This window comes from Paenibacillus nicotianae (assembly GCF_042681745.1).
Classification (GTDB): Bacteria; Bacillota; Bacilli; order Paenibacillales; family Paenibacillaceae; genus Saccharibacillus; species Saccharibacillus nicotianae.
In genome coordinates this window covers 1-57,671 of the sequence record NZ_JBHUGF010000006.1, presented here as the reverse complement: position 1 = coordinate 57,671, position 57,671 = coordinate 1, and the positions used below count along the sequence as shown (strand labels likewise).

Genomic DNA, 57,671 nt, shown 5'->3' with positions numbered 1-57,671 from the left:
AATAAAATAGTACAACTTGTTAAAAACTGAATAAGGAGGATAATTCAAATGAAATTACGTATTCCACTACTACTATTATCGTTAAGTACGGCTTTGTGTTTGTCTTATGGCATCGGCTCGATCTCGGGTGAAAGTACTCAACAAATAGTTTATATTGTATCGCTTATAGGTTTGATCTTTCTATTTGAAAAAACAAAGATCAGCGAGCAAAAAGTGAATAAGTGTGAAGGGGTAGTTATAGGGATATCTGCTGTAGTTGTAGGCTCTTTAGTAGAACCTCAAGATTGGTCATATCTGATAAACATACTGATATAACAAAGGAGAAAATAAGATGAAAAATAAAAATATTTCGATCACCATCTGTATTGTAGTCGTTATCAGTGCATTTATTTTTCATTTTGGAATAGAGTATTACAAAAAACAAGTTACTCAAGAAGTAATGAATTATTTAATACAGCAAAAAGGATATCAAAGTACAGACATTGCTGAAATCAAAACATATATTAGTAAAGCACCTGTAGTAAGCACCAGTGTAATATTCAAAGACGAAAGAAATGCAATGTATATGTACAAATCCGATAATGGACAAATGGAGCAGTACCAATGTATTCCTGCTATTAATGATTTGAAGCAAACATATATTCATACAGAAAATCCATCATGATGATTCCTACATATAAGAAATGTAAAAAGTAACGATAATGGACACGATATTGAAATCAGAACCAAGGCTTTGATAATGTTGGCTTTATACTTCTTCTTTTACTCCGTAATGATAAAATGTTTAGTATTTTAGATTAAATGTGTAATAATAGACATATGTTTAAATAAGTGTCGGCAGAATGTATTTTAGTATACATTTCTAATGTAAGATACACGATTTTTACATTACCAAAAGGAGGAACCCTGATGAATAAACGGTACTGGTTAATTGGTGGAGTGAGTGGAGCGGTATTAGCACTTGCAGGCACAAGAATGGTATGGAATACAGCAGTCAAAGCGCAGACGCCTAAGCGTATTCCTGTAGAACGCAAGCCGGATATGCCTTATCAAGATATTGAATTTGTAAGTGATGGACTGAATATTCAAGGATGGTTTATTCCGGCGATGGCTACGACAAATAAAGAAAATCCAGCAGATAACGAAAGCCCCCAAGATCAAGCAGATCTAGTAACGACGACAAAGCGTTCACCATTGATGATTATCGCTCATGGTTGGGGTTCTAATCGGTCTCGTGTGCTTCGTTATATAGAACCGTTATGGCAAGCAGGCTACGCGATCTTAATGTATGATGCACGTAGTCATGGACACAGTGATCCGATTGAAGCCCCGTCTGCGTATACTTTTCGGGATGATATTTTGGCGGCACTGGATTATGCGCTAAGTATTTCTGAGATTGATCCTGAGCGCATCGGAGTGTTAGGTCATTCGATGGGTGGATTGGGTACGATTTTGTCGCTTCCTTATGGATTGCCTGTGCGAGCTGTTATTACCGATTCGATGCCAGCTCAATTTGAAAGTGTGCTCGAAGCTGAATTTAAGCGTCGAGGTTTACCTCTATTTCCGATGGCAAATATTATTCCAAGAATCTGGTTTTACCGTTCGCATATTTCGCTCAAAGAATACCAACAGAAAAATACGATATTCTCTATCAATGAAGCACGCAAAGAAGCTGATTTACCAATTCTAATGATCCATTCTCGTGGAGACGCATTTATTCCACCGACGGAATTGGAATTTGTAATGGGACAAGTGACACCACCGATCGAGACGTTATTTGTAGATACGAATGGACATAGTTCTTCACAAAAAGATCCTCATTTCTGGGCGAAAGTATTGCCGTTTTTAGATGAACATGTGAAGCACGCTCAACCTAGAACAACAGCAATCACTCCACCATTAACATTGACTAAGGATGTTACTCGAAAAATAAACATTCGTAGATGGAAAAGTCCAATAACTTGGATCAAATCAGTAAACGAAAAAGCATTACCAACCGATAAGTAAGATATAGCTATAGAGTAATATTATTCGTTAGTAATATAAAAATGGATACATATATCTCATAAAAATATGCGGTTGTGTACAATCCAGTTTATAACGACTATAATTAAGCTTATAACCTATAAAGCCAGTAGATTTCATTCGAAGATCATATAAAGGATGATCGAGGTTATTATTGCTAAGTTGCTCACTCACTATAATTATGTTCACCTATTACCTACACGATGAAGGGCGGTTACGTCTGCATGAATAGATCAAGTCAACTTTGGGTCAAAACCCTTTTAGCAGGAACGCTAGTGTTCTCTGCCGTTCCAGCGATTTCGTTTAGTGGTAATACTGCATATGCGGCTACTTCGCAGATCACTGTAAATAGCACATCAGATATTGTCGATCAATTGTACAAAGGGTTAACGAATCGTAGTGCACAAGTTACATTTACGTATAAAGGCAGTACAGCCAAGCTAAAAGCGATGTTACAAGACTCATTTGAGACTGCATTGGAAAAAGATCCATATACGATGTATATCTTAGATAGCTATGGTCTAACATGGCGCAGTAATGCGTATTCTGCTCTTGTTACAGTAGATATGAAGTACCGCGAGACAGTGGCTCAGACAAAATATGTAGATGATAAAGTTGTTCAAACCGTAGCTCAGATTATTACACCAGGTATGAACGATCACCAGAAAGTCAAAACGATTCATGATTGGGTAGTACAACATCTGAAATATGATGAAACGTATACACGTTATACTGCTTATGAAGCATTGCATGACGGTACGGCTGTATGTCAGGGTTATGCATTATTGACGTATGCTTTGCTCAAACAAGCTGGCGTAGAAAATAAAATCGTTGAAGGTACAGCAGGTGGCGAGCTTCATGCCTGGAACCTTGTGAATATTGATGGCAACTGGTACCACATGGATACCACATGGGACGATCCGTTACCTGATCAAGGCGATGGAGTAGATACGAATTATTATCTACGCACCGATGCTCAAATGAAACAAGATCATAATTGGACCAAAACGTATCCTGCGGCAAATGTAGCTTACAAAGATACATTGAACACATTGATTGCTTCCGGTGGAGATACTTCAGGATTTTACAAACAATTGGAGCAAAATTTGAATTATGCTGTAGACAATTCTCCAGCATCTGTTGATTCAGCAACAGCTTTAAAAGAACAAGTGAAAAATGCCAAAGCAGGCGGACAAAGTTCGTTGGTATTCCGTTACAGTGGTAATATTACTAGCTTGAAAAGCGATCTAAGTCGTTTATCTGCTGTAGGAATCAAATCGATTTCGTACACTGTACAATCGTTAGGAAGTTCTAATGATCTTAAAGTTAACTTGTCTTGGAAATAAGATAGATATCAAAAGATTATAGATTACACTTCATTATTAAAAAAAGAGGGATCGGATGCAGTATCTGATCTCTCTTTTTGTTTTGTTCTTACTGTTTATAATTTAGGATTCATGTGATTGCTAGACTCAATCAGTATATTTATAATCTCTTTAGATAGAACAAATGGAGCCAGATTTTTAGCAAAAGAAAAATTGATATCGTATATAAAAAGCTAAATGTTAATTCGATATTATTATATGTGTACAAATGAATATAAATTTTAAACGATGAATATACCTTTTGATAATGTACATTTTTATTTATAAATTAATATAAAAGCTATTTAATTAATATATATATTAATTAAATATACATAAAAATACGACTACATTCATCCCTTTAAAGTTGCTTTAATATTATATTGTACATAATTGAAAGCGCTTTATAATTAAATATAGGCGCTAAACGTTGCAACAGTAACGTGCAGTGAACTTCGGAAGCAGGAGGCGAACATCATTCATATGAAACTGAAAAGCAAATTAGTTTTAATGTTGACCTTAACAGCACTTCTTTTTTCTGTAGTACCTAACGGTAAAATTTTTGCAGCACCCTGGGCATTATCTGGTGATGTAGGTGTACATGATCCATCCTTAATTAAAGAAGGCAATAGTTGGTATACCTTTTCTACCGGACAAGGTATTCAAGTATTAAAATCCGATAATGGCACGAACTGGTATCGTGTGCCTCAAGTATTCTTATCTCCTCCAGCTTGGTGGAAAACATATGTACCGAAGCAAACAACGAATGATGTCTGGGCTCCAGACGTAAAAACATATAACGGTCGCACATGGTTGTACTATTCTATTTCTTCTTTTGGCTCAAATACATCGGCGATTGGACTGGCTTCTGCTAGTAGTATTGGTGCAGGTAGCTGGCGTGATGATGGTCTAGTGTTACGCACAACTTCAGGTTCTAATGATTACAATGCGATTGATCCTGAATTAGTGATCGATGCTTCTGGTAATCCGTGGTTAGCTTTTGGTTCATTCTGGAGCGGTCTTAAATTAACCAAGCTCGACAAAAACACAATGAAACCAACAGGTAGTATCACTTCGATTGCGGCTCGTCCTAACAATGGTGGAGCAATTGAAGCACCATCAATCACGTACCGTAACGGATACTATTACTTGTTCGCTTCAATCGACAACTGCTGTAAAGGTGTAAATAGCACTTACAAAATCGTCTACGGACGTTCTACAAGTATTACCGGCCCTTATGTAGATAAAAATGGCGTGAATATGCTGAATGGTGGCGGTACAATTCTAGATAGTGGTAACGCACAATGGAAAGGCCCGGGCGGTGAAGATATCGTTGGCAATAACATTATTGCTCGTCATGCTTATGATGCCAATGATAACGGAGCGCCGAAGCTATTAATTAGTGATCTCAATTGGGATTCCAGTGGCTGGCCTACGTATTAACTTTATAATTTAAACGTAACATAGCAGAACAGATCACGTTATCCTATCAAAATAGTTGATACCAATAACGTAATTGTAAATGATGTCATACGATAGTTCTGAAAATACACTATGCTAAAAAAGAATTTTAGCAGCACACATCAAAAAAACACCTTCCTACCTCTCTAGCGATTCTGTCATTAGAGAGTGGAAGGTGTTTTAATTTTGTCTATCAAGCAACCTTATATTTTATGAACAGTATTACTTTTTATCTACATGAGAACCACTATTTAGGTCACATTCGGTTAAAGGAACTACTTTTGTATTTTTGATGAACTTATAACCAAGCCATAAGACCAAGAATAATGGCACACTAATATATGAAGCAAAAATCGATTTCCAGTCAATGCCTTCCGGTGTAATATACGATAGACTTTGACCGAGAATAACAATCGCACATAAGATAAAAGCAAATAATGGGCCGAACGGGAACCATTTTGCTTTGAAAGGCAATTCCTCCATACTTTTACCTTGAGCGTAAAAAGCACGACGGAAGCGGTAGTGACTAATCGCAATTCCAAGCCAGGTGATAAAGCCACACATCCCTGAAGCATTGAGTAACCACTGATATACAATCCCATCACCAAATAATGAAGCTAGAAATGCCAGCATACCTACCGCAGTTGTGAGCAATAACGCATTTTGCGGAATCCCGCGTCGATTCAATCGTCCGAACATACGAGGCGCTTTGCCTTCTTTAGCGAGTGCATATAATACCCGGGTCGAAGCATACATACCTGAATTACCTGCGGATAGAACCGAAGATAGAATAACAGCATTCATGACTGCCGCTGCAAAAGCCAGCCCTGCTTTTTCAAAAACCAGTGTAAATGGGCTCACTCCGATATCGGTTAGATCACCATTCAACAGAGAAGGCGTTGTATACGGAATAATTAATCCAATTACTAGAATCGCTAAAATATAAAAAATCAGAATACGCCAGAATACCTGACGAATCGCTCTGGGAACATGTTCACGCGGATTTTCACTTTCACCGGCAGCAACCCCAATTAATTCGGTTCCTTGAAAAGAAAATCCTGCCGCCATAAATACACCAATAAAGGCTAACAGTCCGCCATTAAAAGGCGCATCGCCTATAGTAAAGTTACTGAACCCTACCGCTTTGCCACCCAGAATCCCGAAGATCATTAACACACCAACTACAAGAAACAGAATAACGACCACAATTTTGATCATCGCGAACCAGTATTCGGATTCTCCATATCCTTTAACAGACAGAATATTAAGTAAAAAGATAACAGCCAAAAACAACAGACTCCAGATAAACGAAGAACTTTCCGGGAACCAGTACTTAATAATAATTGTAGCCGCAGATAATTCGGCTGCAATTGTAACCGCCCAGTTGTACCAGAAATTCCAACCCATCGCGAATCCAAACGCAGGATCAACATAACGAGCCGCATACGTATTAAACGAACCGGATTCAGGACGATAGGTTGCCATTTCACCCAGACTTGTCATTAAAAAATACACCATAATACCTACACAAGCATAAGCGAGCAATGCACCGCCAGGGCCTGCCTGAGCGACTGCGCCACCACTGGCGAGAAATAGACCGGTACCGATCGAACCACCCAAAGCGATCATTGTCATATGTCTTGCCCGTAGACCTGCTTTGAGTTCACGCGGTGGTGAAGAGGGAGAAGATGAAGATGCCATAATAGATAGATACACTCCTTACTGAATTAAGCATGTGAATTCATGCTGTGAATAGATAAAGGAAGTACATACACGCAAGAACACAACAAAAAAGACCACGTATATATACGTGATCCTTTGATTATGATCCGCACCATACTTTTCCTTTGTAAAGATAGCTCAACACAGGAACCATCCGAAGATGTTTCACTGTGACAGTTCTGTTCCTTTCGGAGACAGCCCCAGCATAACTAACAACAGAGCATTAGTTATACTTCGGCAACGATACCTTTTTATTTGGGATCAACAGCGGCTCTTACGCTTTCTCCAAATAGACTGATTATAGTTGCGACCTCTACCTCATCGGATACTGTGTGATGAGGCAATTATTATGAAATTAGTGTCATGGATAAGATGACTGTTTTCCAGTATACGTGTAGTCGTTCTTTTTGACAACTACTTATATCATGAATCTCTGATGAAGAACAAATAATCTCAATAATTATGCGTTATCTTTAGCACGACTTTTCGCCATTTGTTGCCAGATTGTACCTGCTGCTTGTTCACCGGATTCGATTCGTTCCAGAGCCATTTTGGCTTGTAGACTCACTTCAAATTCAGGATCATCGACAGCTAATTCTAATTCATCCCGAGCTTCTTCGGTTCCGACTTCATACAGGAAGCGTGCTGCACGCCAGCGCACCAATTTACTGCTGTCTTTGAGTGTAGCGAGCATTGCAGGGGTTGCCGTAGGATCACCGATATCTGATAACGTATCACCTGCTGTACGACGAACGGCTGCCGATTTATCTTGTAATGCTTTGTATAATAATTCCATTGCCGCAGGTGTTTTGAGATCACCGAGATAGACAACAGCCAGACGGCGCAATTGCATTTTTTCATCAAATAATGCTTTTTCGATTAACGGTAAGCTATCCGCGTCTGGTTGTAACAGATCGAATGCCGCATAACGTACACGCCAATCTGGATTTTCAAGCGCTACAGCAATTTCATCGGCATTCATTTCACGACGCTGTTCTACAAATTCTTCCTGACTGGCTCCATGAGAAATCGCTTGTTCAATAATCTTTTTCAATCGATCTTCTGGAAAAGCCGCTTCAAGCTCTTGTTCGACTTCACGTGCAATATCAGCAAGTTCACCATAACGAACACCATAATCCGTTAATTTGCGTTCTTTGATCATTGTCGCTACCGCCACTTCAGTCACTGCCTGTACAAATCGATCTGCTAGACCAATACGTTCTTCTTTGGTTCCTGATTTGACCCGAATCTGCATTGGAATCCCACGGAAAAATTGGACAAATACTTCTGCTTCTCCAAAGTGCTCACCTGAAAGATCAGTCGGCACTTCAAATTTATTTTCAACACCTTCTTGACCCATCTGTGCTTGTACTTCATTTAGAATATCAGACCAATCTGCGCTTGTTTTTCGATCTAGCGCTACAAAATCAGCAGTATGGAATACACTTTTGACTCCTGTAATATGAAGCATTTGCTGGATAAAAAGAGGCGCCGAGCGTTCATTAGCCAATGTATATGTTTTACGGATACCATGAGGTAATTGCTCATCAAGATGCAACATCATCGTATTCGGACTTGGTGTAGGTTCAATCGATGTGATTTTCATAATACTGTAGATACCCTCCTTAGGAATCAAATGACTGTTCTAGCAATAGCCATTTGTTTTACATTTAATAAACTGCCATCTTCATATTGTACCCCAAAAGAGACAGGTATGATTTACGGATTCTTAATCCCACCAGAAATACCAGATATCTTGTTCTAGAAGATAAGTAGCATACTGTCCTATCGAATCAAAAGATTCCAATACATAAGAACAGAATATAAAATGCTCTTGAGCTAGCAATAACGCTTCTTCGTTAGTAGATGGTTTAGTCGACACTTGTAGAATCCACATACTTTCACCAACCACTACAGGGATAGCATGATATTTATGATGCCAGTATTGGAATACAGAAGCTTGAAGGATAGGAGCAGGACATTCATTGAATCCACCCATCGGAATAATCAACGGAGCGATATATTCTTTGCCTGTTGGCAAAGGTAGTTCAATCCATTCGTCTGCTTCTTCACTTGCAGTCTGTAGATGAGATACCAAAGAATTCACTTGATTTGGAACCAATTGTTCATCCAATAAAGAATTTCCTTCCCATAGCTTGCTATACATCTCGTACAATGATGTCCAATCGATACGATTTATCTGTTCCACTTGTTCCGCTAGCTCCGTATCCAGCAGTTGATTACTCACTAATTGTCTAAAGGTATCTAGTGTAGTCATCTGTTGCATCTGCTCTAACTGTTGCTCAACATAATCGGTGATCGAATCATAATCATCCAGTGTATCTTCTATCATTTCCTCGATATTATCACCGGCTATCACAAGCAATGAATAAAATTGTTCTTGAGCTTGAATCGGAAAAGTTATCTTTTTTGCTTCTATAGATAATGGATTATACGGTTGCAAATAATTTAGTAGTTCTGAACTCATCAATATCCTGCTCCTTTATCATATCAAGTATGTATCTAAGTACTATATGCTTTTAAATATAACGTAATCACTCTTACGAAAACAAATCAAAAACAACCCTTCGATAATCGCGAGGGTTGTTTGGAGTACATCATTCATAATGATCTTGATTGTATAAACGTAATAATATGATATTTAAACGACAGCTTGATCATTGGAAGAGGAAAGAGGATCACGAACAATCTTTACATCATAAAAGGAAATTTTATTTTCGATAATATAATCCGGTGTAGAGCCATGAGCATGGGATTCGCGGAATGCTTCACTTTTGGTCCATCCTTGAAAAGCTTCTTTCGATTCCCAACGCGTGCTGATCGTTACTTCTTCAAACTCTTTGCTATTTTGATTGACTAACACTTCAAGCCCTAGAAAACCGTTCATGTATTCGACTTTGCCAACTTTGTCAAAACGCTCTACCAATAAGTGTGCACTACCTTTAGTTAATTTAGAAGTGTTCGTTACAATAATCATGTCAAATGACCTCCTGATTGATGATGGGGGATTACAGGTAAAATCACAGGATAACCACCCTCAAATTTAATTTGAGCTTGCATATGATAAATGTCTTGGATAAATTCAGTAGTAAGAATCTGCTGTGGAATACCGGACGTAGCGACTTGGCCTTGCTTGAGGGCAATCATATAATCACAATAAGCAACTGCTTGTTGCAGATCATGTAATACCATGACAATGGTTAATCCAGATTGCATATTAATCCGTTTTAGCATATCCATGACTTCAAATTGATGTGCAATATCGAGAAATGTAGTCGGTTCATCCAGTAGTAAAATGTCAGTCTGTTGAGCCAGTGCCATTGCTATTCGTGTACGCTGTTGTTCACCTCCTGATAAAGTATGGAACATGCGATCTCGATATTGTTCAATCCCTGTCCAGTGCATCACCTGATCGATCATAGCTGTATCTGTTGCATTAGCAGAGGTATGCCAGCTTCTTTTATAAGGTGATCGACCATAAGCAACCAGTTCATATACAGTCAATTGAGGAAGCATGTCTTTCATTTGGGTTAACATCGTAATTGTTGTTGATAGTTCACGTAGAGAATAATCGGTAATCTCACGATCTCCAATATGTACTTGCCCCTGGTCTGGCTTGAGAAGTCTTGTGAGAAGTCGTAATAAGGTAGATTTGCCAGAACCATTAGGGCCGACAATCGCTGTTAATTGACCTTTGGGAAGAGCAATATCGATCTGGTTCAGGCGAAAATGTCCATTATCGAGACAAAGTTGCTTGCCTTCAATCGCTGCTGCAATCGTAGAAGGGTGAATCGACTGTATCATGATAGACCCAACCTCCCTTTTCGTTTTAGCAGGAATAAAAAGAATGGTGCTCCGATGACAGCAAGCAAAATCCCAACTGGCAATTCTATCGATCCGAACCATGAACGTGCTACCGTATCCGCAAAAACAACCAGTGTGCCACCACCAATAATCGAGAAGGGGAGCAGAAAGCGATAATCTTCTCCAATCATCAGCCGGATCATATGCGGAACAACCAGCCCCACAAATCCTACTAACCCTGCTACACTCACCGCAGCTCCTGCTAGAAAAGCCGACAATAAAATAATAAGCAATCGATTCATTTCGACCCGTTGCCCCAACAATTGAGCAGCATCATCGCCAAGTAATAATAGATTGGCAGGCTTGATCGCAAATAAAGACAGGATCAACCCGCATATCGCATAAGGAGCCATAAATTCAAGATGATACCAGCTTCGTCCATTCAGTCCACCGGATAACCACGGAAGAACAGCTTGTACCCGATCACTGTAAATCACCATGATTCCGTTGGTTAATGCACCTAGTAGAGCATTAACAGCGACACCCGCCAGAATGATTTTCACAGGTGAAGCACCGCGATCCCATGCTAGTAGATAGATCAATACGGCTGTAACAAAAGCGCCTAAAAAAGCAGTTATCGGAAGCAAATAACTTAATTGTGGCAACATCACCATCGTGATCATCGCTGTAATTCCACCACCAGCAGACACTCCGATAATGCCTGGATCAGCTAACGGATTTTTCATCACGCCTTGTAATAGTGCTCCGGCAGTAGCCAGACAAGCTCCGACCAACCAACCAATCATCACACGCGGCAATCGCAAATCGATCAAAATTGTACGATATGCAGATGGCTCCTGTCCCCATAAGATTGGAATTACTTCACTCAGTGGAATAGAAATCGAGCCGTATAAAATACCATATAGACAAGCAATAATCGATAACAAAGGCAGAATAATAGCAACAAGCCATCGTCTGCGGTTACGTTGTTGTTTGTTCATCTTACGAACGTTCCGGGTACAATGCTTGATGAATCAAGTCCAAAGCATCAGTGACTTTCGTTCCAGGATTGGTACCGAATAGATGAGATGGAAGTACTTCGACAGCATTGTTCTGTACTGCTTTGATACTGTTCCATGCCGGATTATTTTGCATTTCTTTCAAAAAGCCAGCTTTCACTTCATCAGTATTCCCATGAGTCATGATCATAATGTAATCAGGATTCGCTTGTACCACTTGTTCTGTATTGAGCTGTGCATACTGTGGAAAATTTTGTAGACCGGGTAGATCAGCAGCGATATTACGACCACCTGCTACTTCGAGGATATTCCCGCTTAATGAATTAGGCAGAGCCGCCATATATGTTCCCGGTGCTCCATAGACAAGCAATACATTAGGTTTAGGAGCTGTAGAAGCAGATTGGCTTAATTGTTTGATATGATCCTGTATCTTTTGATTGAGTTGTTTGGCTTTGGTTTCTTGTTGCAATAGTTGTCCAAACAATGTAATTTGAGCCTGTATGTCTTGGATCGAGTTAGCTCCTGTTAAGATCAGCTTAGAACCAATACCTTCAATCGCAGGGATATCTTTTTCATTCATTGGATAATTTCCAAGCACTACATCAGGTTGTAAAAAAGTAATCTTTTCCAGATCAACTTCATGTGTTGAACCGATTTGTTCTACTTGTTCAGCAGCACTTACAACAGCAGGGCCATTAGAATTGGGTCGACCGACTACCGTTCCACCTAGCGCATAGATAATATCCATATCACCATTGCTGAGTGCAACAATACGTTGTGGGGTCTGAGTCAGCGAGATCTGTCTTTTGGCAAAATCTGTGATTGTGATGGAGGCCTGTTGTGTGGTAGCAGCATTGGCAGAAGGAGTAGTAACATTCGTTGCTGATGATGAACTACATCCGGTGACTGCCAATAAGAGCAATGCAGACGACCAGAGCAATGATGATTTCATGAGTATCCTCCTATAACTATCCTTGTTGCAAATGATAATCATTTTCAATTAATTCTATCTAAATGATAATTAATATCATTTGAATTGTCAATTGAAAATAAAATATTTTAGCTAAATTTTGGGATGAATGACATATCGAATTTGGAGACATATATAGGAAAAGGAATTTGAAAAAAGAAAGTTAAAATTCATATATCACAGATTTTATGATGATATTAACGTATTGACAAGCACTGGAAGGTTGCTCTAATATCGGAGTTGTATCCACTTTGTTTTGCGATCTTTTATCGTGAAAGGAGAGAATAAATCGCTCGTAAAGAGCTTATTTTTTTACTCTTAATTGAGAATGATAATCATTTAAATTTGGAATATTGTAGGGGGAATGCGGTCCATATGTATAAACGCTATTCCGTAATAATACTTTCTATCTTGATGATTAGTCTTTTTGTGATAGGAATAACGCCTGTTCATACTACACAAGCGGCTTCTTCCAAATTGGCTAACGGTACATATACGCTCAAGTACGACGTATTAAAAGCGGAAAATAACTCAGTCTCGATGGCAAATGATTACTTTGAGAAACCTGCCAAGTTATATGTAAAGAATGGAAAAATGACGATGCAGGTACAACTCAATCATAGTGAGTGGACAACGCAATTCAAAGTGAAATACAAAGGGAAGATCGTGGATACGAAAGTGATTCAAAGCAATAGCAAAAAGGATACGAGAATTGTGCAATTCCCAATTGCTGATCTCAAAAATCCTATTATTTCTAAAATTCACGTAACAGTGAGTTCGTACAATTATGATCATGACTATACGATTCGCTTAGCTTTAGATCAAAAAAGTATTAAGGCGATCAAAAAATAAAATCAAACAATAATAAGGAGAGTGTTGAATCATGAACGCAGTAATGAACCGTATGGAGAAAATGGATGTTAAAAAGGTATTGATGATTTTGATTATGGCAGCTTTAGTGTTTGCAGTATTGGCTCCATTATCTTCTAAATCTGCACATGCGGCTCTAGCAAATGGCACATACAGTGTAGATTACAAAGTATTGGCAGATGGAACAGACAATACGTCTCGTCTAGATAGCTATGTAGTGAAGCCGGCTACAGTAACCGTAGTCAATGGTGTAAATACTGTTCGTTTAACCATTAAAAGCAGTAATTTAATTACAGCATTCAAAGTAGAACAAAATGGACAACTGGTAGATACGACTGTTGTAAGTACAGATACTTCTGCCAACACAAGAGTAGTAGAATTTCCTATAGCTAACCTAGACAGCAAAGTGAACGCTTATGCAGAGATCAAAATTCCTGTTATTAATTACACAGGTAAATATAATGTACAACTGCAATTTGATACAGACAGTATTTAATTTATCACGCTATTCTGTTGGCATTGGGGTGCGATAGATGAGTACGGATTGGCATGAATGGTTAGACGTATGGCTTCAATTATTTACACCATTACCTGTAGAAAAGAGGATATATCGATGAATATGATGATGAATACAGTAGAAAAATTTTCATTTCAAAAAGTAGTAATGATGTTGGTTATGGCGGCTTTGGTATTGGTAGGGTTGTCTCCATTTGCAGCAAAATCTGCACATGCAGCAATTCCTAATGGTACTTATTCTATCGATTACATCGTCTATGCAGATGGCACTAACAATGCTTCGTATATGGATAGCTCCGAGTACTCTGTCAAACCAGCGACTCTTGTTGTTACAAACGGTGTAGCTAAAGTCAAAGTGACATTGAAGCACAAGGACTGGATCAAATCTTTTAAAACACAACAAAATGGTACGTATGTAGAAGCAACGACAACAACAAGCGGCGATACCAAAACATTTGAATTCCCTGTTAGCAACTTATCTGCTAAAGTGAACGCGCAAATTCATGTTGTGGTTCCTGCTGAAATTGCTGGTGTTCCTTACGACCATACGTATACAGTGCAATATTTGTTTGACGAAGATAGCATCTAAATTATCTTCGCTAATGTAGAGAGTATGTCCAAACACAACGCACTTCTCTGGAGCAGTTATGTTCCAGAGAAGTCTATTTTATTCACAGGGGGATTATGAACTTTGAAAAGGCAATTTAGAACTTATTTGATAGTATGTACTGTATTTTTGATGATGTTATCGTTGGTATCCCCGACAGTATCGGCTATTTTTGCAGAAGAATTAAGCCCTTCATCCAGCAGTACTTCAGGATCAAGCGTAACTGACGATACGTATTCCTCTTCGGACACTACGTCCACAACATCAAGTCCAGCACCAACCCCTGCACCAGAGAAACCACTATTTACAGTACAATCGAATCAAAATTCGGTCACTACTGCTACTTACGATACTTATGCAGATGGCGAATATACGATTGCTTACCAGGTTACACGTACCAATGCTTCCGGAAAAGTGGTTGCTTCAAATATTTTTAAATACGCATCTAATGCGACTACTCCAGGACAAATGATTATTAAAAACGGTCAATACCATTTCTTATTTGCAAGTGAAAATGCTTACTTATTTACTCAATTTAAAGCGACTCAGAGCGATCAGACACAAGAGGCAAAAGTGACTTTAAACGATGGAAGTACCACAAAAGGAACGGTTTCTTTTGACGTATATGATCTATCTAAAGAAATCAATATTGCATATACATTTAACGATTCTTCTTATAATGAACGCTTAACACTTGATCCTTCCACTTTGAAAGTTATAGACAAAACACCTCCTGTAACTACAGTTAAACCTGCTACAGGAACGGAGACCTCTATTGCATATACAGTATTAAAAGATGGAACGAACGAAACATCTATGATGGATAATTATCTACAAAAGCCAGCCAAATTGATTACCAATGGAAGTAAAAAGTATATTCAATTGACCTTGAATCAGAGCAGTTGGATCAAAGCATTACAGACTGATATCGATAAAGATGGAATCTACACCGATGTAGGATTGATCTCTTCCGATACAGCATCCAATACACGTCTTGTACAATTTGAAGCGGACTCATTATCTCAAAACAACACGGTTATTTATGCTAAAGTGCATGTTGTCATGCCAGCAGGTAGTATTCCAAATATGGGTGCTTATGATCAATGGTATACCGTTCAATTTCATTTTGATAAAGCGTCGATTCCATTAACATTAGCAGACGGGCAGTACAGTCTGAAAGTTGCTACGCTAAAAGAAAAAACAGATGATTCTTCTTCAATGGCTAATTACTTTGGTAATCCAGCAACAATCGTTGCTAAAGATGGTCAGTACAAAGTAATCATGAATATTGTCAAAGACAGTTCAGTGATCACTTCTTTAAAAACAGAATCCAATGAAGTTTTAACTGAAACAACGATTGTGAGCGCAGATTCAACAGCAAATACGCGAATCGTTACGTTCCCTATCGATAGTTTGGAACAAATTGTCAAAGCTCAAGTGCATATCAAAACAGCATATGCAGGTTCAGTATACGAAGCTGATTATCCAATTCGTTTCAAATTCGATACGACCAGTATTGCTCCGGTTATCCTGCCTGTTCCAGATAGTAGCACCAACATTAATTATCAGGTATTCAAAGACAATAGTAGTGAAATATCGGTAATGGATAAATATGTGGTAAAACCAGCTACATTGATTACCAAAGACGAGAAAAAGTATATCCAGCTTACACTTAAAAATAGCGCTTGGATCAAGTCATTACAAGTCGACGGTAACGGTGGAAAAAATTATACCGATGTCACTGTCATTTCGACCGATTCAGTAGCAAATACTAGAGTTATTCAATTTGAAGTGAATCATTTATCAAAGGCGAATCCTGTTTTAAATGCATATACACATGTGGTGATTCCGCCTGAATTTGAACTCAATTATGATCATTACTATACCATTCAATTCAAATTTGATGAGACTCAATTGCCTGAACCGACAACACCAACCGTACCAACACCTGTAGTACTCGAAAATGGAACGTATCGTATACCGATGTCTACATTGAAATCGACATCAGATGCTGTATCAACAATGGGTAATTATTTTGATTCTAACGTGACCTTGACTGCAATCGATGGGAACTATCAAGCTACTCTAAAAGTGATAAAAGATAGTTCAGTAATCACTGCTTTCAAAACAGATCAAAATGGCACACTTACCGATACCCAGATCATTAGCGAAGATACCACAAACAATACAAGAATCGTTACCTTCCCAGTAACGAATTTGAGTAGTCCGCTACATGCTCAAGTGCATATCAAAACAGCATATGCAGGTTCAGTATATGAAGCCGATTATCCGATTCGTCTTCAATTCGATCTAGCCAATATGACGGTGGTACCTGGCACGCCAGAAGAACCTACTACACCGACTGTACCAACCAACCCGACTGAAGTTGCAGACGGGAAATATAGCGCTAGCTTTATAGCGTATAAGTTTAAAGAAAAAGAAGTATCTGTGATGAACGAATATGTATTACATCCAGCAACGGTTATCAAACGTGGAGGTAAGCTATATGTCCAAATTACTTTAAAAGAAAGCGATTGGATCAAAACATTTAAAGTAGGCGGTACTGATGCACAAGTCATTTCAACAAGTGGGAATCAACGTGTCGTTCAATTTGCAGTGAAAGACTTGTCAGAGACAATCGTAGTAAACACGCATGTTGTTGTACCCGGACTTGAAATCGGTGGAGTTACTTATGATCATACCTACAATGTTGATTTCAAATTTGGATCATTGGGATCGTATGAAGAACCCAAAGATTCAGCAACAACTACACCAATCATTCCATTAGATTATGACAAGTTAAGCAATGGTAAATATAAAATGCCTTTCCAGGTAGTCGTGCCTAATTCAGCATCCGGTGCAATCTCACCTGTGCAGCGTTTTTTAGCGAAAGATCAACCTGCTCAATTCGTAGTTGAAAATGATCAACGTTATGTTTTTGTTACACTTCAAGATGCCAAAGAAGTAAAAACTTTACGTGTAAGCGAAAATGGAACATATCAAGATGCCGAAGTGACAGCCACTGATGAACAAGCGAATACCAAAACTGTACGTTTCAGTGTAGCTGACTTCAAAAAGAATATTCCAGCCCAATTAGTAACCACTAGCGGCGTAAGTATCGCTAGCACTTCTGCTGATAATGAAAATGCTAACGAAACGATATACGATTTTGAATTTAAATTCGATACTGCTAATGTGACCAAAGACAATACAGATTCAACAGCAGTCACAGAAAAAGGAAATAATAATATAGCAGATGGCGAGTATACTGCTTCATATCGTATTTTACAAAATGGTAGTGAACAAGATTCTGTACTGACAGATTATGTAGATCAGACAGCTCATCTGACGGCAAAAGAGGGCAAAGTCTATGCTACTATCACAATCAACAATAGTCAGGCTGTACCTAAGTTTCAGACCGATTTTGCAGGCAAATATACCGATCCAACAATGGTAACAGCTACAAGTAATGCCCGTACTGTTACATTTGAAGTGCCTAATCTGGATCAAAAATTAAGTATTTTCAGTCAAGTGTCTATTCCAGATCAGTATATGAACAATGAGAAAATAGGCGGACAAATCATATTTGATCGCAATACACTTCAAGCAGATAGAGTGGAAGAAGCAGTAACAGCACCGGTTCAAGACACACAACCGACAGTATCAACACCACCAAGCAATCCAATAACAGAAGTGCAAGCTACACCCGAACAAAAATATACGATTGCTTATAAAGTATACAAAAACCAAAGTGGTGAATTGTCTGTTATGAACGATTATGTAGACAAAAAAGCAACTTTAATCGAAAAAGATGGCAAAACATTTGCTCAAATTACACTTGATAAAAGTAGCTGGATGCCAGTATTGCAAGTGAAGCAAAATGGCACTTTACAAGATGTTGAAGTGATATCCACATCTGGAGATCAGCGTGTAGTGCAGTTTGAAGTGAACGATTTATCTCAAAAAATCAGTGCATACACCCATGTTATTGTGCCAGGATTAGTTATCGGTGGTGTCGCTTATGATCACTGGTACACTGTCCAATTCCAATTTGATCTATCAAGTAAGAAAAAGCAGTAACTCGATCAATGTCATGATAAAGTCTGTAAGTCTTGGTGCAATTGTGCCAGGACTTGTAGGCATTTAAAGGGACAATTTATGGAAAGAGGGGAAACCAGTGAATATAAAATATACAGCCTGGCTGTTGGTGATTGTTCTTGTATTAGCAGGATGTTCTACAGGTGCCAGAGCAGAACAATCACCACCAACCAGCACAGCTGCAACAGGTACAGCTTCATCTGCGCGAATTGTTGCTACCACTGTAGCGATTACTGAAATTATGTCTGCACTCGATCTTCCTTTAGTCGGCAAACCAACCAGTACCAAAACATTACCTGCACAATATAAAGATATTCCAGATGTCGGTAATCCAATGAGCCCTGATATGGAAAAAGTATTATCTCTACAACCAACAGATGTATTATCTGTCACTACGCTTCAATATGATTTAGAGCCTAAATTCAAAGATTTGAATATGAATGCAGAATTTTTAGATTTTGAAAGTTTACAAAAAATGGAAAATGAAATTTTAAAAATGGGAACCCAATTTGATCGAGTAGCCAAAGCGCAAGAAATTACAGGTGAACTGGATGCCAAAGTAGCCCAAGTAAAAAAAGCAGTTGCAGGCAAAAAGTCGCCTAAAGTATTAATTTTGCTAGGTGTGCCGGGCAGTTATTTAGTCGCTACCGAACATTCATATATTGGTGATCTGGTCAAGATTGCAGGGGGAACCAATATTGTGCAAGGAGAAAGTGTAGAATACTTAGCCTCAAATACTGAATATTTGCAACAATCGAATCCAGATATTATTTTGCGAGCAGCTCATGGAATGCCAGAAGAAGTCGTTAAGATGTTTGACGAAGATTTCAAAAGTAATGATATTTGGAAGCATTTTAATGCTGTTAAAACAGGGCAGGTCTATGATCTACCAGAGCCTTTATTTGGTACGACTGCAAGTCTTTCCGCTCCTCAAGCGTTAGATGAATTATTGAAAATGATGTACCCTTCCTCTTAATCAATCATATGAAGGATGTTACTAATGATACCTAAACCATCTACAACATACATGCAAAAAGAAACTGAATACAAAGGATCTCATCAACCTGCTTATATGCGTCAGAATCGTAAGCGCCTATGGAGCTTTATGGTAGTATGCTTGCTTTTGCTCGGAGTTGTGTTATTTTCAGCAATGACCGGTAGTCTCAAAGTCAGTGCTTGGCAATTAATACAAGGGTTATGGACAGGCACTGATAATCAGGTCAATGTAGTTCGAGATTTACGACTTCCACGTATTATTGTAGCGATGATGGCAGGAGCAGCATTGGCAGTAGCTGGCGTTTTATTGCAAGCCGTTATGAAGAATCCATTAGCAGATTCAGGAGTGATCGGTATATCTTCAGGAGCGGCTTTGGTTTCTTTAGTTGCTGTGACTGTATTTCCAACTTTGTATTTTTGGATGCCTTTATTTTCGTTTTTTGGAGGGGCACTCGCTTGTCTTATGGTATACGGATTTTCATGGAAATCTGGACTGCATCCGATTCGATTGATATTGATCGGTGTAGCAGTGAACGCGATCTTTTCAGGGCTCGGGCAATCGTTTAATTATCGGGGAAGTTATGCAGTGACCAGTATTAATCAGGTGACTACGTCTACATTAGCGATGAAAAAGTGGGTCGATGTAGAGATTATTTTGTTATATGGCGGTATTGGATTGATTCTTGCAATGCTCGTATATTCATGGTGCAACTTTCTAGCGTTACAAGAAAAAACAGCCAAAAATCTAGGTCTACATGTGACTCGTGCTCGTTTAATTATCTCTGTAATTGCTGTAATTTTGGCGGCAACAGCAACAGCTATTGCAGGAGTGATTGTTTTTATCGGATTGTTGATTCCTCATATTGCACGCCAGCTTGTTGGGTCTGATCATAAGTGGTTGATTCCTTTTTCCGCAGTTGCAGGGGCGTTATTGTTATTGCTTGCTGATACGCTCGGGCGAACCGTACTGGCTCCTAACGAAATTCCAGCTTCGATTATTATGGCAGTCATTGGCGGGCCTTTTCTGATTTTCCTCATTACAAGGAGTGACCGTATCTATGGACGTTAATGATATTACTTTTTCGTATGATCGTCGTATTGATCGACTGCATCAAGTGAATGCTCAGATCCAACATGGTAAAATCACTACTATTATTGGGCCGAATGGATGTGGCAAGTCTACATTACTGCATGTGATGTCCAACAATGTTGTACCGCGTCTCGGGCAAGTCATACTCGATGGCAAAACAATCGCTCAGTACAAACCGAAAGAACTAGCACGCAAATTAGCTGTAGTACATCAGCAAAATGAAGCTCCTACCGATCTTACGATCGAAAAGCTGGTTAGTTTTGGGCGATTACCGCACCGTACACTATTTAGCAGTTCACAAGAAGAAGATGAGCAAGCGATCGAGTGGGCGCTCAATTGTACTAATTTGCAAGCGAAAAGGTTTAGTACACTGGATCAATTATCGGGTGGAGAACAGCAACGGGTGTGGATTGCTATGGCACTCGCACAGCGTACACCAATTCTTTTTCTCGATGAACCTACGACATATCTAGATATGTATTATCAGTTAGAGATTATGGAATTGATTCATCGTCTTAATGAACAACATCAACTGACGATTGTGATGGTATTACATGATATCAATCAAGCGATTCGGTACAGTCATCATCTGATTGCGATGAAAGCAGGTTCTATTGTAGCTAGCGGATTGCCTACAGACATGATCACTACCGAGCTGATTCGTGATATCTATGGTGTCGAAGTGCTGGTAAGACGTGATCTCGAAGCAGGATTACACCTGATTCCGATAGGCGTAGGTCAGTAATATAATTACGTTCTGATTAGTGTTTTTTTGCCTATTGTATCTATGATTGGGAAAGTGTGTTTTGATACGCTTTTTTGAAAATAGGGTAATAGTGGAAAAAGAAAAGCGCTAAGGAGAGTGAGTAGCACATGCCGAAGATTCGCTATAACAATATGGATAATGTCAGTACAGATAAGACGCTCAAACAACTACGGCAATGGCGTGAAGAACGACGACTCAAAAACAAAGACCATTCTTATGTAGTGCCTAATCATCCACCTGAGATCGATTATTTACATCATAATCGTGAAGATGCTTCGATTACATGGGTAGGACATTCTACCTTCTTTATCCAATATGAAGGATTGAATATCGTTACTGATCCGGTATGGGCAAGTCGAATGGGTTTTCAAAAAAGAATAGGACAGCCCGGGATTCCGATTGTGGATGTACCTCCGATCGATATTATTTTACTTTCTCATGCCCATTACGATCATATGCATATTAGCTCAATTCGCCAGCTTTATCGCAGTTCAACACTGATTATTGTTCCACAAGGACTCAAAGCCAAAATGAAACGTAAAGGATTTGCACGTTGTCATGAAATGCAGTGGTGGGAGACATTTAAAGTAGGTGAGATCAATATTACTTTTGTTCCGACTCAGCATTGGAGTCGGCGCACATTATTAGATACCAATACATCTCACTGGGGCGGTTATATTATAGAACCGGTGCATCATCCTGTGAGTTCAGAACAGGCAGAGCATCCGGCTCATCATTCTATAGAAGAAAAAGTACCACCGACGATATATTTTGCTGGAGATAGTGGTTATTTTCCGGGATTCACAGAAATAGGCAAGCGCTACAAGATTCATATTACATTGATGCCAATAGGAGCATATGAACCAGAATGGTTTATGAGTTCTCAACATACGACACCCGAAGAAGCGCTTCGTGCTTTTGGCGATGTACAAGCGGAGACGATGATTCCGATGCACTATGGCACATTCCGTCTGGCTGATGATACTGCTCGTGAAGCGTTAGATCGATTAGAAGCAGAACGCCAACGTCTTGAGATCGACGAAGAACGTATTCGTGTGTTAGCTCATGGGGAAACTCTTATTGTGCATGGCAATGCTCAGTCTAAGCAATACATCGATAAGGTATAGAAAGAATACATGTATAGATAGAATAGTAGTCAAGAATACGTCATTCACCGTTTAACTGATTTCAAGTTAAACGGTTTTTTTGCTTTGATTGATGATAATAGCAGATTGAGTCATAGCTAAAGGTGATACGAGCTTCAAATATTCCAGCACATTTTTTCCAGTTTCCTCAATACTGCTGTTCGATTAGATGGTGTTGTGTGGTATACTATTGCCATCGGCAATTTTATGAAAACAGCGATGCTTATTTTCATAAAGGTCAACACGTTCTACAACAAATACTTCACTAACGATAAGGATGGTAATGAATACATGATCAATACAACAGGTGTCACGCTTCGCTATGGTAAGCGCGCGCTTTTTGAAGATGTTAATATCAAGTTCACACCGGGTAACTGCTATGGTCTAATCGGTGCGAATGGTGCAGGTAAATCTACATTTTTAAAAATTCTTTCTGGTGAAATTGAGCCTAACCAGGGTGAAGTCCATATTACACCGGGCGAACGTTTAGCTATTTTGAAACAGAACCAATCTGAATATGATGAATTTCCGGTGCTAGAGACTGTTATGATGGGTCACAAGCGTCTGTACGATATTATGAAAGAAAAAGATGCATTGTATGCCAAAGCTGATTTTACAGATGAAGATGGTATGCGTGCAGGCGAATTGGAAGCTGAATTCGCTGAAATGAACGGTTGGGAAGCAGAATCCGAAGCAGCAGAAATGTTGAACGGTCTGGATATCAAAACCGATATGCAATCCAAATTAATGAAAGAGCTTGGCGGTAATGAGAAAGTTCGTGTATTGCTGGCGCAAGCATTGTTCGGTCATCCGAATATCCTGTTACTGGATGAGCCTACCAACCATTTGGATATCGACTCGATTCACTGGTTAGAAAATTTCTTAGCCGATTATGATGGTACCGTTATCGTAGTCAGCCATGATCGTCACTTCTTAAATACAGTATGTACGCATATTGCCGATATCGACTTTGGTAAAATCCAAATGTATGTGGGTAACTATGATTTCTGGTACGAATCCAGTCAACTTGCACTACAATTGGGTCGTGAACAGAATAAGAAAAAAGAAGACAAAGTTAAAGAACTACAAGCGTTTATCTTGCGTTTTAGTGCGAACAAGTCCAAGTCCAAACAAGCGACTTCTCGTAAAAAAATGCTCGACAAAATTACGCTTGATGATATTCGTCCTTCAAACCGTAAATATCCATTTATCAACTTCAAAGGTGAACGTGAAGCTGGTAAGCAGTTATTGTTAGTAGATGGTTTGACGAAGTCAATCGATGGCGAAAAAGTAATCGACAACTTAACGTTTACTGTAAACAAAGGTGATAAAATTGCTTTGGTAGGGCCAAATGGATTACCAAAAACAACATTATTCCAATTGTTGATGGGTGAGATTGAACCGGATGCAGGTACATTCCAATGGGGAATTACTACGTCTCAAGCATATTTCCCGAATGATAACTCGGCTTACTTTGATGGTGTAGAAGATACATTAGTAGATTGGTTGCGTCAGTATTCCAAAGATCCAGATGAATCATTCTTACGTGGTTTCTTAGGACGTATGTTGTTCTCAGGTGACGAAGCGCTCAAAAAAGCGAACGTTTTATCCGGGGGAGAAAAAGTACGTTGTATGTTATCTCGTATGATGTTGATGGGCGGTAACGTATTGCTATTAGACGAACCAACCAATCACTTGGACTTGGAATCTATTACAGCATTGAATAATGGTTTGACTGATTTTGATGGTACTATTATTCTTACTTCTCATGACCATCAGTTTATCCAAACGATTGCTAACCGTATTATCGAGATCACACCAACAGGTCTGATCGATCGTATGATGAGCTATGATGAATACTTGGAAAATAAAGAAGTAAAAGAAATGCGTGAACGCATGTACCCTGTACAAGTATAAGGATACAAAAAGGATAAGATTAGAGTGAAACAGCGGCTCTTTACGGAGAGCCGTTTTTTATTTGCGCTCCGAGAAGGATTTTTCTAATAGAAGATAGTGATCTATATAGAAAGATTCCGCTCGTTTTTCCTATGGGCAAAAATGTTGTGCAATCATTACAAGATTTCGTCTGTCATACAACATTTACTTGGTCTCACAACGTTTGACCTAACCTAAAACGTTTCTCTAGACCCACTATGTATTCGTTTGATAAGATAAACAAGCCCTACGAACGTATATGTATGCGAAATATTTTAAAAAGATAATCTCAGCATTTTTTGAATGCTTAATTTATAGCAGGGGGAACAAAATGGTTGATGTATATCAAAATATTAAGGCAGGGGAACGCGGAGCATGGGTTAGCATTATTAGCTATCTTGTATTATCTGCTTTCAAATTAATTATTGGTTATCTTTTTTTATCGAGTGCACTCCAAGCAGATGGTCTTAACAACCTCACCGATATTGTAGCTTCGTTAGCTGTACTGATTGGATTGAAAATTTCGAGAAAACCACCTGATTCTGATCATGCCTATGGTCATTTTCGCGCAGAGACGGTAGCCGCGTTAATTGCTTCTTTTATTATGGCGATGGTAGGTATTCAAGTGCTTGTAAATGGTGTACAATCTCTGTTCGCAGGACGGGAAGAATCACCAGCTTTATGGACAGCAGGCGTAGCTGTACTATGCGCTGTAGTGATGTATTTTGTATATCGCTATAATATCAAGCTTTCTCAACAAACAGGCAGTCAAGCGCTCAAAGCTGCTGCTAAAGATAATCTATCGGATGCTATGGTAAGTATAGGCGCAGCAGTAGGAATTATCGGTTCTCAATTTGGGATGCCCTGGTTAGATATTGTAGCCGCTCTTGCTGTAGGATTAATTATTTGCAAAACAGCCTGGGAGATTCTAAGTGAATCGATGCATCGTTTAACCGATGGATTTGATGAAAAAGAATTGCCTGGATTACGTCAAACGATCGAATCGATTGATGGAGTAGAGCATATCAAAGATATCAAAGCTCGTGTTAACGGAAGCCAGACCTTGCTGGATGTAGTGATCGAGGTACAGCCAGATTTAACGATTATCGAAAGTCATGATATTACTGACGAGATTGAAGCCAAAATGGAATTGGTTCATAATATCCGATATGTACATGTACATGTAGAACCAAAAACGATAAAATAAACAGACATTATATTGTATAAAGGGGCAGCTTACATGTCCGGTACACGTTCTATAGCTCGGCGTATTCGTTTGTGGATCATTTGGATCATAAGTATTATCTTGATAGTTGGGATTGCAGGAGCAGCTACGTTATATTGGGTAGCAGCGCCTGAACGTCAACTCAATCTTAACTATACAGATGTAGATACAACAGCCAAAATTGTAAAGATGATCGAAACCAAAAAGTTACAGACTACCATTTCTCAAGAGGAATTTAATCAATTAGCCAAAAAAGAATTGATCGATCGTGAAGATGAATTTCCGATAGGTGTGCATATGACCGGAGCACAATTCACTTTGTATCAAGATACGGTCAAAGCAGATATAACAGGAACGTATCTGGGTATTCCTTTTGGAGCAGTACTGGATTTTAAGATTAGACGAGAAGATAATCTGTTGATTCTGGATCATCAAGCTACTTATGTTCGGCATGGAGATATACAAGGAGCTCTTATTGCTCCTATTCGGATATCGTTAACTAAATATTTTCCTGCTATCGCCAATGTAAGCCAAATGAAATTTGAACAGGATTATATTCAAGTATCATTCAAACTTAATTTGTTGAGTCTACCTCGATTGTTATTGCGATAATCGTAACGGGTACTTACATAGAAAAAACGCTTATCTCTTGAAGAGATAAGCGTTTTTTGGTGTTTTATCATTATTTCTAACAGCTTGTGCTTCGTTAGAAACTACGTTTTCTGCCTGTAAACAAGCTGATCACGAACAATACCAAGAAGATAAAGAATAACACTTTAGCAATAGAAGCAGCAGCTTCAACAATTCCGAAGAATCCGAAGATACCAGCTACTAATGCAATGATTAGTAGGATAACAGACCATTTCAACATAAGTAATCACCATTCCTTTTCAAATATTAAGTATAATTAAATAACGATTGAAATAAATCGTAAAACGACTTCGATTGAGTAGATATGTATGTATGATCTACGATGACTCAATGTTATGATGTCGTTGGTAGTTGTATCTTAACCGACAACGTTTAGCTTGAAACAATTTACATTGTTTAAGCAAGCGTATCTCGATGCTGGTCAGGCTATCATGTTTCGGTGACAAAACTGAAGGGTAGTTATTGAGTAACATCTTGAAATGTTGACAGATACATTTTCTACTAGAGAAATGTAGTAACACCAAATCATATTGTGAAGAAAAGAGAGGGAATGCCATGATTATTGAAATTAGTGTAGCCGTTATCGCATTAGCATTTGTAGCACTTGTTATTTTCCTTATTAAAGTGCTTCAATCTGCGGCAAAATCGTTAGACAATGTATCTTCTACTCTGGTAGACGTACAAAAAACGATCGAAGAATTAACGTATGAAGTGAAACAAACGATTCGCAACGTGAATGATATTACGGTAGATGTAGAACACAAGTTAAAACAAGTTGATCCTTTAATGGAAACAGTCAAAAACTTGGGTGAAATCTTAAATGAAGTAACATTATCTTCTAAAGATTTGTCGACTCGTGTTATTGAAAAAGTAAAACTGATTGGTGAAAGCAAACCAAAACCGGCTGCTTCTACAAAAACAGGCGTAAGCAATCAAGCAACTGCTTCTACACCTCAACAACGTACATTGCAATCTTACTCAGCTACATATAGCCACAGTAAAGCTACCAACTGGATGAAGTGGGTAGATACAGCGGCTACCGTATGGCAAAGATATCGTAAATAAAAGGACATTGTACATTTTTCAGATTATTAACCAAAGGTATAACCGATAACAACGTATATTGTATTGAGAGTTTATACCGCAAGAAAGGGTGAGACGATGATTACTTTCATGATGTTACTTGCTGGCATATTGTCCCCTTACTCCGGTTCTGCTCAAGTATCCGCTGCTACTCCAGTACAGGCTGTTACAACTGTGCAATCTGCTGATTATGAAGCAACACCGGTATCTTATACTGAAGTAGCGACACCTAAGTTAACAGCTTCGACTGCGGTGTATTCAACGACTGACTCTGTTTATGATGAACAATATAGCCGTTTGAATGGAATTTCTTTGGCAGATACCAGAGAAGATGTTCTACGGATCAAAGGGAAACCAATGAATATTGTAACGAGTCCGTTCGGTGATCAAGAATATCAATATAAAGATGTGAATATTGGTTTTCAAGATCAATGGATTACTTATATCAGTGTGCCAAAGCAAGCAGGCAGATTTACACTGGATGGTCGAACAGTAACGATAGATAAAGCCGACATCAGAAAAGAACTAGGTGTGCCTGATTTTTCAGCAGAAGATGGAGAAGGTTATACCAATGGAATATCTGCTCTGAAAGTGTTCTATGATTCCAATACAGGCGCTATTCGTAGCGTAGACATATTTGATGCAACGTCGCAATAATAACCGATTTTTAATGTTTCATTCCATGAGAAGTAAGGTTAATACTATTCCATCATAAGTATACAGAGGAGAGTGGAGAATGATGAGTTCAACAGAGTCCAAAGCTTATGCTAAAATAGTTGAAAATGGTGTACAAGCTGTCGAAGAAGCAAAAAACTTGCGTAATACAGGATATAGCTTTGATGATATTTATGTACTTGCACATCAAAAAGACCGTACTGAAAAAATTGCAGAAACAGCTAATGCCAAAGAAGTTGGCGTGAAAGAAGAAGGAATGTTCGATTCTGTAGCTAACTTTTTCCGTTCACGTGGAGACGAATTGCGCTCCAAAATTACATCTATGGGCTTTACGAAAGAAGAGGCTGATTTCTATGAAAGTGAACTCGATTTGGGCAAAGTGCTCGTTATTGCCAATCGTAAATCATAAAGAAGTTGTATCAAAATATAACATCGAATCGTCTACCTTCAATTTTACTTTTTAGTAGAATTGAAGGTTTTTTGACGAGTTTTGATACAGCTCCTTTTTGGACAAAACATGTATTTGATCTATAATAGAAACTGCACTTAGTAATGAATATCAATCAGTATACGTCTAAAAAAGCTGAAATAAGGCGACAAGGAGAAATTATGCATATATTAATAGTTGATGATAACCCTACTAATGTGATTATTATTCGTGAAATTCTTAAACGAGAAAAATATACAAATATAACGACCTCTTCTTCTGCACGCGAAATGTTTGGATATTTAGGTGTAGAAGATTCAGGGGAAGTCAATGTACCCAAAATGAACAAAGTAGATCTGGTATTGCTAGATATGATGATGCCTGAAATGGATGGGATCGAAGCTTGCCGGATTGTACAACAACATGATGAATTACGTGATATTCCGATCATTATGGTAACGGCTGTAGGAGATTCCAAAAAGTTAGCTGAAGCGTTGGATGCAGGGGCAGTCGATTATGTGACCAAACCGATTAACAAAGTGGAACTGTTAGCTAGAATCCGCCTTGCTTTACGTTTAAAACATGAAAAAGACTGGCATAAAGAGCGTGATCAACATATTCAAGATGAGTTAAAACTAGCAAGCCAAGTACAGCATGCTGTGTTAAGTGTGCCTATTCAAGAAACCAATATCCAAATCGAAGCGCTGTATAAGCCTTCATTTGAACTAGCGGGTGATCTGTATGCCTGGTATCCATTAGGTGAAGGACGATATGGAGTCATTTTGCTCGATATGATGGGACATGGTATTTCTTCTTCTTTATTCTGTATGTTTATTGCTTCTGTATTGAAAGATACAGTAACCACTTATGTCGAACCGGAAAAAGTCATTCAAGAGCTGAATCGACGTTTTAACCAATTGCATATTGAAAATCAACTGGTGCAATATTACTTTACAGCTATTTATCTTGTTGTAGATACCAAATACAAACGGGTAGATTATGTAAATGCCGGTCATCCACCAGGTCTATTTTTCCATGATAATAGTGAAATTACCAAATTATCCACTACTACATTTCCAGTTGGATTGTTTGACCGTATCGAAGCAGAACCCAAAAGTTTCTCATACGAAGGTGCTGCCCATCTTGTTCTTTATACTGATGGTTTACTGGAAATGGTTGAAGGCGATCAAGATGTACAATTAGAATTTTTGATCAATGAGTTGAAATCTAGTCATCACATCAATAAACAACAGATTGAAAAAGTATTTTTTGACGAGATATCTTCACAAGAACGTGATGACGATAAATGTTTAGTATGGATTTCTTTGGCTGAAGGGGCGGAGCTTGGATGAAAATTAGAACGAAGCTGGTTATAGGATTCAGCGTTATCATTTTAACAATGATGACGCTGGCTTTTATCAGTTATGATCGAATGAATTATATGAATTCACAATTAGATAAAGTGTATCAAGATCGATATTTAAAAGTAAGATATTCTACAAGCTTGCGCGGAGATATGAATAGTATAGCCAAAGCTTTAGCGAATCAATTGTTAAGTGCTTCATCAGAGTCGGTAGCCGAAAGTCGGGCTACGGTGCAGAAGTTAAGTGATGACGCTCAAAAAAATGTAGATTTGTTACAAAAGAGTGCGCAAACACTAGAAGAAAAGCAGATGGTGAATGAAGTCGCGGATGCTTGGACAGACTTTGATGCGTACGGCGATCAAGTATTGAATCTCTTAGAAGATAATCAGGTTGCTCAAGCGAACAATTACCGTACAGGAACAGGATTAGCCGCTCAAAATAATTTGGGTGCTCTTGCAAATGGATTAGCTGATTATCAAGACCTTGCAATAGATCAAGAAATTAAAAATGCAAATCAAGCATATCAACGTTCTATTCAAACAACCACCTTTGTTATGTTAGGTGGCATTTTGTTGAGTCTACTGATTATGTTATGGATTATTCCAAGCATTAGCAAAGGACTAGGTACTGTCTCATTGATGATAAATGGTTTTTCGGAAGGACGTCTACGGGCGATCAGCCGTATTAAAGTTCAATCCAAAGATGAGATCGGCGATGTTGCTCGTGTGTTTCAAGAGATGGCAACAGATTTGGAAGAGCAACGAGAAGCAGAACGTCGTTACCAACAAGCACAACAAGATCAATCATGGCTCAACTCCAACAGTGCACGGATTACAGAGTTGTTACGTGGAGTAAGCACACTAGAGCAAAGTGCACAGACATTTATTAATGAATTTTCTCCTACGCTAGGTGCACATTTTAGTGCCCTTTATGTACGTAAGATTAACAATCCTAATGAGCTTGCTTTGCAAGCATCTTATGCAGGCGAAGGGACATTACAAGCGAAGTCTACTTTACTGTTAGGCGAAGGTCTTGCAGGACAGTGTGCTTCTGACCAACATCCTATTATTTTAGATGATGTGCCGGATAATTATGTTTCGGTTCATTCTGCAACAGGGAAGAATCCACCTCAAAGTATTATGATTTATCCGATTTTATTTGATGATGAATTGTTAGGTGTTATTGAATTAGCTTCGTTAAACACATTTACAGACTTACAAAAACAATTACTTGCGCTGTTATGCCATAATTTAGGCGTGATTTTGAACAATATTAATCGTCGATTGCATATCGAAGAATTATTACGCGAATCGCAAGCAATGACTGAAGAATTGCAAAGTCAGTCTGAAGAATTGCAAATGCAACAAGAAGAACTCAAACGCACCAACGAAAATCTAGAAGAACAGACAGAAGAGTTGAAACGTTCTGAAGATTTGTTACAACGTCAACAAGAAGAACTAGAACATTTCAATAATGAATTAATAGCCAAGACACGTGAATTACAAGAACAAGTACAACAGGTGGAAGAGCAGAATCAAGAGATCGAACAAAGCCGCCATCGGTTAGAACAACAAGCACAACAATTATCGATCAGCAGTAAATACAAATCAGAATTTCTTGCTAATATGTCTCACGAACTGCGGACTCCACTGAACAGTTTATTGATTCTGTCTCAATTGCTTACTGAGAACAAGGGCGGTAATCTGACCGAGAAACAAGTAGAGTATGCTAGCACGATCTATATGTCGGGAGCCGATCTGCTGAAAATGATTGATGAGATTTTAGACTTGTCCAAAGTAGATGCGGGTAAAATGGATATCAATCTGGAAGCTGTACCGATGAAAGCAATCGAAACTTTTGTAAATATGAACTTTGCTCCGGTAGCTATTCAAAAAGGAATAGCGCTAAATATCAATATTGCTGATAATGTTCCAGAAGCTGTAGTTACTGATGATCATCGAGTGAAGCAAATTTTACGGAATATGTTATCCAATGCTTTCAAATTTACAGACAAAGGTCATATTGATGTCAATATTAATATTCCTGCTGCGGATCAGGTTCCTTCTTATCTGAATCGTAATCATGATTATATTGCGGTTACAGTCAAAGATAGTGGTATCGGTATTCCAGCAGACAAACAAGATATTATTTTTGAAGCTTTCCAACAGGTAGATGGTACAACCAGCCGTAAGTACGGTGGTACAGGACTTGGATTATCGATCAGTCGCGAATTGTCACGTCTGCTTGGCGGGGGAATAGGACTCGAATCAGTAGAAAATAAAGGTAGTGCATTTACCCTTTACTTGCCAAGACAAGATGCACTTACCGATGAACAGGTAGCCCAGGTAGAACAATCGGATACTCATACAGCTACTGGTGATGTATATACATCGGCTGATTTTACAGAGCAATTGCTTCGTAATTCACCAGGTTCAATGTCGCCTGGTAAAAATGATACGAATGAAGAACCAATGATTATTCCACAACCATTAGCCGATGATCGAGATCGTTTGAATAAAAGCGATAAAGTTATTTTGATTATCGAAGATGATGTGAATTTTGCTAAAATATTGTTGGAGATGGCTCGTGGTCGCGGATTTAAAGCTCTGGTCGCTATGCAAGGTGATACAGGTATGCATATGGCCAAAACATATATACCGGATGCTATCATTCTTGATATTCAGCTACCTATTATGGATGGTTGGTCCATTTTGAGTGAACTGAAAAGCAATGCTCATACACGTCATATTCCTGTTCATGTTATCTCTGTAGTCGATGATGTAAAACAAGGATTGATGATGGGTGCAATTGCATACCTCAAAAAACCATCTAGCAAAGAATCACTGGAACAAGCATTTTCTCATCTGGAATCATATACAGCTCAAAGTCTAAAACAATTACTGATTGTTGAAGATGATGAAAATCAACGTAAATCAATTATTGAATTGATCGGACATGATGATGTGGCTATCACTGCTGTATCTACAGGTGTAGAAGCTTTGAATGAGCTACGGAGCAAGCGTTATGATTGTATGGTGCTCGATCTTATGCTTACCGATATGACAGGTTTTGAATTATTGGATCGTATTCGTGATGATCAACAATTAAGTGATCTGCCGATTATTATTTATACAGGGAAAGAACTCGATAATAAAGAAGAAACCCAATTACGCAAATATGCAGAATCAATTATTATCAAAGATGTTAAATCTCCAGAACGTTTGCTGGATGAGACTACACTGTTTTTACATCGTGTCGAAGCTGATTTACCAGAAGATAAGCGTCGCATTTTACAAAAGCTGCATAACAAAGAAACATTGTTTGAAGGCAAACGTATTTTGTTAGTCGATGATGATGTACGTAATGTATTTGCATTATCCAGTGTGTTAGAAGGATATCGTATGGATGTTACATTTGCTGAAAATGGACGAGAAGCGATAGAAATTTTACAGCGGGATGATTTCGATCTGGTATTGATGGATATGATGATGCCAGAAATGGATGGATATGAAGCGATGCGTATTATTCGCCAAATTCCAGCTTATGAGAAATTGCCAATTATTGCACTGACTGCGAAAGCGATGAAAGATGATCGAGCGAAATGTATTGAAGCCGGTGCTTCTGATTATGTGAAAAAACCGATTCAAACGGATCAACTTTTGTCATTAATGCGTGTATGGTTGTATTCGTAAGTGAATAATTTGGGTAATGGATAGTAATACTGAACTTTTATACCTTTCACAGACATTTTACACTTGAAAATATACAAGAAATATTGAAGCGGGGCTGAATACTAATGACACAGACAGAACGTGACCAATTACCAATCAAATCCGAACCGCCCCAAGCGGATGAATTGATTGTCAATAATCTGGCAGAACGCGAAAATATCGAAGTTGATTTGCTTATGGATGGAGTGCATCGTCTATATGGTTACGATTTTCGCAATTATGCCAGAGCTTCTTTAACCCGAAGAATCTGGCATCATGTGCATGCAGAGAATCTTAAATCTATCTCAGCGCTTCAAGAAAAAGTACTTCATGATCGTGCTTGTTTTGAACGCTTGGTACAGAATTTATCGATACCGGTCACTGAAATGTTTCGTGACCCTTCACTTTTTCGTATGTTTCGTGAAAAAGTGATTCCTTTACTACGAACGTATCCTTATATTCGGATCTGGCATGCTGGATGTTCTACAGGAGAAGAAGTCTATTCCATGGCAATCTTATTGCATGAAGAGGGTTTGTTAGACAAAGCAAGAATTTATGCGACCGATATGAATAACCGATCGTTGCAACAAGCGCGTGAAGGTGTGTTTGGAATAGAACGCATGCAACTTTACACCAAAAATTATCTAGAAGCGGGCGGGAAGCGTTCGTTTTCTGAATATTATACAGCGAAGTATAGTTCTGTTATCTTTCAACCGTTTTTACGAAAAAATATGATCTTTGCAGAGCATAATCTAGCAACTGATCGTTCGTTTAATGAATTTAACGTTATTCTTTGCCGTAATGTAATGATCTATTTTAATGATGAATTGCGTGATCAAGTTCATGGATTATTTAACGAGAGTTTGAGTCGTTTTGGAATATTAGTATTAGGCTCCAAAGAATCAATGCAATTTACAGAATACAGTGATAGTTATGAATTATTGGATCGTGTAGAGAAAGTATATCGCAAAATTAATTAGAGATTGTAGGGGGATTCCATGAGGTTTCATGAACCGATTCATATCTTATTAGTAGATGATCGACCTGAAAACTTACTCGCTCTGGAAGCCGTTCTTGAAAGTGAACGTTATAATCTGGTTAAAGCAACATCTGGTGAAGAAGCATTACGCTGTTTGCTGAAAGATGAATTTGCTGTAATTGTGCTTGATGTACAAATGCCAGGGATGGACGGGATTGAAACGGCTAAGCTTATCAAAGCGCGTGAGAAAACAAAAGAAATTCCGATCATCTTTATATCTGCAAATAGCAAAGAATCTGAGCATTTATTTGCAGGTTATTCTGCGGGTGCGATTGATTATATGGTTAAGCCATTTATTCCACAGATCCTCAAGTCCAAAATTGAAGGATTTGTAAGTATGTATTTGACCAATAAACGTCATAAAACGCAATCCATGTTGTTACAACAGAAAACATTGGAATTGGAAAAAATTAATCAAGAATTAACAGTAGCCAAAGAAGCAGCCGAGATCGCGGCTAAAGCTAAAACAGAATTTTTGGCTATGATGAGTCACGAAATTCGTACCCCGATGAACGGTGTGATCGGCATGATTGATCTGTTGATGGATACGGAGCTTCAAGAAGAGCAAAAAGAATATGCTTCGATTATTCGAAGTAGTGCAGATACATTAGTAATGGTCATTAATGATATTCTTGATTTTACTAAAATGGAATCCGGTAAAATGGAACTGGAAGAACATCCTTTTTCTCTGGAAGCTTGTATTTCAGAAGTGTTCAGTCTGTTCTCTGTTGATGCTGGCAAAAAAAATCTAGAGTTAATGTATTCAGTAACTGAAGATGTGCCTGCATACTTGTATGGGGATATGGCTCGTTTGCGCCAAGTATTGATCAATTTAACAGCGAATGCTATCAAATTTACCAATGAAGGCGGAGTTTATCTAGAAGTAACGATCAAAGATAAACTAGCAGAGCGTTTAGAACTTGAATTTAAAGTAAAAGATACCGGAATCGGAATTGCTGAAGATAAGCGCGAACAATTATTCCAACCGTTTTCACAGCTTGATTCTTCAATGACAAGAAAGTACGGCGGTACAGGTCTTGGATTAGCAATTTGTAAAAATCTTGTTCAAATGATGGATGGGGATATTCGATTAGAGACTACACCGCTTCATGAAGGCTCAGGAGCTGTATTTGTATTTACAATTTGTACAGGGGAATATATTATGGACGACCCCACGCTTGGATTGTTAGAAGAGCGTGCAGAGCATCTATGGTCGAACAGATATTCATCTGCTCCTAATATTCTTGTTGTAGATGATCATCCCATCAATCAGAAGTTAATGGTAAGTATGCTTAACCGTTTAGGATATAACCCGGATATGGCAGATGATGGAGAAGAAGCGATTCGGATGGCTTCTGTTCATCAATACGATTATATTTTTATGGATGTTCAAATGCCTAATGTTGATGGTCTAGAAGCAACTAGAATGATTCGAAGTCTGCAAAAAGACGAGAGCCCTGTTATTATTGCGATGACTGCTGATGTCATGGAAGGAATCAAAGGTCGCTGTTTTGCAGCAGGGATGGATGACTATATTAGCAAGCCTGTCAAATTAGTAAGTGTGAAAAATATGCTAGAACATTACTCCACAAATCCTCATAACTATGAAACCAAAAAATCAGTCTTTTAAAAATAAGATAAGATCATCAATAAGAAAATAATATTTATGTCCTGTATTGATCGTATCATCACATGAGATAAAATTATTTTCTTATTTATACATTTGTTGAGACAATGAATTAAAGTAGTTTTATGACTCTATAGTTTATGTTATATTTTGGATGTTTCAGAAGTTTTGCAGTTGGGTTATTAGTAAAGAAACCATTGTTCAGGGGAGAATGTCTATGACTACTAATAAAAATGAGAAATTTAATGTTGTAACTGAAATGGATGAAAGAGCATGCACCGTATTTTTAAGTGGGGAAATGGATTTATCGGTTGCTCCAGAATTCCGTCTTGTGATGGAACCTCTTGTCGGGGAAGCTGAACAAGATTTAATTATCAATATGAAAGACCTGAAATATATTGACAGTACTGGTATTGGTATTCTACTTTCGATTCTAAAAGCACGGCACGGTATGAATGCCAGCTTTACTGTTGAAGAAGTTCCTCCGCAGATTCAAAAGTTATTTGAAATGACTGGTATTGCTAAGTTTTTTGTCCCTCAGGAGAATTCCCAATAGGAAAGGATCGAACATAGAATGAATGCTGATACTCAAAAAGTAGTTCTTAATTTGCCTGCGACGGCAGAATTTGTGGACGTTGTAAGACTAAATTTGTATGGAATTGCTTCTAAAATGGGCTTTTCTTATGAAGATATTGAAGATATGAAAGTAGCTGTCTCTGAAGCTTGTAATAACTCTGTGTTGTATGCGTACGGACAAGAGGGAGGACATGTGGAAGTGACTTTTGAAGTTGGTGAAGAAACATTATCCATTATTGTCGAAGATGAAGGGGAGAGCTTCGAATCAGTAAAGGATATGGGACAGAACAATACACTTCATGATAAAGACCTAAACGATGTACAAATCGGTGGATTAGGTTTTTATTTGATGCAAGCATTGATGGATAATGTGAGTATCGAAAATTCTGCTGGTCAAGGTACTCGTGTAGTATTGTCTAAAAACCTTGCTCTAAGCGAGGAAACTGTATGAGTGAAAGATTAACTCCCCCCGAGTCTATGGACGAGGCAATCAGTATGATCTGGGAGTATCAACAAACAAAAGATAATGACATCGCTACCGTACTTATCAAAAAGTATGAGCCTATGGTCAAAATGGCTTCGGGTAAAATTGCCCGTAACCGACCAGACTTGTATGAAGATTTGTACCAGGTAGGACAGATGGCATTAATCCGTTTGTTGCAGCAATATGATATCTCACTTGGGATTCCTTTTGAACCATATGCGATGAAGAGTATGATCGGGCATATGAAAAATTTCTTGCGCGATAAATCTTGGTACATACAGGTTCCCCGTCGTATTAAAGAAAAGGGAGCATTAGTACAACAAGCTATCGATGAATTAACTATGAAATTGGAACGTTCACCCCATGTGCGTGAAATTGCTCATTTTCTAGATCTATCTGAAGAAGAGACGATTGAGGTTCTTGCTGGACGTGAATGCTATCACTATGTATCTTTGGATTCTCCACTGTCACAAGAGGAGAGTGCAGCTACACTAGGCGAATTGATTAGTGCCGATGTGAATGATTACGATTCTGTAGAGAAACGTATGGATCTACAGCAAGCGCTTAGTCAATTAAAAGAGCAAGAACAAAAAGTGTTGTTATTGGCTTTCCAGGAAGGTCAATCTCAGCGTGCGATTGCTCAAAAGCTTGGTGTATCTCAGATGAGTGTATCCCGTATTCAAAAGCGGGCAACTGAAAAGTTGAAGCAGATCATGTCAAATGCTTCTACTTCAGGCTAAATGGACTGTATACATGCCAAGCAGTGTAGCAACGATGCTAGGATAACTTGGAAAATAGAAGATTGTTAAAATGCGCTTTATTGTTCCGAATCATGGAATAGTACAAGCGCATTTTTTGTGAAAAATTATATATATTCATCAAAAAACCTCTATATTCAATCCCTATAAAGTATAGGTGATATATTGAACATAGAGGTTTTTTGACTTTGATAGATATCATATCGATTTTATCTACCTTGCGAAGCTTTTACATAGTCTAGAATTTGTGCAATATAGTTTCCGATAAGAGGAAGAGAAACCAGTTGGCTTAATACAAAACCTAGAATAGCTAGAATAACAATAGTTCCTAGAGATAACCCTAGACCACGTGCTGCACCGGCAACAAAGTTAACAACCAGTCTACGCTTGACGCTACTATAGTTTTCAATAATATCTTGAATCTCTGCTTTGTCTAACGATTCAGCTATCTGATCGAGGCGCTCATTCAGGCGCTTTACTTCATGGCGCAACTCAAAAGGATGCTCTCCAATTTCACTAGGAGGTTTGACGAGTTCTGGAGAGCGCGGTGATACTTCTTTGGTGTCATTAGCCATCGATGTTCCCTCGCTTTCATATAATAATAAGATCCATTAAGTATATATTTCAGATGTTCTATGAACCGGACATAAAAATAGCCGACTGCAATGAGCCGGCTATTGGTGAATACCTATTAACGTGTAGGGAAACTTGTGTTGTTACTACCCGTTGTAGAATTCACTTCTTTTTTCACTTCATTGCTTTTATTTTGAGCTTCTTTAGCTACATCGTTAGAAGCATCTTTTACATCTTTACTTACATTATCAGAAGCTTCTTTAACGTCTTTAGCTACGCTTTGAGCAGCATCAGCCAAAGAGTTAGCTACTGTTTCTTTATTCTCTGTAATTGATTTAGCTACATCTTTAGCTTTTGTAGAAACTGTTTGAGCTAAAGAGACCGCAGAATCGCTTACTAGACCTGCTACTTGAGAAGTTTGATCTGCTACTGTAGTAGCGATCTCTTTCGTACGATCTGTTACATTACCTGCAACTTCTTTCGTTTTGTCAGTAGCAACAACGATTTTATCAGAAATGTCGCCGCGTAGTTCGCGACCTGGTTTTGGTGCGAACAACAATGCTGCTGCTGCTCCCAACAAACCTCCGATAAATACACCTTTTACAAATGTAGAACTTGTTTGGACTGGGTACTGTTTTTCGACTTCATTCATTATTAATCACTCCTTGATTTAATTTAGATCGATTTGTCTAAACAGATCAATCTTTGTAAGTAAGAAAACATTTAGCCATATGTTCTTCCTTAATAAAGCTGTTCTTGAAGTTCATGTATTCTGTGTAGCTTGCGTTAAGTATGGCTTGTATATGTGATGCTGGTATAGGCTCAGGCTGTTCTTCTGAACAATCTGGAAACCAAACCAAGCAAAAACACAAAGATAGCAGTTCCTAGTATAGCAGGAATAATCGCAAAATCTCCAATTGTTGGTCCAAAATGACCAAATAATAAAGCGCCTAACCATGCGCCTACAAATCCAGCAATAGCAGCGCCGATAATGCCGCCTGGCATTTCATTACCTGCAAGTGCATTACCAATAATGCCGATAATAACTGCCATAACAATACTAATAATAATGCCCCACATCGTAATCGCCTCCTTTGCTGAACAAGTCAAAATAGATATTGTAATATCGATCAGTTAGCAGTTTGTCTTACTTCGTATATAAACCCAGTACCAAAAGGTGAAACATTACATTTTTACTATTCAATAGCGAATAGAACCCCTTTGTTCATCGTAATGTCTCCATAAGTGTAAAGAATAAGCACAGGCAGACATCCAAAGTGAGCCAGCTATATAGCCACCAATAATATCTGTAGGATAATGCACACCCAAATACACTCTAGATAGACCGATACCTACGATTAGAAAAATACCACAAATAATGGGAAGAGTAATCGACAGGTGACGTCTTTTGCGATGCATCGACCAGATTACAAAAAGCATACCATACATCGCGGCTGCAATTGTAGAATGACCACTGGGGAAGCTATAGCCTGAAGCATGAGTCCAAAATTCAAGATCAGGACGTGGACGCATAAAGAAAGATTTGAGCAATACATTAATTTGCCATGCACCTGCTGTTGTCACTAGCAGAGCCAGTCCTTCACGATACATATTGTGGACCATAAACAAAATAGCAAAAGATAAAGCTACAAAAACTGTAGAATAAAAAGAACCTAGATAAGTGAAAAATAGCATAATCGTTCGGATAGGTTCTTCGTGGAATGTGCGTACATAAGCTTGAAGCCCTTTTTCCCATGTGTGGATATCATATAATGCTATCGATTCAACAATCCATACGATTCCTCTTAATAATAGGAAGGAAGCTACACCTCCACCTACTAATACCATAACAATAAGGAGCCAGATAGGAATAGAAGAAAATCGTTGGGGTTGCTCATTGTTGGAGTTGGAGAACTGCTCGGATGACATCTGTATCGCCTTCTTTCTTTACGTAGAGTTATGTTTAATTTAACCCTAGTTTAACAAATGAATCGAATATAAAAAAAGCCTCTCCTCATGATGAAGGAAAGACTCATTCATTTTATTTATTTTTTACGTAAGCGTCCTAATTCAGATACCAAAGCTTCTACTTCACTAATACTCAAGTTCGGCTTATTGATCACGATATCGTATACTTCTTGAATATCTTCATATTGTTCGGTCGAAAAAGCAGAAGCTTGCATTGCGGCTCCACTAGCCATCCGAAGTTTTGTTTTGATGCCTTCAATCATAAAAGCGATATTTTCTTGGGTAGGTTGAGACAAATCCATGAATGGGTTCTTCCTTTCTTCATTAAGCATAAGCTTATTTTTTGTATTGTATCATGGATAATGATGGGGAACCAATTATTTTGCGGTAACTTGTTGCATAAGGTAAAATGAGTATCGATAAGATATGCTTTCTAAGCTTACCTCAAGTACGTATATATGTTTATAAAAGGAGGGACATGGTTTTTATTATGATCAATCGTCGTTCCAGTCTGCTTCCTTATGATAATCAAGATCGTCGCAATGTAAATCAAGATGGACTGACTGATTTTTTTCGTGATATAGGAGCTATTCATTCTATAGATACATTAGCTTTTGTCTGTATTGGTACAGATCGTTCTACAGGGGATGCGTTAGGGCCTTTAACAGGTAGCGGGCTTGCTGCTTACGGATTACCTCATATTATAGGCACAATGGACTTCCCTTGTGATGCTCACAATCTTCACGAACGTATTCCTAAGATTGCAGATCATCTTCAAGTGATTGCAATCGATGCTTGTCTTGGTAGACATCATACAGTGGGATTATATAGTATAGGAGCAACTCCACTTTTTCCTGCATTGTCGGTAGGAGGACGTTTTCCAGGAGTAGGCAATTATAGTATCGCAGCGATTGTCAATGAAAATGGCCCCAAACCGTATTGGACGCTTCAGACCACTTCATTGCATACAGTAATGAAGATGTCACAAGATATTGTCCAAGCTGTTGTTCAAGGGCTGGGTATATTAAAATAAGAACAACAAACGCTATTTCGATTATTGATAGGAGATGAGGATATGAGTCAGCCAACAGAACAGCAACCGATCAAATTACAGTTTGTAGATAGTGGTCAAGGAGAACCAATTGTATTATTACATGGTTTTCTAGGAAGTTCAGCATATTGGGATGAAGTGCTACCTCTTTTATCCCGACATTATCGTTGTATTGTGCCTGATCTGCGTGGCCATGGTCATAGCCCTGTATCGACCGAACCTTATACGATAGAAGATATGGCGGCGGATGTGGTAACTTTATTAGATGAACTTGGACTAAAACAAGTCACTGTACTGGGTCACTCAATGGGCGGATACGTAGCCTTAGCACTGGTTGATCAATATCCTTCTTATATCAAATCATGGGGACTTGTACATTCGACAGCATACGAAGATACAGAAGAAGCGAAGCAGAAGCGCTTGAACACTATTACACAGATTCGTACAACCGGTATTATCGACTTTGTAGATGGATTTGCAGAAGGATTATTTGCTCCGCATCTAGTCTACAAATTACCTGAATCAGTATTAAAGGTAAAAGAAACCGGTTATATCACTTCTCCAGAAGGTGCATGTGGAGCGGCTGCGGCTATGCGTGAACGTCCTGAACGATTGCATATTATCCAAAATGCCAATGTTCCTGTATTATTAGTAGCCGGGGCCGATGATCCAATTGCTCCACCTGATCGGATGTTTGTCGCAGATTCTACGAATATTACAACAGCAGTTATTCCAGATATTGCACATATGAGTATGATGGAAGCACCTGAACAATTGGTCAATATTATTCATGATTTTATGCAAAATCAACGAAAAGATTAATATTAAAGGCGGGATAGGAATGTTCAGAAATGATTACCTTATGGGTATGATTGAAGATATGGCATCGGTAATTTCTAAAGTGTTCGGATTAAAGCAACAGAAGAAATTAACAGAAGCTCTCTGGGAATTGGATGATATGGTTCGCCAGAAGTTCCAATTGAACAATGGACTAATTAACCGATTGCCAGCAGAAGAAGTGATCGAACTATTCCGTATCGGTTCAGTTGTTGAAGTTGATCGTCTGCAAGCATTAGCAAGATTGATGCGTGAAGAAGCAGACATTTATGAATTAAGCGAGCAAGAACAAGAAGCAGCAGTACGTCGAATCAAGTCTTTACATTTATTTTTGTATTGTGCTGTAAATGATGCTGATCGGACGATGTTTGATTATCCAGAGCAGATCGATCAATTGACCGATGAATTGGCAGACTATGCACTTCCAGCGGCGGTAGAGCATCTATTTGTCCAGTATGAAGAGCAAGAAGGCTACTACGATAATGCAGTAGATGCTCTGCAACGTCTGACCGAGCTTGATGCTGTACAAGGTCATACCGAAGGTCAGGCGCTGTATAAGCGACTATTATTATTAACTGATGAACAGTTAGAAGAAGGTGGCGTCTCGCGGGCAGAACTGAATACAGCCTATGCCGAGCTTGAAGCCCAGTCAAATTAAGTTGAAAGACAGAAAGCGAGCTGTACACCATGGATTCACTGCAACGATTAATTACTCAATGTATCGAAGCTGGCGAGCTTATTACAGCAACACTAAGTCAACTTCGCAAAAAAGATAATGATGCTTTTACCAAAGTCATCATCAAACCTGTCGAATTGAAAAAGCAACTACATTATCAATTCGCTTATCATTACAGCAACAAAGTCACTCATGATAATCTGCTACCGGCAGAAGCAATAACAGTACTATTTACATTATTGCAAGAAACGATGCGTCAAGGCTTACTTTGTACCAAAGAAGCAGATTATCAAGTATTGATCAGCAAAAAGTATAAAGTGTCTATTTTAACCAAAACACCAACCAAAACATCAACCGATCTCAATCATAATCGCAAAAAGCAATATATTCTTGAAGATGGCGAACCTGTTCCTTTTTTGATTGAACTAGGTATTATGAATGCAGACGGTAAAGTATTGGCTCGTAAATATGATAAGTTCCGCCAGATCAATCGCTTTTTGGAAATGGTACAAGATGTTTTACCATCTTTGCCTGTGAACAAAGAACTCACGATTGTTGATTTTGGTTGTGGCAAATCGTACCTTACATTTGCACTGTATCATTATTTGAATATTCAACAACATCGTCCGCTTCATATTGTCGGTCTTGATCTCAAAGCAGATGTGATTCAACATTGTAATCAACTAGCAGAAAAGCTTCATTATGATCAATTGAAGTTTTTAGTAGGAGATATCGCTGATTATAATGAGCTAGATCAGGTCGATATGGTAGTGACATTGCATGCTTGTGATACAGCAACAGATGCCGCATTAGAAAAAGCAGTACGCTGGAACGCGTCTGTTATTTTATCGGTTCCTTGCTGTCAGCATGAACTATTCAGTCAGATTCAGAATGATACAATGAGCCCACTATTATCGCATGGTATTCTTAAAGAGCGCTTTTCTGCACTTGCTACTGATGCGATACGTGCCAAATTGCTTGATCTGTTAGGGTATAAGACACAATTGCTTGAATTTATAGATATGGAACATACACCTAAAAATATTTTAATTCGTGCAGTTAAATCAGACACAGAGCAACCCGCCGAAATGTGGCAGGAATATACAGCATTTCGAGATATGATTCAAGCCAAGCCATACCTTGAAAATGCGTGCAAAGATCTTCTACAGCCTTATCAAAAATCATTAGTATAATCTATATTTTATGGTATAATCCAAGCTGGATTCGTTGTTCAACAGCGAGTTCAGCTTTTTTCATGGTCAGAGGACTTTCAGTCACTTTGGTACACAGTGGAATGCCGTCGATAGGCTGTGCTAAAATAACAGAACATCGTGATAGCTGGCTTACTTGTACCGACATGGGAATACATAAATAGGGGATACAGAGATACAGAATGATACACATCTAACAAAAGCTAAGGAGGATTGGTGGCAATTATATCTGATATTATCGCCCAATTATTGCATTGGGTTCAACAACTTGGGTATTTTGGAATTATGCTTGGATTGATGATTGAAGTGATTCCAAGTGAGATTGTACTGGCTTATGGAGGATATCTAGTCTCCACAGGAGCGATCAACTATTTTGGAGCTGTCTTTTTCGGAACAGTGGGCGGTGTTATCGCTCAGCTATTTATTTACTGGATAGGACGGTATGGTGGTAGACCTGTTTTAGAAAAGTACGGCAAATATATTTTGATCAAAAAAAGCCATATCGATCATGCTGAAGCATGGTTTGATAAATATGGTTCGGGTGTTATTTTTACTGCACGCTTTATTCCGGTTGTTCGTCATGCAATTTCGATTCCAGCAGGGATTTCGAGAATGTCACATATGCGCTTTATTTTACTGACTGCACTTGCAGTGATTCCGTGGTCAGCACTCTTTGTATATTTAGGAATGGTGCTTGGTAGTCAATGGGAAAATATTGATGATATCGCTAGCAAATATACAGTACCACTGATTATTGCAGCTATTGTGCTGTTAGCAGCTTACTTTTTGGTTAAATGGAAGATGAAGAACAAAAAGAAGGGTGGCTAAATTCATGAACAAACCAAACTTAGCAGATAAATGGGAAAAAGGAATTTCTCCTCAGGAATTTATGGAGGGGATGACTCAAAATAAAGACGAATTTCATCATGGATACGAGTTGTTTAACTGGACAGATCTAGATGACCACGAGTTTTTCAAATTGCTTGCTCATCGCGATGATTTGCGCTCACTGATTCTGGCAGCAGATTGGTGCGGAGACGTAGTTCGCAACGTACCTGTGGTATTGCGTGCATTTGAAGAAGCTGAGATTCCAACCAAAATTCTAATTTTGGAAGAAAATTTTGATACGATGGATGATTATTTAACAATGGGTGGTCGCTCTGTGCCTGTTGTCATTATTACAGATACAGGTGGACATGTTCTGGCTCAGTGGGGCCCTCGTCCAGAACACGTACAAGAATTAATGATCGCTTTCAAACAGGAAAATCCAGATCGCGAAGCACCAGATTATCAAGAAAAAATGGCAGTTGTCCGTAAAGGGATGGCTGAACGTTATGGTGAAGGTTCTGCTTCTCACGCTATGATTATTCGTGAATTGCGTGACATTTTATCGGGGGTGTAATACATTTTGTTCAAAATAGAAAGTTTTTCGTTAGGGCCTTTACAGACTAATGCATATTTACTAATCGCTGAAAATAGTTCCGATGCGATTGTGATCGATCCAGGTATGAATCCAGGCGCATTGGTTCGTCGCATACAATCGTTGAACCTTAACGTAGAAGCGATTTTACTGACCCATGCTCATTTTGATCATATGGGTGGACTTGAAGAAGTGCGTACCTTATGTAACTGCCCTGTATATCTTCATGATCTAGAAGCAGAGTGGTTAACCAATGCCAAATTAAACGGTTCTGCGAATTGGTCTCAAGTGACACCGCCGATTACAGCTGAACCTGCTGAGTACGCGTTAGATGAAGGGCAACAATTGAAATTGATTGGACATACCTTCACTGTTTATCATACGCCAGGTCATTCACCGGGAAGTGTAAGCTTTCTTTGTGGAAAAGATTTATTTGCAGGAGATGTATTGTTCCGTATGGGTGTAGGTCGTACCGATCTTACAGGCGGTAGTGAACGTCAATTGATTGATTCGATTCGTACCAAGCTGTATCGTTTGGCAGATGATGTAACTGTCTATCCAGGTCATGGGCCCAAAACAACTATCGGTGCAGAGAAGTCCAGTAATCCTTACGTTCCTGCTTAATCTAAATATCATTCGTAACAATCTTCGAAAAGAATTTCAACACGCAAATCGAGATCATTTCTCAGGTTTGCGTGTTTTTTATTGATTAGCATTAGCGACTGACCAGTAAATGACACAAATCGACTTGAGATATAGAAATAAACGTTGTGCAAGTGTAATTAGCCTGATTTTTAGTAATAAAATTGGACATCATTATTTTTTTTTAGTATGATACAGAAATAAAGTAGATAAAGCTAGGGGGAGTTACACGATGCTGCATTTAGGAGAAAAAATCGTAGTTGTCGCTGATACCTTTGAGCAAAGTCTGCCTGTAGGAGATTACGGATATGTTATTGCATATGACCGTAACCCTGATAATGCCTTCGATTATGTCATTCGTATTCCTAAGGTCAATCGTAATTTTTTTGTTCCTTCCGGTGATATTGAGCCAGAAGAACGGTTGCTCCAACAGGAAGCTGAACGAGTCGGACGCGAGGCGCTAATCGATTATGCTCTAGCGACACATAATGAGAAATTATTTTATCATATTATGAATGGTGAAGAACTTCCTTTTGTGGAAGAACCTTTGACGGATACTGTAGCGCAAGCAGATTTTGTAAAACAAATTAATTTGCGTGCATGGATTTAAAGAGTCGGCTTGCCGGCTCTTTTTTATTATCTACAAATAACTAACGATTTATTATAGAACTTCAATTGAATTGTCACCTTATGTACCCTATAATTAAAAAAGTTATTTTCAGCGAGGGAGGAACCATAATTGAGTATTAATATCAATGATGTAGAGCATGTAGCCAAACTAGCACGTTTGGATTTGAGCGAGCAGGAGAAAGAAATGTTTACTGCTCAGCTTAGTGCGATTTTGAAATATGCAGAAAAATTAAAAGAATTAGATACAGAAGAGGTAGAGCCGACTACTCATGTATTGCATCTAAGTAATGTAATGCGTGAAGATGAAGTTCATGAAAGTCTTCCGATTGAAAAAGTGTTGCTGAATGCACCAGATGATGAAGACGGGCAATTCAAAGTACCTGCTGTACTGGAATAGATGCTACAACAAGATTAATGACTATGAATAACAGAATTGAAGGAGGAACCTGCATTGACTTTATTTGATTTGAGTCTGAATGAAATACATAATCGGCTTCATGCCAAAGACTTGGCAGTCACCGACCTTGTAGCTCAAGCATTCAAGACAATCGGTGAACAAGACGACAAAATACAAGCTTACCTTACACTTAACGAAGAAGGCGCAACCCAATCTGCCAAAGCACTAGATGAAAAGCTAGTGAGCGGAGAAGCGCACGGATTACTTTTCGGGCTTCCTGTAGGTGTGAAAGATAATATTGTTACAGAAGGACTCCGCACTACATGTGGTAGTCAATTTCTCAAAAATTACGATCCTATTTATAATGCAACTGTAGCAGATAAGCTTCGTCAAGCAGATGCTGTTACGATCGGTAAGCTAAATATGGATGAATTTGCTATGGGTGGCTCTAATGAGAATTCTAGCTTTGCACCTGTTCGCAATCCTTGGAATTTGGATTATGTTCCTGGAGGTTCCAGCGGTGGTTCAGCAGCAGCCGTAGCCGCAGGAGAAGCATACTTTACACTGGGATCAGATACAGGTGGATCTATTCGTCAGCCTGCTTCTTATTGTGGAGTGGTAGGATTGAAGCCTACTTATGGGTTGGTGTCTCGTTTTGGTCTAGTTGCTTTTGCCTCTTCCTTAGATCAGATTGGCCCTCTTACCAAAAATGTAGAAGATTCGGCGTATGTTTTGCAAGCAATCGCAGGCTATGATGCCAAAGATTCAACATCTGCTAAAGTCGATATTCCTGACTATGTAAGTGCATTGTCTGGCGAAATCAAAGGTCTCAAAATTGCGGTTCCTTCTGAATATATCGGTGAAGGTGTCGATGCAGAAGTGAAGCAATCTATTATGGATGCTTTGGCTGTGTTGGAAGGATTGGGTGCAGAGTGGGAAGAAGTGTCTTTACCACATACAGAATATGCAGTAGCTACGTATTATTTGCTTGCGTCTTCTGAGGCTTCTTCCAATCTAGCACGCTTTGATGGTGTACGTTATGGGGTACGTGCAGAGAACCCTGGCAATCTATTAGAGTTATATCATCAATCTCGTAGTGAAGGATTCGGTGATGAAGTCAAACGTCGTATTATGCTTGGAACATATGCGTTAAGTTCTGGTTATTATGATGCTTATTACCTCAAAGCACAAAAAGTACGTACATTGATCAAACGCGATTTTGATAATGTATTTGAAAAATATGATGTTATTATTGGACCTACTGCGCCAACAACAGCTTTCAAATTAGGTTCGCAATTAGACGATCCGTTAACAATGTACCTTAATGATATTTTGACGATTCCTGTAAGTCTTGCAGGTGTTCCAGCGATCAGTGTTCCTTGTGGATTTGCTTCTGGTCTACCTGTAGGGATGCAAATTATCGGCAAAGCCTTCGACGAACAGACGGTTTTGCGCGTGGCACACGCTTTTGAACAAAATACCAATCATCAACAACGGCCGCAGCTCTAAAACCGTATAAAGAAGGAGGAACCTATCAGTATGTCCAAATACGAAACAGTAATCGGACTGGAAGTTCACGTTGAACTACATACCAAGTCCAAAATCTTTTGTGGCTGTTCTACAGCATTCGGTGCACCTGCTAATACACATACTTGCCCTGTTTGTCTCGGTCATCCAGGTGTATTGCCTGTACTGAATCGTCAAGCTGTTGATTATGCAATGAAAGCAGCAATGGCTATTAACTGTAAAATAGGCGATGTTAGCAAATTTGATCGCAAAAACTATTTCTACCCTGATTCCCCGAAAGCATATCAGATTTCTCAATTTGACCAACCGATCGGCGAACATGGTTGGGTTGATATTGAAGTCAATGGTACAACCAAGCGTATCGGGATCACGCGTCTACATTTAGAAGAAGATGCAGGTAAATTAACACATACATCCGGTGGATATGATTCATTAGTTGATTTTAACCGTGTCGGTACACCACTGATTGAGATTGTATCGGAGCCTGATATTTCTTCACCGGAAGAAGCCCGTGCTTATTTGGAAAAGATTCGTGCGATTATGCAGTACTGTGATGTATCTGATGTGAAAATGGAAGAAGGATCACTTCGTTGTGATGCGAATATCAGTCTGCGTCCAGCAGGTCAACAAGAATTTGGTACTCGTGCTGAACTCAAAAATATGAACTCTTTCCGCGGTGTACAAAAAGGATTAGAGTATGAAGAATATCGTCAGGCAGAGATTTTGGATGATGGCGACAAAGTTATTCAAGAAACACGTCGCTGGGATGAAGCTCAAGGCAAAACATTATCGATGCGTGGCAAAGAAGAGTCGCATGATTATCGTTACTTCCCTGATCCAGATCTAGTGACATTGCATATTGATCAAGCATGGAAAGATCGTATTCAAGCATCTATTCCTGAATTACCTGATGCACGTAAAGCTCGTTACACTTCAGAATATGGATTGCCTGAATATGATGCAGGTGTGATCACCTCTTCCAAACCATTAGCTGATCTATTCGAAGATAGCCTGACGTATACCAGTGATGCCAAATCGGTAGCGAACTGGATGCAAGGAGAATTACTCGGTTATTTGAATGCCAATAGTCTTGAATTAGCAGCAGTTCCTTTAACAGGACAAGCGCTAGGTGAATTGATAGGACTGATCGAAAAAGGCACTATTAGTAATAAAATTGCCAAAACTGTATTTAAAGAAATGCTACAGTCTGGTAAATTGCCACAACAAATTGTAGAAGAACAAGGATTAACTCAGATTAGTGATGAAGGTGCAATCAAAGGTATTGTTGAAGCTGTAATCGCTGCGAACCCGCAGTCTGTAGAAGATTACAAAGCAGGCAAAGACAAAGCGATTGGCTTTTTAGTCGGACAAGTCATGAAGCAAAGTAAAGGCAAAGCGAATCCAGGTATGGTTAACAAACTATTGGCTGAATTATTGCCTCGCTAATCTGGCATCATCCCGGAATGATAAAGAAATATAGGGGCATGCCATCTGGCATGTCTCTTTTATTGTTTTGTGCTTTTGAATACATTATATCTGGCGATCAAGGAGTGATCTTGTGATTCAAAAGTGTGTATTAGAAGATGATCATACCGTTCAACAAATATGGGCGCTACAACATATTGCTTATCGCTTAGAAGCCGAATTGATCGGGTTCAAAGAACTTCCACCATTGATGGATACGATCGAAAGTATTCGTCGTTCTGGCGAAACGTTTTATGCGTATTGGAATGAGTACGAAGAAATTCAAGGTGTTATTTCTATAGAGCGAGAAGAACATGATACATTAACAATCGCTCGAATGATGGTTCACCCGTCTGCTTTTCGGCAAGGGATTGCTAGTCAATTGATAGAGCATGTATTTGCGGAATATCCTGCTGTTCCTTTGTATATCGTATCGACAGGGAAGTTGAATCAACCTGCTGTTGCTTTGTATGAAAAGTATGGCTTTCGTCCAATAGAGACTTTTGAAGTAGCACCTGGTGTGAAATTAACAACATTTCATCGGCTAAATCCTTCTCTCGCACAAGCAAAGGAGGAATTTACTGACTAATGTCTGATCCCTGGTATATTACGAATATTCATATTTTACTTCGTTTACTTGCATCTATGCTTATGGGCGGATTAATCGGTTGGGAACGAGAACGTTCCAGCCATGCAGCAGGACTCCGAACACATATTTTAGTATGTGTAGGCTCTACTTTAATTATGATGTTATCCGTATATGGATTTGCTGAATTTGTCAAAGAACCAAATGTACGACTTGATCCGGCTCGGCTAGCTACAGCAGTTATTTCGGGTATAGGATTTTTGGGTGCAGGAACTATTTTATTTACAGGGAAAGCAATCACCGGTTTGACTACAGCCGCTTCACTTTGGGTAGTGGCAGCGATTGGTTTGGCGATCGGAGCCGGATTTTATTTTGCTGCTTTTGTCTGTACATTGATCGTTTTGTTGAATTTGTGGGTACTTAATATCGTAGAACAACGTTATATTCGTCGTAGCAAAGATCATCAGATTACGATCGAAGGCATAGCAGGCACATTAACATTAGATAAAATCTCTCGCTTTATGGATAGCGAACATATCCAGATCAAAAAAGTAACTTATGTCAAAGAACGAGGCGGTATCAGTATGACCTCCGAGTTATTAGTCACCGAACTACGCTTGAATGTGATTATTAAGCATGAATACGATTCGTTAGAACTGATAGGAAGTATTCAGAAGATTGAGGGAGTTACTGCAGTTGCGATTGAGTAAAAGCAAAGAATAAGGAGGCATGATCAACAGTGAAGAAATCCCCTGCCAAACTACCTCTCAAACGTAAATTTATCGCTGTTCTTATCGCTGCTATTCTTCCTGGATTTGGTCATATGTATCTAGGATTGGCGCAAAGGGGAATACAGTTTATTGCTGTTTTACTGCTTGATATTGCTGCCCTTTTTTATTTCACATCGAAAGGCATTCAGATCAACGTACCTCTTTTAATATTGTTGGCGTTAATGATTCCTGTTATTTATTTTTATAATGTATATGACGTTTTACAATCAACAGATTGGATTAATTATCATATTCGTGCACTGATTCCCAAGTACAAGCGTCGCAAGTCATTTGCAGGAGTACGAGGAATTTCGTTCGGTTTGGTATTAATGGCTGAAGGATTATTAATCTGTATGTTTTTAGTACGGCCGTTCTGGCTACGCAATATAGTAAGTTTTTGGGGCGGTTATGTTATTGCCGTCATCTGTATAGTTATCGGAGTAGGACTGCTTGCTTTTCAAATTGTACGTATTTATCGTACGATCCAGAAACAAAAGTCATCTGCTACCTCTCAAGCTGTAGGAGGTGCTAACAATGACCGGTAGAATCAGAGTAGGACGAATTACCGCTTCTCTATTATGGATAGCATTAGGTATTTTAATTTGTATAGATCAATGGAGCAGCGGTAGTCAGTTGCTGATCCTTCTCCAGTGGTGGCCGCTTATTTTAGTGTGCTGGGGTTTGGAGTATATTATCTTTTATATGATTTCTCGGCGTAACCGTATGAGGTTTCGTTTAGATATCAAAGGGATACTGACTGCTGTGATTGCTGCTGCGGCTATTTTTTTCGTGACCGAGCAGAATCAATATTTATATTTATGGAGTAAAGTGAGCTTAGATTTAACAGCCGCTTCTTCTGAATTTAGTGAAGCATCAGGTAACCGAATAGAATTAACACCTGTTTCGATTCCGGTAGATAAAGATACGGACGAATTAACAGTAGAAGGAATCAATGGAGATTTAATCGTTCATCGCGGCGATGTCGACAAAATTGAAGTTCGTCCTGTTGTCTGGATCGATGAGATCGAAGCAGAGGAAGCACAAAAGATTGCAGATGCTACAACTATCGAAGTTTCAGAAGGTGATGAGATTTCGATTCGTCCACAGACTCAGACGTACGGAGAATCGAATAATCGCCAACCACGAATCAATATGGAGATTACATTACCTGAAAAAAGTCGGCTAGATATCAATGTTCAGACCACCAATGGTAAAGTTACGATGACCAATATTGAGGCATTGCGTAATATTGCTGTACGTTCAGGAAATGGTAGCCTGATTATGCGTAATCTTGTAGGAGATATCAAAGCTCAGACAGTTAACGGAAATATGGATATTTCATCTATTTTGGGTACAGTCGATGCGGATACGAAGCAGGGCACATACAAAGCTAGCGATATTAGCGGTGCGGCTAAGTTATATACACAAGTCGGCGATGTTTCACTAATAGGTGGGCTTGGTGATATTGATGTCAATACAAGAAATGGTAACATTCTGGTAGATGAAGCTAATTTTGCAGTCAAAGCTGAATCGTTAAATGGAAATATTGAGATTCGTTCTGTAAGTATTGGTGGAGATTGGTCTGTATATAGCGCTGTTGGAGTTATTCATCTTTATTTACCACCTACAGGCGATTACAAAGTTTCTGGATCGAATAGTTATGGCACGATCAATACCGATTTACCTTTAAAAGTTGAAAAAAGAACAATCACCGGCGAATTTGGTACTGCTGATCATTCGATTCAGGTAGATGGTAATGGTGACTTGAATATTATGCGTAATAGTGATGCTATGATCAAAGATAATGACGATCAGACAATAGATCCATCCAATGCTGAAGAAACGGATACATCCACCAATTCAGAATCTTCTAGCACTACGCCACCAAGTAAGCCAACTAACACAGATGAAGCAGTGACAGAGTCTACCTCGGCTAACTGAAAGAGGTCGCGTTGACAATCCTCTTCATCTAACCGTACAATTAAAGCTGACGAATGTCTGCCTTGTCTGGTCACTTTCTTCTTTTATTAGTTCTTACCGGACATACAGTTTTTTTCGGAAAGTTCAATAAGGCGGTGAATAAGATGACGACAAGTGTTCAACACGCATTAGAACAACTCAAAGTCAGTGGCGTACGGATTACACCTCAACGTCATGCGATTTTAAGTTATTTATTAGAATCAATGGAACATCCAACAGCAGATGAAATTTATCGTTCGTTAGAACCTCAGTTTCCAAGTATGAGTGTAGCTACGGTATATAACAATTTGAAAATGTTTATTGAAGCAGGTATGGTGCATGAATTAACGTACGGTGATAATTCCAGTCGATTCGATGCGAATATCACAGATCATTATCATGTCATTTGTCAGCAATGTGGCAAGATTGAAGATTTTAGTTATCCTTCTTTAGAAGCAGTAGAACAACAAGCAGCTAGGCATACAGGATTTCAGATTTCTGGGCATCGGATGGAGCTCTATGGAACTTGCGCACATTGCAGAGGCTTGAATCAACAGTAATTTCCAAAGCGCGAGAAACCGTATGGTTTTTCACGCTTTTTTTATTGGATGTATTGTTACTAGCAAAGTAAAAGTATAAAGAACATCACGAGCCTGAATCACGAAGCATAAGGAGGATACTTTGAATAGAAAAGAACGAGCACGTCTACGCAAATCAAACAAACGTCGTTGGTGGATACTAGGGTTTGCTGCTCTATTAGTTGTAGGTTGGATCATATTTGAGATTTTCCCTAACCCATTACATAAAGACCCGGATTGGAAAGGACTAACCAAACCTATTTTTATCAAAGGAGAAATACTCCCTTATTCCGCTATAGGTACAGGAGATTCTTTACAGTTGCCTTTGCCAGTTTTGCAAGAACAGATTGATCCTAATATTCGATATGAAGAAGCAACACAATCCGTTATTTTAACAACAGATCATAACCTCGTACAATTACAAAGTGGAAGTAAAGACGCACAGCTTAATATGAAATCGGTACAACTGCGATTTGCTCCTCAACAAGAAGGAGATATATTGTACGTACCGCTCGCTCCACTGAAAGAAACGTATGGCATTAATGTATACGAAGATCCTACTACCGGTGCTGTAATTTTGTTAAAAGCAGGAGAAAAAGTTCAATACGCACATACAGTCACAGGAGGATCAGATCAGACAGTAGCTTTGCGAGCAGAAGCAGATATTCATTCTCGTATTTACAAAGATGTGCCTGATAACGCTCGATTACGTATTTGGGAGACTGGAGAAGGTTGGTATACAGTTCAATTAGATAATGGATACGTTGGTTATATGCAGACCGATAACGTCGTTCTAGATGATTTAGAGACGGTATCAATGCCACAGATGCCCGATAGTCGAGTCAATAGAGACTGGGCTGGCAAAAAAGTAAATCTAACGTGGGAAGCGGTCTATGAACGTCAACCCGATACGACCAAGATTGGTGAGTTACCAGGAGTGAATGTAGTTAGCCCGACATGGTTTGAGATTGTCGATAATACAGGAAATGTACGCAGCAAAGCAGATATGCATTATGTGAATTGGGCGCATAACCGTAACAAAGAAGTATGGGGATTGATCAGCAATAACTTTGATGCTGATATGACCACAGGAGCATTATCAACCTATGAGAATAGAAGTAGAGTCATATCCCAATTACTAGAATATGCCGATCTGTATCAACTAGACGGGATTAATATCGATTTTGAAAGTGTGCATACAAGTGACGGCCCTAACGTAACTCAGTTTGTACGTGAACTAAGACCACTTGCTCTTCAAAAAGATTTGGTGCTTTCTATGGATGTAACACCCAAGTCCAATAGTGAGCTATGGTCCAAATTTTTGGATCGAGAAGCATTAGCACCTTCTTTAGATTACATGATGCTGATGGCGTACGATGAACACTGGGCAGCTAGCCCTGAATCCGGTTCGGTAGCTTCGTTGCCGTGGGTAGAAAAAGCAGTCAATCGTGTACTAGAAGAAGATGAAGTGCCAGCTAACAAATTAATTTTAGGTATTCCTCTATATGCACGCGTATGGACAGAAAAAACCGAAGATGGCAAAACCAAAGTCTCATCCAAAGCATTAGGCATGAATGGCATTGCAGAATTAATCAAAGAAAAGAAATTATCACCGAAGTTAGATCGTAGTACAGGACAGAATTATGTAGAGTATACCGAAGACGGAGCGCTCAAGCGGATTTGGATTGAAGATGAAGTATCTCTCCAAGCAAGAGTAGAACTTGCGCAAAAGCTTAATTTGGGCGGAGTCGCTTCATGGACACGCAGTTTAGGTGACGATCGCGCATGGAGTACATTATCCAAGATAGAGAAGTAAATCGTTAATAACGAATAAGACTTTTTCATCAACTCAAAAACAATATATTAAAAAGTAATAAATCAAAAAGTAATTTTCTTTTGCAAGGCTAGAGCACTTATAGAGCAGTATTCTATAAGCGTTCTAGCCTTTTTTATATTGTGTAGTGACCCTTAATAGTAATAGAAAATAACTACTTTATAGAAATACTCATATTGCAAGCAGGAAAGGGATTCCAAATTGTAGAAATAAGTTCTATAGCTAGAAAAACAATGAGTCAACTTTCAACCAAATGAAGGAGGACAACGTGGAATTAACTAATCTTTCTTTTCTACATGCACATTCCAATAACCACAAAATTATCGGAGCGGTTGCATCGAAAGGCCAAAACCAGCAATTCAACGGTTCACTTTTGCACGATTTTGAAGTTCTTATTATTGTAGTATGCAGTTATCACGAGCAGGTAGAAGTGATCGAACATCGTATTGATGGATCAAATACACATGTGCAAGTTATCTATGTCGATCAAGATATTTTGGAACATTGTATGATCACTGGAGATAACCGCATTATGATTGAACATTTTCTTAAAGGGGAATTGCTTTGGGATACCAATGAACAAGTAGATCATTTAAGAAAACAGTTTGTACACTTTTCCAGTCCTTTGCGTGAACGACGTATATTTTTAGAATTCACGCAATTTTTAACACAATATGTAGAAGCCAAGCATCATATGAAAGAGAATCAAGTAATGGATGCTTATAATAGTATTTTTCAAGCATTACAACACTGGGCAAGAATTGATCTGTCTGAAAAAGGGATCTATCCTGAATCAGCAGTATGGGAACAAGTAAGAATATGCAAGCTAGACGTATACAAACTATATGAGCAACTAGCGTTTAGCACCGAGACGATGGAGCAACGGGTAGAGTTGGTATTACTAGCATGCGAATTTTCAGTAATGTCCAAAATGAAAGAATGTTCAGCCATACTATTCCAAGTACTGCGAAGTCGCAAGCAGCCATGGAGTGTCAAAGAGCTGGTACAGCATCCTAATCTATCTCATGTAGGTAATATGCTACCTATGGTTATTCGCAAACTTGTATTTCGTTCATTGATCAATGAAGTCGTATCATGGAGACCAGAACAAGCAGGTGGAGAAAGAGAAATTCGCTATTGGATTAACCGATAACAACTGAAGAAATCAGTGTTCACAAACGAAGCGGAATACAACTATATTCAATCTATAATAATTTGCTAAATAAGTAGTTGACTTGTATCAACAATCTGTGATAAATTATAAAACGTTCCGCTTCAACGGATACAGCGATCAACACTATAATTTCTTCTATAATGTAAATACAACTTACGAAGGAAGAAAAAAAGTTCTTGAAAAAAAGTGTTGACGAAATGAAATGAGCATGATATATTATAAGAGTTGCTGATGCGATAACGCGTCGGTGCACAAAAGTAAAATAACGAAATGTTTGATCTTTGAAAACTGAACAACGAGTGAGTAAAACAAAGGTCTTAGCCGACCTTTACAAAATAGAGAACTT

57 protein-coding genes and 1 riboswitch are annotated in these 57,671 nt (G+C 38.8%); of the genes, 44 read left to right on the top strand and 13 right to left on the bottom strand.

Annotation, left to right across the window (positions count from 1 at the left end):
* Positions 1 to 48: 48 nt before the first annotated feature.
* The 5 genes from ACFSGI_RS02650 (at position 49) to ACFSGI_RS02630 (ending at position 4,832) form a co-directional block, all read left to right on the top strand.
* Entirely contained in the window at positions 49 to 315 is a 267-nt protein-coding gene (locus ACFSGI_RS02650) for a hypothetical protein (protein ID WP_204827095.1), read from the top strand.
* Positions 316 to 331: 16 nt separating this feature from the next.
* Positions 332 to 664 (top strand): DUF3139 domain-containing protein, encoded by a 333-nt coding sequence (locus ACFSGI_RS02645; protein ID WP_204827096.1) that lies wholly within the window; start codon positions 332 to 334, stop codon positions 662 to 664.
* Between the two features lie 245 nt (positions 665 to 909).
* On the top strand, positions 910 to 2,007 hold the full coding sequence (locus ACFSGI_RS02640) for an alpha/beta hydrolase (protein WP_204827097.1): 1,098 nt from the start codon (positions 910 to 912) through the stop codon (positions 2,005 to 2,007).
* Positions 2,008 to 2,249: 242 nt separating this feature from the next.
* Entirely contained in the window at positions 2,250 to 3,371 is a 1,122-nt protein-coding gene (locus ACFSGI_RS02635) for a transglutaminase domain-containing protein (RefSeq protein WP_204827098.1), read from the top strand.
* Positions 3,372 to 3,899: 528 nt separating this feature from the next.
* A complete protein-coding gene (locus ACFSGI_RS02630; protein ID WP_379282406.1) occupies positions 3,900 to 4,832 on the top strand; it encodes a glycoside hydrolase family 43 protein in 933 nt (310 codons plus the stop codon).
* Between the two features lie 240 nt (positions 4,833 to 5,072).
* On the opposite strand, the gene ACFSGI_RS02625 is transcribed toward ACFSGI_RS02630, so the two are convergent.
* From ACFSGI_RS02625 to ACFSGI_RS02595, 7 genes are all read right to left on the bottom strand, one after another.
* The gene (locus ACFSGI_RS02625; RefSeq protein WP_204827100.1) at positions 5,073 to 6,551 is read right to left on the bottom strand and encodes an amino acid permease; all 1,479 of its coding nucleotides are present in this window, start codon (positions 6,549 to 6,551) and stop codon (positions 5,073 to 5,075) included.
* A 147-nt stretch (positions 6,552 to 6,698) separates the two neighbouring features.
* Positions 6,699 to 6,896: riboswitch (Lysine riboswitch) on the bottom strand.
* 136 nt (positions 6,897 to 7,032) lie between these two features.
* The gene (locus ACFSGI_RS02620) at positions 7,033 to 8,178 is read right to left on the bottom strand and encodes a virulence factor (RefSeq protein WP_204827101.1); all 1,146 of its coding nucleotides are present in this window, start codon (positions 8,176 to 8,178) and stop codon (positions 7,033 to 7,035) included.
* Between the two features lie 123 nt (positions 8,179 to 8,301).
* Positions 8,302 to 9,060, bottom strand: coding sequence for a DUF4253 domain-containing protein (locus ACFSGI_RS02615; protein WP_204827102.1), 759 nt, complete (start codon positions 9,058 to 9,060; stop codon positions 8,302 to 8,304).
* A 174-nt stretch (positions 9,061 to 9,234) separates the two neighbouring features.
* The gene (isdG, locus tag ACFSGI_RS02610) at positions 9,235 to 9,570 is read right to left on the bottom strand and encodes a heme oxygenase (RefSeq protein ID WP_204827103.1); all 336 of its coding nucleotides are present in this window, start codon (positions 9,568 to 9,570) and stop codon (positions 9,235 to 9,237) included.
* The gene (locus ACFSGI_RS02605; protein WP_204827104.1) at positions 9,567 to 10,397 is read right to left on the bottom strand and encodes an ABC transporter ATP-binding protein; all 831 of its coding nucleotides are present in this window, start codon (positions 10,395 to 10,397) and stop codon (positions 9,567 to 9,569) included. The genes isdG and ACFSGI_RS02605 overlap by 4 nt, the downstream gene beginning before the upstream one ends.
* Positions 10,394 to 11,398, bottom strand: coding sequence for a FecCD family ABC transporter permease (locus tag ACFSGI_RS02600; RefSeq protein ID WP_204827105.1), 1,005 nt, complete (start codon positions 11,396 to 11,398; stop codon positions 10,394 to 10,396). The genes ACFSGI_RS02605 and ACFSGI_RS02600 overlap by 4 nt, the downstream gene beginning before the upstream one ends.
* 1 nt (position 11,399) lies before the next feature.
* The gene (locus ACFSGI_RS02595) at positions 11,400 to 12,368 is read right to left on the bottom strand and encodes an ABC transporter substrate-binding protein (protein ID WP_204827106.1); all 969 of its coding nucleotides are present in this window, start codon (positions 12,366 to 12,368) and stop codon (positions 11,400 to 11,402) included.
* A gap of 393 nt (positions 12,369 to 12,761) precedes the next feature.
* On the opposite strand from ACFSGI_RS02595, the gene isdC reads away from it, so the two are divergent.
* The 11 genes from isdC to ACFSGI_RS02540 all read left to right on the top strand — a co-directional run bounded on the left by isdC (position 12,762) and on the right by ACFSGI_RS02540 (position 26,246).
* Positions 12,762 to 13,238: a heme uptake protein IsdC gene (isdC, locus tag ACFSGI_RS02590; RefSeq protein WP_204827107.1), complete on the top strand. Its 477-nt coding sequence runs from the start codon at positions 12,762 to 12,764 to the stop codon at positions 13,236 to 13,238.
* A gap of 31 nt (positions 13,239 to 13,269) precedes the next feature.
* Positions 13,270 to 13,752: an NEAT domain-containing protein gene (locus tag ACFSGI_RS02585; protein WP_204827108.1), complete on the top strand. Its 483-nt coding sequence runs from the start codon at positions 13,270 to 13,272 to the stop codon at positions 13,750 to 13,752.
* Positions 13,753 to 13,869: 117 nt separating this feature from the next.
* Positions 13,870 to 14,361 carry an NEAT domain-containing protein gene (locus ACFSGI_RS02580; RefSeq protein WP_204827109.1) on the top strand — a complete coding sequence of 164 codons (492 nt, stop codon included), beginning with the start codon at positions 13,870 to 13,872 and terminating at the stop codon, positions 14,359 to 14,361.
* Positions 14,362 to 14,511: 150 nt separating this feature from the next.
* Positions 14,512 to 18,459 (top strand): NEAT domain-containing protein, encoded by a 3,948-nt coding sequence (locus ACFSGI_RS02575; protein ID WP_379282404.1) that lies wholly within the window; start codon positions 14,512 to 14,514, stop codon positions 18,457 to 18,459.
* A 97-nt stretch (positions 18,460 to 18,556) separates the two neighbouring features.
* Positions 18,557 to 19,453 carry a heme ABC transporter substrate-binding protein IsdE gene (isdE, locus tag ACFSGI_RS02570; RefSeq protein ID WP_204827111.1) on the top strand — a complete coding sequence of 299 codons (897 nt, stop codon included), beginning with the start codon at positions 18,557 to 18,559 and terminating at the stop codon, positions 19,451 to 19,453.
* Positions 19,454 to 19,549: 96 nt separating this feature from the next.
* Positions 19,550 to 20,542 (top strand): FecCD family ABC transporter permease, encoded by a 993-nt coding sequence (locus ACFSGI_RS02565; protein ID WP_204827148.1) that lies wholly within the window; start codon positions 19,550 to 19,552, stop codon positions 20,540 to 20,542.
* Positions 20,532 to 21,308: an ABC transporter ATP-binding protein gene (locus ACFSGI_RS02560; RefSeq protein ID WP_204827112.1), complete on the top strand. Its 777-nt coding sequence runs from the start codon at positions 20,532 to 20,534 to the stop codon at positions 21,306 to 21,308. Before ACFSGI_RS02565 ends, ACFSGI_RS02560 begins: the two co-directional genes overlap by 11 nt.
* 128 nt (positions 21,309 to 21,436) lie before the next feature.
* The gene (locus tag ACFSGI_RS02555; RefSeq protein ID WP_204827113.1) at positions 21,437 to 22,456 is read left to right on the top strand and encodes an MBL fold metallo-hydrolase; all 1,020 of its coding nucleotides are present in this window, start codon (positions 21,437 to 21,439) and stop codon (positions 22,454 to 22,456) included.
* Between the two features lie 309 nt (positions 22,457 to 22,765).
* Complete coding sequence (locus ACFSGI_RS02550) at positions 22,766 to 24,391, top strand: ABC-F family ATP-binding cassette domain-containing protein (protein WP_204827114.1); 1,626 nt, start codon at positions 22,766 to 22,768, stop codon at positions 24,389 to 24,391.
* Between the two features lie 349 nt (positions 24,392 to 24,740).
* Positions 24,741 to 25,616 carry a cation diffusion facilitator family transporter gene (locus ACFSGI_RS02545; RefSeq protein ID WP_204827115.1) on the top strand — a complete coding sequence of 292 codons (876 nt, stop codon included), beginning with the start codon at positions 24,741 to 24,743 and terminating at the stop codon, positions 25,614 to 25,616.
* Between the two features lie 33 nt (positions 25,617 to 25,649).
* On the top strand, positions 25,650 to 26,246 hold the full coding sequence (locus ACFSGI_RS02540) for a hypothetical protein (RefSeq protein ID WP_204827116.1): 597 nt from the start codon (positions 25,650 to 25,652) through the stop codon (positions 26,244 to 26,246).
* 94 nt (positions 26,247 to 26,340) lie between these two features.
* Here ACFSGI_RS02540 and ACFSGI_RS02535 read toward each other — a convergent pair whose 3' ends face one another.
* Positions 26,341 to 26,505 (bottom strand): DUF1328 domain-containing protein, encoded by a 165-nt coding sequence (locus ACFSGI_RS02535; RefSeq protein ID WP_083243274.1) that lies wholly within the window; start codon positions 26,503 to 26,505, stop codon positions 26,341 to 26,343.
* A gap of 335 nt (positions 26,506 to 26,840) precedes the next feature.
* On the opposite strand from ACFSGI_RS02535, the gene ACFSGI_RS02530 reads away from it, so the two are divergent.
* The 10 genes from ACFSGI_RS02530 to ACFSGI_RS02485 all read left to right on the top strand — a co-directional run bounded on the left by ACFSGI_RS02530 (position 26,841) and on the right by ACFSGI_RS02485 (position 38,010).
* Positions 26,841 to 27,350, top strand: a complete 510-nt coding sequence (locus ACFSGI_RS02530; RefSeq protein WP_204827117.1) for a DUF948 domain-containing protein — start codon at positions 26,841 to 26,843, stop codon at positions 27,348 to 27,350.
* Between the two features lie 96 nt (positions 27,351 to 27,446).
* A complete protein-coding gene (locus ACFSGI_RS02525; RefSeq protein WP_204827118.1) occupies positions 27,447 to 28,025 on the top strand; it encodes a hypothetical protein in 579 nt (192 codons plus the stop codon).
* Between the two features lie 82 nt (positions 28,026 to 28,107).
* Complete coding sequence (locus tag ACFSGI_RS02520; protein WP_204827149.1) at positions 28,108 to 28,452, top strand: YflT domain-containing protein; 345 nt, start codon at positions 28,108 to 28,110, stop codon at positions 28,450 to 28,452.
* 200 nt (positions 28,453 to 28,652) lie between these two features.
* Positions 28,653 to 29,822, top strand: a complete 1,170-nt coding sequence (locus ACFSGI_RS02515) for a PP2C family protein-serine/threonine phosphatase (protein ID WP_204827119.1) — start codon at positions 28,653 to 28,655, stop codon at positions 29,820 to 29,822.
* On the top strand, positions 29,819 to 33,526 hold the full coding sequence (locus ACFSGI_RS02510; RefSeq protein ID WP_204827120.1) for a response regulator: 3,708 nt from the start codon (positions 29,819 to 29,821) through the stop codon (positions 33,524 to 33,526). Before ACFSGI_RS02515 ends, ACFSGI_RS02510 begins: the two co-directional genes overlap by 4 nt.
* Before the next feature lie 215 nt (positions 33,527 to 33,741).
* The gene (locus ACFSGI_RS02505) at positions 33,742 to 34,524 is read left to right on the top strand and encodes a CheR family methyltransferase (RefSeq protein WP_379282401.1); all 783 of its coding nucleotides are present in this window, start codon (positions 33,742 to 33,744) and stop codon (positions 34,522 to 34,524) included.
* An 18-nt stretch (positions 34,525 to 34,542) separates the two neighbouring features.
* Positions 34,543 to 36,213 carry a response regulator gene (locus tag ACFSGI_RS02500; RefSeq protein WP_204827122.1) on the top strand — a complete coding sequence of 557 codons (1,671 nt, stop codon included), beginning with the start codon at positions 34,543 to 34,545 and terminating at the stop codon, positions 36,211 to 36,213.
* 214 nt (positions 36,214 to 36,427) lie between these two features.
* Positions 36,428 to 36,766 carry an STAS domain-containing protein gene (locus tag ACFSGI_RS02495; RefSeq protein WP_069325604.1) on the top strand — a complete coding sequence of 113 codons (339 nt, stop codon included), beginning with the start codon at positions 36,428 to 36,430 and terminating at the stop codon, positions 36,764 to 36,766.
* A gap of 18 nt (positions 36,767 to 36,784) precedes the next feature.
* Positions 36,785 to 37,237: an anti-sigma B factor RsbW gene (gene rsbW / locus ACFSGI_RS02490; RefSeq protein WP_204827123.1), complete on the top strand. Its 453-nt coding sequence runs from the start codon at positions 36,785 to 36,787 to the stop codon at positions 37,235 to 37,237.
* A complete protein-coding gene (locus tag ACFSGI_RS02485) occupies positions 37,234 to 38,010 on the top strand; it encodes a sigma-70 family RNA polymerase sigma factor (RefSeq protein ID WP_069325602.1) in 777 nt (258 codons plus the stop codon). Before rsbW ends, ACFSGI_RS02485 begins: the two co-directional genes overlap by 4 nt.
* A 227-nt stretch (positions 38,011 to 38,237) precedes the next feature.
* On the opposite strand, the gene ACFSGI_RS02480 is transcribed toward ACFSGI_RS02485, so the two are convergent.
* From ACFSGI_RS02480 to ACFSGI_RS02460, 5 genes are all read right to left on the bottom strand, one after another.
* Positions 38,238 to 38,603, bottom strand: a complete 366-nt coding sequence (locus tag ACFSGI_RS02480) for a DUF5665 domain-containing protein (protein WP_204827124.1) — start codon at positions 38,601 to 38,603, stop codon at positions 38,238 to 38,240.
* A gap of 116 nt (positions 38,604 to 38,719) precedes the next feature.
* Complete coding sequence (locus tag ACFSGI_RS02475) at positions 38,720 to 39,253, bottom strand: YtxH domain-containing protein (protein ID WP_204827125.1); 534 nt, start codon at positions 39,251 to 39,253, stop codon at positions 38,720 to 38,722.
* Positions 39,254 to 39,423: 170 nt separating this feature from the next.
* A complete protein-coding gene (locus ACFSGI_RS02470) occupies positions 39,424 to 39,681 on the bottom strand; it encodes a GlsB/YeaQ/YmgE family stress response membrane protein (RefSeq protein WP_204827126.1) in 258 nt (85 codons plus the stop codon).
* A 120-nt stretch (positions 39,682 to 39,801) separates the two neighbouring features.
* The gene (locus ACFSGI_RS02465) at positions 39,802 to 40,530 is read right to left on the bottom strand and encodes a phosphatase PAP2 family protein (RefSeq protein ID WP_204827127.1); all 729 of its coding nucleotides are present in this window, start codon (positions 40,528 to 40,530) and stop codon (positions 39,802 to 39,804) included.
* A 116-nt stretch (positions 40,531 to 40,646) separates the two neighbouring features.
* Complete coding sequence (locus ACFSGI_RS02460; RefSeq protein ID WP_204827128.1) at positions 40,647 to 40,871, bottom strand: DUF1128 domain-containing protein; 225 nt, start codon at positions 40,869 to 40,871, stop codon at positions 40,647 to 40,649.
* A 176-nt stretch (positions 40,872 to 41,047) separates the two neighbouring features.
* On the opposite strand from ACFSGI_RS02460, the gene yyaC reads away from it, so the two are divergent.
* From yyaC to ACFSGI_RS02370, 18 genes are all read left to right on the top strand, one after another.
* Positions 41,048 to 41,602, top strand: coding sequence for a spore protease YyaC (gene yyaC, locus ACFSGI_RS02455; protein ID WP_379282342.1), 555 nt, complete (start codon positions 41,048 to 41,050; stop codon positions 41,600 to 41,602).
* 42 nt (positions 41,603 to 41,644) lie between these two features.
* Positions 41,645 to 42,442 (top strand): alpha/beta fold hydrolase, encoded by a 798-nt coding sequence (locus ACFSGI_RS02450; RefSeq protein WP_204827129.1) that lies wholly within the window; start codon positions 41,645 to 41,647, stop codon positions 42,440 to 42,442.
* Between the two features lie 19 nt (positions 42,443 to 42,461).
* The gene (locus ACFSGI_RS02445) at positions 42,462 to 43,115 is read left to right on the top strand and encodes a DUF6483 family protein (protein ID WP_204827130.1); all 654 of its coding nucleotides are present in this window, start codon (positions 42,462 to 42,464) and stop codon (positions 43,113 to 43,115) included.
* A 29-nt stretch (positions 43,116 to 43,144) separates the two neighbouring features.
* Positions 43,145 to 44,326, top strand: a complete 1,182-nt coding sequence (locus ACFSGI_RS02440; RefSeq protein WP_204827131.1) for a class I SAM-dependent methyltransferase — start codon at positions 43,145 to 43,147, stop codon at positions 44,324 to 44,326.
* A gap of 234 nt (positions 44,327 to 44,560) precedes the next feature.
* The gene (gene uptA, locus ACFSGI_RS02435; protein ID WP_379282338.1) at positions 44,561 to 45,172 is read left to right on the top strand and encodes an undecaprenyl phosphate transporter UptA; all 612 of its coding nucleotides are present in this window, start codon (positions 44,561 to 44,563) and stop codon (positions 45,170 to 45,172) included.
* Between the two features lie 4 nt (positions 45,173 to 45,176).
* A complete protein-coding gene (locus ACFSGI_RS02430) occupies positions 45,177 to 45,746 on the top strand; it encodes a thioredoxin family protein (RefSeq protein WP_204827132.1) in 570 nt (189 codons plus the stop codon).
* A 6-nt stretch (positions 45,747 to 45,752) separates the two neighbouring features.
* Positions 45,753 to 46,388 (top strand): MBL fold metallo-hydrolase, encoded by a 636-nt coding sequence (locus ACFSGI_RS02425; protein ID WP_379282336.1) that lies wholly within the window; start codon positions 45,753 to 45,755, stop codon positions 46,386 to 46,388.
* Between the two features lie 250 nt (positions 46,389 to 46,638).
* Positions 46,639 to 47,016 (top strand): ATPase, encoded by a 378-nt coding sequence (locus ACFSGI_RS02420; protein ID WP_204827133.1) that lies wholly within the window; start codon positions 46,639 to 46,641, stop codon positions 47,014 to 47,016.
* A 129-nt stretch (positions 47,017 to 47,145) separates the two neighbouring features.
* Positions 47,146 to 47,433: an Asp-tRNA(Asn)/Glu-tRNA(Gln) amidotransferase subunit GatC gene (gatC, locus tag ACFSGI_RS02415; RefSeq protein WP_204827134.1), complete on the top strand. Its 288-nt coding sequence runs from the start codon at positions 47,146 to 47,148 to the stop codon at positions 47,431 to 47,433.
* 54 nt (positions 47,434 to 47,487) lie between these two features.
* A complete protein-coding gene (gatA, locus tag ACFSGI_RS02410; protein ID WP_204827135.1) occupies positions 47,488 to 48,942 on the top strand; it encodes an Asp-tRNA(Asn)/Glu-tRNA(Gln) amidotransferase subunit GatA in 1,455 nt (484 codons plus the stop codon).
* Positions 48,943 to 48,972: 30 nt separating this feature from the next.
* Entirely contained in the window at positions 48,973 to 50,406 is a 1,434-nt protein-coding gene (gatB, locus tag ACFSGI_RS02405; protein WP_204827136.1) for an Asp-tRNA(Asn)/Glu-tRNA(Gln) amidotransferase subunit GatB, read from the top strand.
* Positions 50,407 to 50,518: 112 nt separating this feature from the next.
* Positions 50,519 to 51,013, top strand: coding sequence for a GNAT family N-acetyltransferase (locus tag ACFSGI_RS02400; RefSeq protein ID WP_204827137.1), 495 nt, complete (start codon positions 50,519 to 50,521; stop codon positions 51,011 to 51,013).
* On the top strand, positions 51,013 to 51,720 hold the full coding sequence (locus tag ACFSGI_RS02395; protein ID WP_204827138.1) for an MgtC/SapB family protein: 708 nt from the start codon (positions 51,013 to 51,015) through the stop codon (positions 51,718 to 51,720). The genes ACFSGI_RS02400 and ACFSGI_RS02395 overlap by 1 nt, the downstream gene beginning before the upstream one ends.
* A 29-nt stretch (positions 51,721 to 51,749) precedes the next feature.
* The gene (locus ACFSGI_RS02390) at positions 51,750 to 52,325 is read left to right on the top strand and encodes a hypothetical protein (RefSeq protein ID WP_204827139.1); all 576 of its coding nucleotides are present in this window, start codon (positions 51,750 to 51,752) and stop codon (positions 52,323 to 52,325) included.
* Complete coding sequence (locus ACFSGI_RS02385) at positions 52,315 to 53,721, top strand: DUF4097 family beta strand repeat-containing protein (protein ID WP_204827140.1); 1,407 nt, start codon at positions 52,315 to 52,317, stop codon at positions 53,719 to 53,721. Before ACFSGI_RS02390 ends, ACFSGI_RS02385 begins: the two co-directional genes overlap by 11 nt.
* A 143-nt stretch (positions 53,722 to 53,864) precedes the next feature.
* A complete protein-coding gene (gene perR / locus ACFSGI_RS02380; RefSeq protein WP_204827141.1) occupies positions 53,865 to 54,299 on the top strand; it encodes a peroxide-responsive transcriptional repressor PerR in 435 nt (144 codons plus the stop codon).
* Between the two features lie 121 nt (positions 54,300 to 54,420).
* Positions 54,421 to 56,133: a glycosyl hydrolase family 18 protein gene (locus tag ACFSGI_RS02375; protein WP_379282330.1), complete on the top strand. Its 1,713-nt coding sequence runs from the start codon at positions 54,421 to 54,423 to the stop codon at positions 56,131 to 56,133.
* A gap of 286 nt (positions 56,134 to 56,419) precedes the next feature.
* Positions 56,420 to 57,304 (top strand): nucleotidyltransferase-like protein, encoded by an 885-nt coding sequence (locus tag ACFSGI_RS02370; protein ID WP_204827142.1) that lies wholly within the window; start codon positions 56,420 to 56,422, stop codon positions 57,302 to 57,304.
* Positions 57,305 to 57,671 lie beyond the last annotated feature (367 nt).

Coding starts and splice junctions, on each gene's coding strand:
- ACFSGI_RS02650 (WP_204827095.1), top strand. CDS start 49: ATGAAATTACGTATTCCACTACTACTATTATCGTTAAGTACGGCTTTG.
- ACFSGI_RS02645 (WP_204827096.1), top strand. CDS start 332: ATGAAAAATAAAAATATTTCGATCACCATCTGTATTGTAGTCGTTATC.
- ACFSGI_RS02640 (WP_204827097.1), top strand. CDS start 910: ATGAATAAACGGTACTGGTTAATTGGTGGAGTGAGTGGAGCGGTATTA.
- ACFSGI_RS02635 (WP_204827098.1), top strand. CDS start 2,250: ATGAATAGATCAAGTCAACTTTGGGTCAAAACCCTTTTAGCAGGAACG.
- ACFSGI_RS02630 (WP_379282406.1), top strand. CDS start 3,900: ATGTTGACCTTAACAGCACTTCTTTTTTCTGTAGTACCTAACGGTAAA.
- ACFSGI_RS02625 (WP_204827100.1), bottom strand. CDS start 6,551: ATGGCATCTTCATCTTCTCCCTCTTCACCACCGCGTGAACTCAAAGCA.
- ACFSGI_RS02620 (WP_204827101.1), bottom strand. CDS start 8,178: ATGAAAATCACATCGATTGAACCTACACCAAGTCCGAATACGATGATG.
- ACFSGI_RS02615 (WP_204827102.1), bottom strand. CDS start 9,060: ATGAGTTCAGAACTACTAAATTATTTGCAACCGTATAATCCATTATCT.
- isdG (WP_204827103.1), bottom strand. CDS start 9,570: ATGATTATTGTAACGAACACTTCTAAATTAACTAAAGGTAGTGCACAC.
- ACFSGI_RS02605 (WP_204827104.1), bottom strand. CDS start 10,397: ATGATACAGTCGATTCACCCTTCTACGATTGCAGCAGCGATTGAAGGC.
- ACFSGI_RS02600 (WP_204827105.1), bottom strand. CDS start 11,398: ATGAACAAACAACAACGTAACCGCAGACGATGGCTTGTTGCTATTATT.
- ACFSGI_RS02595 (WP_204827106.1), bottom strand. CDS start 12,368: ATGAAATCATCATTGCTCTGGTCGTCTGCATTGCTCTTATTGGCAGTC.
- isdC (WP_204827107.1), top strand. CDS start 12,762: ATGTATAAACGCTATTCCGTAATAATACTTTCTATCTTGATGATTAGT.
- ACFSGI_RS02585 (WP_204827108.1), top strand. CDS start 13,270: ATGAACGCAGTAATGAACCGTATGGAGAAAATGGATGTTAAAAAGGTA.
- ACFSGI_RS02580 (WP_204827109.1), top strand. CDS start 13,870: ATGAATATGATGATGAATACAGTAGAAAAATTTTCATTTCAAAAAGTA.
- ACFSGI_RS02575 (WP_379282404.1), top strand. CDS start 14,512: ATGATGTTATCGTTGGTATCCCCGACAGTATCGGCTATTTTTGCAGAA.
- ACFSGI_RS02565 (WP_204827148.1), top strand. CDS start 19,550: ATGCGTCAGAATCGTAAGCGCCTATGGAGCTTTATGGTAGTATGCTTG.
- ACFSGI_RS02560 (WP_204827112.1), top strand. CDS start 20,532: ATGGACGTTAATGATATTACTTTTTCGTATGATCGTCGTATTGATCGA.
- ACFSGI_RS02555 (WP_204827113.1), top strand. CDS start 21,437: ATGCCGAAGATTCGCTATAACAATATGGATAATGTCAGTACAGATAAG.
- ACFSGI_RS02550 (WP_204827114.1), top strand. CDS start 22,766: ATGATCAATACAACAGGTGTCACGCTTCGCTATGGTAAGCGCGCGCTT.
- ACFSGI_RS02545 (WP_204827115.1), top strand. CDS start 24,741: ATGGTTGATGTATATCAAAATATTAAGGCAGGGGAACGCGGAGCATGG.
- ACFSGI_RS02540 (WP_204827116.1), top strand. CDS start 25,650: ATGTCCGGTACACGTTCTATAGCTCGGCGTATTCGTTTGTGGATCATT.
- ACFSGI_RS02535 (WP_083243274.1), bottom strand. CDS start 26,505: ATGTTGAAATGGTCTGTTATCCTACTAATCATTGCATTAGTAGCTGGT.
- ACFSGI_RS02530 (WP_204827117.1), top strand. CDS start 26,841: ATGATTATTGAAATTAGTGTAGCCGTTATCGCATTAGCATTTGTAGCA.
- ACFSGI_RS02525 (WP_204827118.1), top strand. CDS start 27,447: ATGATTACTTTCATGATGTTACTTGCTGGCATATTGTCCCCTTACTCC.
- ACFSGI_RS02520 (WP_204827149.1), top strand. CDS start 28,108: ATGAGTTCAACAGAGTCCAAAGCTTATGCTAAAATAGTTGAAAATGGT.
- ACFSGI_RS02515 (WP_204827119.1), top strand. CDS start 28,653: ATGCATATATTAATAGTTGATGATAACCCTACTAATGTGATTATTATT.
- ACFSGI_RS02510 (WP_204827120.1), top strand. CDS start 29,819: ATGAAAATTAGAACGAAGCTGGTTATAGGATTCAGCGTTATCATTTTA.
- ACFSGI_RS02505 (WP_379282401.1), top strand. CDS start 33,742: ATGGATGGAGTGCATCGTCTATATGGTTACGATTTTCGCAATTATGCC.
- ACFSGI_RS02500 (WP_204827122.1), top strand. CDS start 34,543: ATGAGGTTTCATGAACCGATTCATATCTTATTAGTAGATGATCGACCT.
- ACFSGI_RS02495 (WP_069325604.1), top strand. CDS start 36,428: ATGACTACTAATAAAAATGAGAAATTTAATGTTGTAACTGAAATGGAT.
- rsbW (WP_204827123.1), top strand. CDS start 36,785: ATGAATGCTGATACTCAAAAAGTAGTTCTTAATTTGCCTGCGACGGCA.
- ACFSGI_RS02485 (WP_069325602.1), top strand. CDS start 37,234: ATGAGTGAAAGATTAACTCCCCCCGAGTCTATGGACGAGGCAATCAGT.
- ACFSGI_RS02480 (WP_204827124.1), bottom strand. CDS start 38,603: ATGGCTAATGACACCAAAGAAGTATCACCGCGCTCTCCAGAACTCGTC.
- ACFSGI_RS02475 (WP_204827125.1), bottom strand. CDS start 39,253: ATGAATGAAGTCGAAAAACAGTACCCAGTCCAAACAAGTTCTACATTT.
- ACFSGI_RS02470 (WP_204827126.1), bottom strand. CDS start 39,681: ATGTGGGGCATTATTATTAGTATTGTTATGGCAGTTATTATCGGCATT.
- ACFSGI_RS02465 (WP_204827127.1), bottom strand. CDS start 40,530: ATGTCATCCGAGCAGTTCTCCAACTCCAACAATGAGCAACCCCAACGA.
- ACFSGI_RS02460 (WP_204827128.1), bottom strand. CDS start 40,871: ATGGATTTGTCTCAACCTACCCAAGAAAATATCGCTTTTATGATTGAA.
- yyaC (WP_379282342.1), top strand. CDS start 41,048: ATGGTTTTTATTATGATCAATCGTCGTTCCAGTCTGCTTCCTTATGAT.
- ACFSGI_RS02450 (WP_204827129.1), top strand. CDS start 41,645: ATGAGTCAGCCAACAGAACAGCAACCGATCAAATTACAGTTTGTAGAT.
- ACFSGI_RS02445 (WP_204827130.1), top strand. CDS start 42,462: ATGTTCAGAAATGATTACCTTATGGGTATGATTGAAGATATGGCATCG.
- ACFSGI_RS02440 (WP_204827131.1), top strand. CDS start 43,145: ATGGATTCACTGCAACGATTAATTACTCAATGTATCGAAGCTGGCGAG.
- ACFSGI_RS02430 (WP_204827132.1), top strand. CDS start 45,177: ATGAACAAACCAAACTTAGCAGATAAATGGGAAAAAGGAATTTCTCCT.
- ACFSGI_RS02420 (WP_204827133.1), top strand. CDS start 46,639: ATGCTGCATTTAGGAGAAAAAATCGTAGTTGTCGCTGATACCTTTGAG.
- gatB (WP_204827136.1), top strand. CDS start 48,973: ATGTCCAAATACGAAACAGTAATCGGACTGGAAGTTCACGTTGAACTA.
- ACFSGI_RS02395 (WP_204827138.1), top strand. CDS start 51,013: ATGTCTGATCCCTGGTATATTACGAATATTCATATTTTACTTCGTTTA.
- ACFSGI_RS02385 (WP_204827140.1), top strand. CDS start 52,315: ATGACCGGTAGAATCAGAGTAGGACGAATTACCGCTTCTCTATTATGG.
- perR (WP_204827141.1), top strand. CDS start 53,865: ATGACGACAAGTGTTCAACACGCATTAGAACAACTCAAAGTCAGTGGC.